This is a genomic window from Variovorax frigidus, from assembly GCF_051216515.1.
Taxonomy (GTDB): domain Bacteria; phylum Pseudomonadota; class Gammaproteobacteria; order Burkholderiales; family Burkholderiaceae_C; genus Variovorax.
In genome coordinates this window covers 836,712-894,382 of the sequence record NZ_JBPJZF010000001.1, presented here as the reverse complement: position 1 = coordinate 894,382, position 57,671 = coordinate 836,712, and the positions used below count along the sequence as shown (strand labels likewise).

46 protein-coding genes (2 of these 46 cut by a window edge) are annotated in these 57,671 nt (G+C 66.8%); 29 read left to right on the top strand and 17 right to left on the bottom strand.

Annotation, left to right across the window (positions count from 1 at the left end):
• The 8 genes from ACSFBC_RS04185 to ACSFBC_RS04150 all read left to right on the top strand — a co-directional run.
• Positions 1-891, top strand: partial view of a M14 family metallopeptidase gene (locus tag ACSFBC_RS04185; protein WP_435509038.1) — the 3' portion only. Its footprint begins 45 nt before the window's first position; 891 of the gene's 936 nt are visible here — the last part of the coding sequence; its start codon lies off the left edge, out of view; its stop codon occupies positions 889-891.
• Between the two features lie 162 nt (positions 892-1,053).
• A complete protein-coding gene (locus ACSFBC_RS04180; RefSeq protein WP_435509037.1) occupies positions 1,054-2,652 on the top strand; it encodes an ABC transporter substrate-binding protein in 1,599 nt (532 codons plus the stop codon).
• Between the two features lie 133 nt (positions 2,653-2,785).
• Positions 2,786-3,763 (top strand): ABC transporter permease, encoded by a 978-nt coding sequence (locus tag ACSFBC_RS04175; RefSeq protein ID WP_435509036.1) that lies wholly within the window; start codon positions 2,786-2,788, stop codon positions 3,761-3,763.
• A complete protein-coding gene (locus ACSFBC_RS04170; protein ID WP_435509035.1) occupies positions 3,760-4,722 on the top strand; it encodes an ABC transporter permease in 963 nt (320 codons plus the stop codon). The genes ACSFBC_RS04175 and ACSFBC_RS04170 overlap by 4 nt, the downstream gene beginning before the upstream one ends.
• A gap of 8 nt (positions 4,723-4,730) precedes the next feature.
• Positions 4,731-5,726 (top strand): ABC transporter ATP-binding protein, encoded by a 996-nt coding sequence (locus ACSFBC_RS04165; protein ID WP_435509034.1) that lies wholly within the window; start codon positions 4,731-4,733, stop codon positions 5,724-5,726.
• Positions 5,727-5,742: 16 nt separating this feature from the next.
• Positions 5,743-6,789: an ABC transporter ATP-binding protein gene (locus tag ACSFBC_RS04160; protein WP_435509033.1), complete on the top strand. Its 1,047-nt coding sequence runs from the start codon at positions 5,743-5,745 to the stop codon at positions 6,787-6,789.
• The gene (locus ACSFBC_RS04155; RefSeq protein WP_435509032.1) at positions 6,786-7,676 is read left to right on the top strand and encodes an N-formylglutamate amidohydrolase; all 891 of its coding nucleotides are present in this window, start codon (positions 6,786-6,788) and stop codon (positions 7,674-7,676) included. The genes ACSFBC_RS04160 and ACSFBC_RS04155 overlap by 4 nt, the downstream gene beginning before the upstream one ends.
• On the top strand, positions 7,673-8,878 hold the full coding sequence (locus ACSFBC_RS04150) for a M20 aminoacylase family protein (RefSeq protein WP_435509031.1): 1,206 nt from the start codon (positions 7,673-7,675) through the stop codon (positions 8,876-8,878). The genes ACSFBC_RS04155 and ACSFBC_RS04150 overlap by 4 nt, the downstream gene beginning before the upstream one ends.
• Positions 8,879-9,008: 130 nt before the next feature.
• On the opposite strand, the gene ACSFBC_RS04145 is transcribed toward ACSFBC_RS04150, so the two are convergent.
• Positions 9,009-10,271, bottom strand: coding sequence for an MFS transporter (locus ACSFBC_RS04145; RefSeq protein WP_435509030.1), 1,263 nt, complete (start codon positions 10,269-10,271; stop codon positions 9,009-9,011).
• A 124-nt stretch (positions 10,272-10,395) separates the two neighbouring features.
• Here ACSFBC_RS04145 and ACSFBC_RS04140 point away from each other — a divergent pair, with 124 nt between their 5' ends.
• On the top strand, positions 10,396-11,115 hold the full coding sequence (locus ACSFBC_RS04140; protein WP_435509029.1) for an ArsR/SmtB family transcription factor: 720 nt from the start codon (positions 10,396-10,398) through the stop codon (positions 11,113-11,115).
• Between the two features lie 87 nt (positions 11,116-11,202).
• On the opposite strand, the gene ACSFBC_RS04135 is transcribed toward ACSFBC_RS04140, so the two are convergent.
• From ACSFBC_RS04135 to ACSFBC_RS04120, 4 genes are all read right to left on the bottom strand, one after another.
• A complete protein-coding gene (locus ACSFBC_RS04135) occupies positions 11,203-12,021 on the bottom strand; it encodes a phosphatase PAP2 family protein (protein WP_435509028.1) in 819 nt (272 codons plus the stop codon).
• Positions 12,014-12,826, bottom strand: a complete 813-nt coding sequence (locus ACSFBC_RS04130; RefSeq protein ID WP_435509027.1) for a metallophosphoesterase family protein — start codon at positions 12,824-12,826, stop codon at positions 12,014-12,016. Before ACSFBC_RS04130 ends, ACSFBC_RS04135 begins: the two co-directional genes overlap by 8 nt.
• A 43-nt stretch (positions 12,827-12,869) precedes the next feature.
• A complete protein-coding gene (locus tag ACSFBC_RS04125) occupies positions 12,870-13,838 on the bottom strand; it encodes a diacylglycerol/lipid kinase family protein (RefSeq protein WP_435509026.1) in 969 nt (322 codons plus the stop codon).
• 203 nt (positions 13,839-14,041) lie between these two features.
• Positions 14,042-14,995 carry a LysR family transcriptional regulator gene (locus ACSFBC_RS04120; RefSeq protein ID WP_435509025.1) on the bottom strand — a complete coding sequence of 318 codons (954 nt, stop codon included), beginning with the start codon at positions 14,993-14,995 and terminating at the stop codon, positions 14,042-14,044.
• 130 nt (positions 14,996-15,125) lie between these two features.
• Between ACSFBC_RS04120 and ACSFBC_RS04115 the strand changes: the two genes are divergently transcribed.
• Together ACSFBC_RS04115 and ACSFBC_RS04110 are read left to right on the top strand one after the other, a co-directional pair.
• The gene (locus ACSFBC_RS04115; protein ID WP_435509024.1) at positions 15,126-16,373 is read left to right on the top strand and encodes an MFS transporter; all 1,248 of its coding nucleotides are present in this window, start codon (positions 15,126-15,128) and stop codon (positions 16,371-16,373) included.
• Positions 16,374-16,494: 121 nt separating this feature from the next.
• Positions 16,495-16,881, top strand: a complete 387-nt coding sequence (locus ACSFBC_RS04110; RefSeq protein WP_435509023.1) for a DoxX family protein — start codon at positions 16,495-16,497, stop codon at positions 16,879-16,881.
• A gap of 183 nt (positions 16,882-17,064) precedes the next feature.
• Here ACSFBC_RS04110 and ACSFBC_RS04105 read toward each other — a convergent pair whose 3' ends face one another.
• From ACSFBC_RS04105 to ACSFBC_RS04070, 8 genes are all read right to left on the bottom strand, one after another.
• The gene (locus ACSFBC_RS04105; RefSeq protein WP_435509022.1) at positions 17,065-19,368 is read right to left on the bottom strand and encodes a TonB-dependent siderophore receptor; all 2,304 of its coding nucleotides are present in this window, start codon (positions 19,366-19,368) and stop codon (positions 17,065-17,067) included.
• A gap of 226 nt (positions 19,369-19,594) precedes the next feature.
• Positions 19,595-20,647 (bottom strand): FecR family protein, encoded by a 1,053-nt coding sequence (locus tag ACSFBC_RS04100; RefSeq protein WP_435509021.1) that lies wholly within the window; start codon positions 20,645-20,647, stop codon positions 19,595-19,597.
• Positions 20,648-20,785: 138 nt separating this feature from the next.
• Entirely contained in the window at positions 20,786-21,307 is a 522-nt protein-coding gene (locus ACSFBC_RS04095; protein ID WP_435509020.1) for an RNA polymerase sigma factor, read from the bottom strand.
• A gap of 482 nt (positions 21,308-21,789) precedes the next feature.
• On the bottom strand, positions 21,790-22,035 hold the full coding sequence (locus ACSFBC_RS04090; protein ID WP_435509019.1) for a hypothetical protein: 246 nt from the start codon (positions 22,033-22,035) through the stop codon (positions 21,790-21,792).
• Positions 22,036-22,151: 116 nt separating this feature from the next.
• Complete coding sequence (locus ACSFBC_RS04085; protein WP_435509018.1) at positions 22,152-22,952, bottom strand: carbon-nitrogen hydrolase family protein; 801 nt, start codon at positions 22,950-22,952, stop codon at positions 22,152-22,154.
• A gap of 23 nt (positions 22,953-22,975) precedes the next feature.
• Entirely contained in the window at positions 22,976-23,884 is a 909-nt protein-coding gene (locus ACSFBC_RS04080) for a peptidoglycan DD-metalloendopeptidase family protein (protein ID WP_435509017.1), read from the bottom strand.
• A 46-nt stretch (positions 23,885-23,930) separates the two neighbouring features.
• Positions 23,931-24,479 carry a pseudouridine synthase gene (locus ACSFBC_RS04075; RefSeq protein WP_435509016.1) on the bottom strand — a complete coding sequence of 183 codons (549 nt, stop codon included), beginning with the start codon at positions 24,477-24,479 and terminating at the stop codon, positions 23,931-23,933.
• Between the two features lie 163 nt (positions 24,480-24,642).
• Complete coding sequence (locus tag ACSFBC_RS04070) at positions 24,643-26,529, bottom strand: ATP-binding response regulator (RefSeq protein ID WP_435509015.1); 1,887 nt, start codon at positions 26,527-26,529, stop codon at positions 24,643-24,645.
• Between the two features lie 195 nt (positions 26,530-26,724).
• Between ACSFBC_RS04070 and phnD the strand changes: the two genes are divergently transcribed.
• From phnD to ACSFBC_RS04020, 10 genes are all read left to right on the top strand, one after another.
• A complete protein-coding gene (gene phnD / locus ACSFBC_RS04065) occupies positions 26,725-27,783 on the top strand; it encodes a phosphate/phosphite/phosphonate ABC transporter substrate-binding protein (RefSeq protein WP_435509014.1) in 1,059 nt (352 codons plus the stop codon).
• A gap of 243 nt (positions 27,784-28,026) precedes the next feature.
• Positions 28,027-29,796, top strand: a complete 1,770-nt coding sequence (locus tag ACSFBC_RS04060) for a ShlB/FhaC/HecB family hemolysin secretion/activation protein (protein WP_435509013.1) — start codon at positions 28,027-28,029, stop codon at positions 29,794-29,796.
• 106 nt (positions 29,797-29,902) lie between these two features.
• A complete protein-coding gene (locus ACSFBC_RS04055; protein WP_435509012.1) occupies positions 29,903-30,721 on the top strand; it encodes a hypothetical protein in 819 nt (272 codons plus the stop codon).
• Between the two features lie 84 nt (positions 30,722-30,805).
• Positions 30,806-40,663, top strand: a complete 9,858-nt coding sequence (locus ACSFBC_RS04050; RefSeq protein ID WP_435509011.1) for a hemagglutinin repeat-containing protein — start codon at positions 30,806-30,808, stop codon at positions 40,661-40,663.
• Positions 40,660-41,181 (top strand): hypothetical protein, encoded by a 522-nt coding sequence (locus ACSFBC_RS04045; RefSeq protein WP_435509010.1) that lies wholly within the window; start codon positions 40,660-40,662, stop codon positions 41,179-41,181. Before ACSFBC_RS04050 ends, ACSFBC_RS04045 begins: the two co-directional genes overlap by 4 nt.
• 136 nt (positions 41,182-41,317) lie before the next feature.
• Entirely contained in the window at positions 41,318-41,602 is a 285-nt protein-coding gene (locus ACSFBC_RS04040; RefSeq protein ID WP_435509009.1) for a hemagglutinin repeat-containing protein, read from the top strand.
• A 19-nt stretch (positions 41,603-41,621) separates the two neighbouring features.
• Positions 41,622-42,023, top strand: coding sequence for a hypothetical protein (locus ACSFBC_RS04035; protein ID WP_435509008.1), 402 nt, complete (start codon positions 41,622-41,624; stop codon positions 42,021-42,023).
• On the top strand, positions 42,017-42,361 hold the full coding sequence (locus tag ACSFBC_RS04030; protein ID WP_435509007.1) for a hypothetical protein: 345 nt from the start codon (positions 42,017-42,019) through the stop codon (positions 42,359-42,361). Before ACSFBC_RS04035 ends, ACSFBC_RS04030 begins: the two co-directional genes overlap by 7 nt.
• A gap of 1 nt (position 42,362) precedes the next feature.
• Complete coding sequence (locus ACSFBC_RS04025; RefSeq protein ID WP_435509006.1) at positions 42,363-42,638, top strand: hypothetical protein; 276 nt, start codon at positions 42,363-42,365, stop codon at positions 42,636-42,638.
• Between the two features lie 584 nt (positions 42,639-43,222).
• Positions 43,223-46,816, top strand: coding sequence for a DUF637 domain-containing protein (locus tag ACSFBC_RS04020; RefSeq protein WP_435509005.1), 3,594 nt, complete (start codon positions 43,223-43,225; stop codon positions 46,814-46,816).
• On the opposite strand, the gene ACSFBC_RS04015 is transcribed toward ACSFBC_RS04020, so the two are convergent.
• A protein-coding gene (locus ACSFBC_RS04015; protein ID WP_435509004.1) for an IS3 family transposase occupies positions 46,786-48,029 on the bottom strand; the annotation gives its coding sequence in 2 pieces (ribosomal slippage) (positions 46,786-47,732 and positions 47,732-48,029; 1,245 coding nt in all). The two genes, ACSFBC_RS04020 and ACSFBC_RS04015, sit on opposite strands and share 31 nt — an antisense overlap.
• Before the next feature lie 211 nt (positions 48,030-48,240).
• On the opposite strand from ACSFBC_RS04015, the gene ACSFBC_RS04010 reads away from it, so the two are divergent.
• The 4 genes from ACSFBC_RS04010 to ACSFBC_RS03995 all read left to right on the top strand — a co-directional run bounded on the left by ACSFBC_RS04010 (position 48,241) and on the right by ACSFBC_RS03995 (position 50,201).
• A complete protein-coding gene (locus tag ACSFBC_RS04010; protein WP_435509003.1) occupies positions 48,241-48,870 on the top strand; it encodes a hypothetical protein in 630 nt (209 codons plus the stop codon).
• Positions 48,867-49,190: a hypothetical protein gene (locus ACSFBC_RS04005; RefSeq protein ID WP_435509002.1), complete on the top strand. Its 324-nt coding sequence runs from the start codon at positions 48,867-48,869 to the stop codon at positions 49,188-49,190. The genes ACSFBC_RS04010 and ACSFBC_RS04005 overlap by 4 nt, the downstream gene beginning before the upstream one ends.
• Before the next feature lie 232 nt (positions 49,191-49,422).
• On the top strand, positions 49,423-49,770 hold the full coding sequence (locus tag ACSFBC_RS04000) for an EndoU domain-containing protein (RefSeq protein WP_435509001.1): 348 nt from the start codon (positions 49,423-49,425) through the stop codon (positions 49,768-49,770).
• A complete protein-coding gene (locus tag ACSFBC_RS03995) occupies positions 49,767-50,201 on the top strand; it encodes a hypothetical protein (RefSeq protein ID WP_435509000.1) in 435 nt (144 codons plus the stop codon). The genes ACSFBC_RS04000 and ACSFBC_RS03995 overlap by 4 nt, the downstream gene beginning before the upstream one ends.
• Before the next feature lie 193 nt (positions 50,202-50,394).
• On the opposite strand, the gene ACSFBC_RS03990 is transcribed toward ACSFBC_RS03995, so the two are convergent.
• On the bottom strand, positions 50,395-51,534 hold the full coding sequence (locus ACSFBC_RS03990) for an alkene reductase (RefSeq protein WP_435508999.1): 1,140 nt from the start codon (positions 51,532-51,534) through the stop codon (positions 50,395-50,397).
• A 3-nt stretch (positions 51,535-51,537) separates the two neighbouring features.
• Positions 51,538-52,854: an SGNH/GDSL hydrolase family protein gene (locus ACSFBC_RS03985; protein WP_435508998.1), complete on the bottom strand. Its 1,317-nt coding sequence runs from the start codon at positions 52,852-52,854 to the stop codon at positions 51,538-51,540.
• Between the two features lie 109 nt (positions 52,855-52,963).
• On the opposite strand from ACSFBC_RS03985, the gene ACSFBC_RS03980 reads away from it, so the two are divergent.
• A complete protein-coding gene (locus ACSFBC_RS03980) occupies positions 52,964-53,875 on the top strand; it encodes a LysR family transcriptional regulator (protein WP_435508997.1) in 912 nt (303 codons plus the stop codon).
• 19 nt (positions 53,876-53,894) lie between these two features.
• Here the strand turns inward: ACSFBC_RS03980 and ACSFBC_RS03975 are convergent, their stop codons facing one another.
• On the bottom strand, positions 53,895-54,920 hold the full coding sequence (locus ACSFBC_RS03975) for a hypothetical protein (protein WP_435508996.1): 1,026 nt from the start codon (positions 54,918-54,920) through the stop codon (positions 53,895-53,897).
• 283 nt (positions 54,921-55,203) lie between these two features.
• On the opposite strand from ACSFBC_RS03975, the gene ACSFBC_RS03970 reads away from it, so the two are divergent.
• The 3 genes from ACSFBC_RS03970 to ACSFBC_RS03960 form a co-directional block, all read left to right on the top strand.
• On the top strand, positions 55,204-55,740 hold the full coding sequence (locus ACSFBC_RS03970; protein ID WP_435509262.1) for a sigma-70 family RNA polymerase sigma factor: 537 nt from the start codon (positions 55,204-55,206) through the stop codon (positions 55,738-55,740).
• An 84-nt stretch (positions 55,741-55,824) separates the two neighbouring features.
• Positions 55,825-56,982 (top strand): FecR family protein, encoded by a 1,158-nt coding sequence (locus tag ACSFBC_RS03965; protein ID WP_435508995.1) that lies wholly within the window; start codon positions 55,825-55,827, stop codon positions 56,980-56,982.
• A gap of 131 nt (positions 56,983-57,113) precedes the next feature.
• Positions 57,114-57,671, top strand: the beginning of a protein-coding gene (locus tag ACSFBC_RS03960; protein WP_435508994.1) for a TonB-dependent siderophore receptor. It continues 1,842 nt past the right edge of the window; 558 of the gene's 2,400 nt are visible here — the first part of the coding sequence; the start codon lies at positions 57,114-57,116; its stop codon lies off the right edge, out of view.

Genomic DNA, 57,671 nt, shown 5'->3' with positions numbered 1-57,671 from the left:
TCGGCCTACCGCGAAGGCAACACCGGCGTCGACTACGTCCACCGCTTCGAATCGGGAAAGCCCGGCCCGCACGTGCTGATCAACGCGCTGACGCACGGCAACGAGATCTGCGGCATGGTGGCCGCGACGCACCTGCTCGACACCGGCCTGCGCCCGAAGATCGGCACCCTCACGGTGAGCTTCTCCCACATCGAGGCCTACAACGCCTTCGACGAAGCCAAGCCCTACGACAACCGCCAGATCGTCCACAACCTCAACCGCATCTGGTCGGCCGAGCTGCTCGACGGCAGCGAGGACAGCCCCGAACTGCGCCGCGCGCGCGAACTGCGCCCGGTGATCGATGCGGCCGACTACATCCTCGACATCCATTCCACCAGCCAGGACGTGGTGCCGTTCTGGGTCTACCCGGCCTACGAGCGCAACGCCGAGGTGGCCCTGGCCGTCGGCCTGCCGCCGGTGCACCTGGTGATGCCCAACGGCCTGGGCTCGGGCACGCCGCTGATCCAGTACGGCCGCCACGGCGAGGCCGACGGGAAGGGCGCCGCGATGGTGGTCGAGTGCGGCCAGCACTTCAAGCAGTCGGCGGCCGATCTGGCCACCGCCGTGACGCTGGGTTTCCTCGCGCACTTCGGCCTGATCGACAAGGACCCGGCCGCGCCCGCGCCCGGGCCGCAGCGCCGCTTCGAGCTGCTGCAGACGCACATGGTGAAGGACGCGAACTTCGCCTTCACCCGGCCGCTGATCGGCTTCGAGACCTTCGCCGAGGGTGAGTTGATCGCGATGAACGGCACCGAGGAAATCCGCTCGCCCTGCGACGACTGCACGATCTTCATGCCCACGCGGCTGCCGATCGTGGGCCGCGAAGCGGTGTACCTGACCCGCCCCATCTAAGGCGCAGCGCGCCGGGGCAGCGAGCGGGTTATCACGGGGACGCGGCGGCGGCTGCGAACCCTATTCTGGAAGGCACGTTCGATGCGACGTGGTGCGGTTCTTGCGAGACCTGCACCACACGTCATCGACACCCTCACCCGAACCCGCTGGAGAACCCCGCCCATGCCTGGAAACCCGTACCGCCGTCCGATCGCCTTCAGGCTGCTCGCCACCCTCGTGGTGGCCGGCGCGGCCTTCTCGGGCACCGTCTTCGCGCGTGACCTGGTGGTCGCGCTCAAGACCGAGCCCACGTCGATGGACCCGCAGTACCACGCGCTCACGCCGAACATCCAGCTGTCGCAGACGCTGTTCGACCCGCTGGTGTGCGTCGACGCCGACCTTGCACCCGAACCCTGCCTGGCCCAGTCCTGGACCGCCGAAGGCAAGGTCTGGACCTTCAAGCTGCGCCCCAACGTCAAGTTCTCCGACGGCTCGCCCATGACCTCGGCCGACGTGCTGTTCACCATGGACCGCGTGCCCAAGGTGCCCAACAGCCCGTCGTCCTTCAAGGTGTACCTGCAGAAGATCGAGAAGATCGAGGCGCCCGATCCGCTGACGGTGCGCATCACCACCACCGAGCCGTACCCGCTGCTGGCCATCAACATGGTGGGCTTGCCGATCATGTCGGCCAAGGCCGCGGCCGGCGCCGCGCCCGAAGGCAAGACCACCACCGAGCTCAACGGCGGCAACGGCCTGGTCGGCACCGGGCCCTACAAGTTCGTGTCGTGGAAGCGCGGCTCCGAGATCATCTTCGAGCGCAACCCCCACTACTGGGGCAAGGCACCGGCCTGGGACAAGGTGATCTACCGGCCGATCACCAACCCGGCCGCGCGCGTGGCCGCATTGCTCGCGGGCGACGTCGACCTGGTGGAAGACCCGCCGACCGACGACCTCGAGCGCCTCAAGAAGGACACGAAGCTGCGCGTCGAGACCAAGGCCTCTAACCGCATCATCTACGTGGCGCTCGACCAGAACGGCGAGACCACGCCCGGCATCGAAGGCACCAAGGGCAAGAACCCGCTGCTCGACAAGCGCGTGCGCGAAGCGCTCTCGCTGGCCATCGACCGCTCGGCGCTGGTGTCGCGCACCATGGGCGGCGTGGCCTCGCCCGCGGCGCAGTTGCTGCCGTACCCGATGTTCGGCGCGAGCAAGAACCTCACGACGGCCGCCAAGCCCGACCCCGAGAAGGCCAAGGCGCTGCTCAAGGAAGCCGGCTACCCCGACGGCTTCACGCTGGTGCTGGGCACGCCCAACGGCCGCTACATCAACGACAGCAAGGTCGCGCAGACGCTGGCCGCGATGTGGACGCGCATCGGCGTCAAGACCTCGATCGACGCCAACGCGCCGGCCGTGTTCTTCAAGAACCGCGACAGCTACACCTACAGCGCCTACCTGGCCGGCTGGGGCACCGCGACCGGCGAAATGTCGAACACGCTGAACTCGCTGCTGGTCACGCCCAACAAGGACAAGGGCGTGGGCACCACCAACCGCAGCCGCTACTCGAACCCCGAGATGGACAAGCTGGTGGCCGAGTCGGCCAACCAGATGGACGACAAGGCGCGCGCGGCCACGCTGGCCAAGGCCAGCGAAATCGCGATGGCCGACTTCGCGATGCTGCCGATCCACTTCGAGCACTCGGTGTGGGCGATGAAGAAGGACGTGAGCTTCAAGGGCCGCGCCGACCAGCAGACCATGATCCAGTACGCGGTGCCGTCCAAGTAGGCGCGGCCCGCAGGCATCCGACGCTGCAGCAGGGCGACGGGCCGCAGAGCCCGCGCCCGATCGATCTTTTTCCATGCTGACGGCAGGCCCCTTTTCCTGAAGAGGCCGGCCCCCACGATCCTTTTCTGACGCGATGTCCGCCTTCATCATCCGCCGCCTGCTGCAGGCCGTGCTCGTCATGGCCGTCATGTCGGGCCTGGTCTTCGTCGGCCTCTACGTGGTCGGCGATCCGGTCTCGATGATGGCCAGCGCCGAGGCCACCGAGCTCGAGCGCGACGAGATCCGCACCGCCTTCGGCCTCGACAAACCGCTGTGGCAGCAGTACGCGCTGTTCATGCAGCACGCGGTGCAGCTCGACTTCGGCAAGAGCTTCCTCACCGGCCAATCGGCCATGGGCCTGATCCTCGAGCGCATGCCCGCCACGCTCGAACTGGCCGTGGTGTCGATGGGCTTCGCGATGCTGGTGGGCGTGCCGCTGGGCATCTGGGCCGGGTTGCGCCCGCACGCGCTGAGCACGCGCGGCATCATGACCGGCTCGGTGCTGGGCTTCTCGCTGCCCAACTTCTGGGTCGGCCTGATGCTGATCATGGTGTTCGCCGTGTACCTGGGCTGGTTGCCTGCCAGCGGGCGCGGCGCCACGGTGCACCTCGGGCCGCTCGACCTCAGCGTGCTCACGCTCGACGGCTGGTCGCGGCTGGTGCTGCCGGCCGTGACCATCGCGCTGGCCAAGGGCGCACTGATCATCCGCGTCACGCGGGCCGCCACGCGCGAGGCGCTGCCCATGGACTACATCAAGTTCGCGCGTGCCAAGGGCCTGGGCTGGAGCCGCATCCTGCGCGTGCATCTGCTGAAGAACATCATGATCCCGATCGTCACGGTGGGCGGCCTCGAGTTCGGCCAGGTGGTGGCCTTCGCGGTGGTCACCGAGACCATCTTCGCCTGGCCCGGCATGGGCAAGCTGCTGCTCGACTCGATCATCACGCTCGACCGCCCGGTGGTCGTGGCCTACCTGATCCTCATCGTGTTCTTCCTCGTGATGCTCAATCTCGCGGTGGACATTCTCTATTCGGTGCTCGACCCGCGCGTGCGGCTGCAGGGAGCCAAGGCATGAACGACACGACGCTCCAGGCCGCAGTGGCCGCCCCCGAGGCGCTGCCCGCGCTGATCGCCGAAGGCCCGGTGCTGCTGCCGCCGCCCGAGACGCCCTGGCAGCGCTTCCGGCGCGAGTTCACGGCCAACAAGCTGGCGGTGTTCGGCCTGGTGCTGCTGACGCTGGCGGTCGGCGTCGCGCTGCTCGCGCCCTGGATCTCGCCGCAGAACCCCTACGACATCGGCAAGCTCGACATCTTCGATTCGAAGCTGCCGCCCGGCAGCAAGGACGCGGCCGGCACCATGACCTACTGGCTGGGCACCGACGGCCAGGCGCGCGACCTGCTCTCGGCGATCTTCTACGGCCTGCGCACCAGCCTGATGGTGGGCGGCATCTCGGTGGCGGTCGCGCTCGCGATCGGCACCGTGGTCGGCCTGGCCGCGGCCTACTTCGGCGGCTGGATCGACGCGCTGCTGATGCGCATCGTCGACATCCAGCTGTCCTTTCCGGCCATCCTGGTCGCGCTGATCCTGCTGGCCATCCTGGGCAAGGGCGTGGACAAGGTGATCATCGCGCTGGTCATCGTGCAGTGGGCCTATTTCGCGCGGGCCGCTCGAGGGGCCGCGCTGGTCGAGCGTGCCAAGGAATACGTCGAGGCCGCGCAGTGCATGTCGCTGGGCTGGCCGCGCGTGCTGCTGCGCCACATGCTGCCCAACTGCATGCCGCCGCTGATCGTGATCGCGACCATCGACCTCGCGCATGCCATCGCGCTCGAATCGACGCTGTCCTTCCTGGGCGTCGGCGTGCCGGTCACCGAGCCCTCGCTCGGCATGCTGATCGCCAACGGCTTCGAGTTTTTGCTGTCGGGCAACTACTGGATCTCGTTCTTTCCGGGCATCGCGCTGGCGCTGGCGATCGTGGGGATCAACCTGGTGGGCGACCACCTGCGCGACATCCTGAACCCGCACAACGCACACTGAGCATGACGATGGAATCGAAGACATCCAACGTGCAGCCCGTGCTCGAGGTGCAGGGACTGCAGACCCACTTCTTCACCCACGGCGGCGTGGTCAAGGCGGTCGACGGCGTCGACCTGCGCGTGAACGCCGGCGAGATCCTCGGCCTGGTGGGCGAGTCGGGCTCGGGCAAGAGCATCACCGGCTTCTCGGTGATCGGCCTGATCGATGCGCCCGGGCGCATCGCGGGCGGGCATATCCGCTACCTCGGCGAGGAGCTGGTGGGCGCGTCCGAAGCGCGGCTGCAGAAGCTGCGCGGCAAGGAGATCGCGATGATCTTCCAGGACCCGATGATGACGCTCAACCCGGTGCTGCGCGTCGACACGCAGATGGTCGAGGCCATCCATGCGCACGAGAATGTCAGTGCGAAAGCCGCGCTGGCGCGGGCGCGCGATGCGCTCGCGATGGTCGGCATCCCGTCGCCCGAGGAGCGCCTGCGGACCTATCCGCACCAGCTCTCGGGCGGCATGCGCCAGCGCGTGGCGATCGCCATCGCGCTGCTCAACCGGCCCAAGCTGATCATCGCCGACGAGCCGACCACGGCGCTCGACGTGACGATCCAGGCGCAGATCCTCTACGAGGTGCAGAAGCTGTGCCGCGAGACCGGCACCGCGATGATCTGGATCACGCACGACCTGGCGGTGGTCTCGAGCCTGGCCGACCGCATCGCCGTGATGTATGCGGGGCGCATCGTCGAGAGCGGCGCCACGGCCGACGTGATCCGCGCGCCTTCGCATCCCTACACGCGCGGCCTGATCGATTCGATCCCGACGCGCGCCACGCACGGCACGCTGCTGCGGCAGATCCCGGGCATGACGCCTTCGCTGCTGCACCTGCCGCAGGGCTGCGCCTTCCGGCCGCGCTGCGGCCATGCGACCGACGCCTGCCTGGCGGTGCCGCAGCCCGAGCCCGCGCCCGCGGGCAAGACGGTGCGTTGCTGGCACATGCTGACCCCCGAGATGGCCTGAAGCACAAGAACCCCGCATGGACACCGTTCTCGAACACCCCACCGCCGCGCCCGCAACGAGCGCTGTCACGCCGCTGCTGGAACTCAAGGGCATCTCCAAGCGCTTCACGCAGGACATCGACCTCGCGGGCCGCATCGCCAACCTCCTGGGCGCGAAGCACCGTGCTTCCGTGGTGCACGCGGTGGCCGACGTCGACCTGGAGATTCGGCCCGGCGAAGTGATCGGCGTGGTCGGCGAGTCCGGCTGCGGCAAGTCGACCCTGGGCCGCGTGATCGCGGGGATCAACCCGCCGACCGAAGGCACGGTGAGCTACCAGGGCAAGCCGATCGCCGACATGAACGCCACCGAGCGCCGCGCCTGGGGCCTGGGCGTGCAGATGATCTTCCAGAACCCGATGGCCTCGCTCAACCCGCGCATGCGGGTGCTCGACATCGTGGGGGAGGCACCGGTGGTGCACGGCCTGGTCAAGGCGTCGCAGAAGGCCGAGTACGTGGGGGCGCTGATGCGCCAGGTCGGGCTCGACCCCGACTATGCGCAGCGCTACCCGCACCAGTTCTCGGGCGGGCAGCGCCAGCGCATCGGCATCGCGCGCGCGCTCGCGCTCAAGCCGCGGCTGATCGTCTGCGACGAGGCGGTGGCCGCGCTCGACGTGTCGATCCAGGCGCAGGTGCTCAACCTGTTCCTCGCGCTGCGCCGCGAGTTCGACCTGACCTACCTGTTCATCAGCCACAACCTCGGCGTAGTGGGCCATGTGTCGGACCGCGTGGTCATCATGTACCTCGGCCGCATCGTCGAGGTGGCGCCCACCGAGACCATCTTCAGCGCGCCCAACCACCCGTACACGCAGGCGCTGCTGTCCGAGCTGCCCACGCTCGAGACCACGCGCCGCGCCTACCAGCCCATCAAGGGCGAACTGCCGTCTCCCCTGGCGCCGCCGCCCGGCTGCGCCTTCCATCCGCGCTGCCCGCACGCGATGCCGCGCTGCAAGGTCGAGGCACCGCCGCTGCGCACGCTGCAGACCGGCCACACCAGCGCCTGCCACCTCAACGACATGCCGACATGACCACACGACCTGTGCTTGCGAGCGTCCCCACGCCGTTCCCGCCCTTCACGCTGCGCCTGCCCGAGGGCGAGCCCGTGCCGCTGGTCTGCGACTCGCCGCACAGCGGCACGCAGTACCCTGACGACTTCGGCTACGCCGTGCCCTTCGACGTTTTGCGCGGCGGCGAGGACACCGACGTGCATGTGCTGTGGCAGGCGCTGCCCTCGGTCGGCGCCACCTTGCTCGCGGCCGAGTTCCCGCGTGCCTACATCGACCCCAACCGCGACATCGAGGACATCGATGCCGACCTGTTGGCCGAACCCTGGCCGACGCCGCTGCAGCCCAGCGAGAAGACGCGCCTGGGCATCGGCCTGATCTGGCGCGACGCCGAGAAGAACGGCAAGTCGCCGATCTACGCGCGCAAGCTGTCGGTGGCCGAGGTGCAGAACCGTATCGCGACCTGCCACGCGCCGTACCACGCGGCCATGCGCGAGCAGATCGAAGCGGCCTATGCGCGCTTCGGCGCGGTGTGGCATCTCAACCTGCACTCGATGCCCGCCGATTCGTACGAGAGCCTGCAGATCCGAAGCGATCATCCGCTGGCCGACTTCGTGCTGGGCGACCGCGACGGCAGCACGGCCGCGCCCGAGTTCACCGCGCTGGTGGCCGAGTCGCTCAGGAAGCGCGGCTTCAGCGTGGCCATCAACGACCCGTTCAAGGGCGTCGCGCTGATCGCCCGCCTGGGCCGGCCGGCCGAGCGCCGTCACAGCCTCCAGGTGGAGATCCACCGCGGCCTCTACCTGAACGAGAAGACCCGCGAGCGCAGTGCGGGCTTCGATGCGCTGCAAGATGCGCTCACCACCGTTTCCAGAGAAATTGCCGACTACGTGAAGGACCAAGTCAAATGACCGTGATTGCCGACATCGAAGAACGCCACGCGGAATTCACCGCGCTGCGCCGCGACATCCACGCGCACCCCGAGCTCGCCTTCAAGGAGACGCGCACCTCCGACCTGGTGGCCGAGCGGCTCGCGGCCTGGGGCATCGAAGTGCACCGCGGCCTGGGCCAGACCGGCGTGGTCGGCGTGCTGCACGGCAGCCGCGGCGCCGGTGAGCGCGCCATCGGCCTGCGCGCCGACATGGACGCGCTGCCCATGCCCGAGCACAACCTGTTCAAGCACGCCTCGAAGAACCCCGGCCGCATGCACGGCTGCGGCCACGACGGCCACACCGCGATGCTGCTGGGCGCGGCGCACTACCTGTCGACGCACCGCGACTTCGAAGGCACGGTCAACTTCATCTTCCAGCCCGCGGAGGAGGGCGGCAACGCCGGCGCCAAGGCCATGATGGACGACGGCCTGTTCGAGAAATTTCCCTGCGAGGAGATCTACGGCATCCACAACATGCCGGGCTTCACCGCCGGCCACTTCGCCTTCCGCAAGGGCGCGGCCATGGCTTCGAGCAACCGCTTCGACATCATCGTGCGCGGCACCGGCGGCCACGCGGCCCAGCCGCACAAGTCGGTCGACACCATCGTGATCGCGGCCGAGATGGTGGGCGCGCTGCAGACCCTGATCTCGCGCCACAAGAACCCGATCGACGTGGCGGTGGTCAGCGTGACGCAGATCCACGCGGGCGATGCCTACAACGTGCTGCCCGGCGAGGCCGTGATCCGCGGCACGGTGCGCACCTTCAGCACCACGGTGCTCGACGAGATCGAGAGCAACATGCGCCGCATGGCGGAACTGCTGCCGCAGGTGCACGGCGGCACCGGCGAGCTCAAGTTCCACCGCGCCTACCCGCCGCTGGTGAACTGGGACGCGCAAACCGACTTCGCGATGCAGGTCGCGAAGGACACCTTCGGCGCCGACAAGGTCGACCCGAACACACCCCAGCACGGCGGCGCCGAGGACTTCTCGTTCTATCTGGAGAAGGTGCCGGGCTGCTACCTGTTCGTGGGCAACGGCGGCGGCGGCCACCGCGAGAACACCTACCACGGCATGGGGCCGTGCGAGCTGCACAACCCGAACTACGACTTCAACGATGCGCTGCTGCCGGTGGGATCGACCTATTGGGTGCGGTTGGTGGAGGCGTTCTTCGCGCGGGAGTAGGCCTGGCGCTGGCGGGTTCTCCGGAGTTTGTTCTCAGCTTCTGGCGGGGCGTTGCCTGCGACCGCACGATAGCGACGCGTCGAGGGGCCGGTAGCGACGTGCGCTCGCTCTCCTTTCGTTGATCGGTGGCCTACGGGTTCGGTCGACGCCGCCCGTTCAGCAGGCATGCGGCAGCCAGGGCCTGGAGCACGAAGATCACGAAGAAGCAGGCGCCCGACCACGGTGCCGAACCCGACCCGCCAACGATCAGACCCGCCATCACGGCCGGCGCGAACGCGTACAGCGCCTGTGCCAGCGCCACGCTCCGCGCCACCACGCGCGGCACATCGAGCGGCGCGAACTCCGCTTGCGCAATCAGCGGCGGCAGCGACGTGGCGTTGCCGATGCCGACGCCGAAGAGCACCACGCCCAGGATGAAAAACGCGAAATGCTGGGGTCCGGCGAGCCACAAGAGGAGTGTGCCGATCGCCTGCACGGCGTAGTTGGCTGCTGCGGCGCGGCGTCGGTCGATGCGAGCACCCAGCAGCCGCGCCATGACCAACCGGCCCCCCATGCCACAACCCGTCGCGAGCGCCATGATCCCGCCCGCGAGTCGAGGTCCCAAGCTCGGCGCCATCAGGGAGAAGAGCTGCGCGATGAGTCCGATCTGGGCGAACAGACCCAGCGACATCGCGGCGGCGAGCGTCAGGAAGCTGCAGTTTCTCCAGAGCGTCGGACGGCCGGGGGCTGTCGCGCCTGGGCAGAGGGCGGTCGCCGCATCGATGACGGGTGGCAGGCCATCGACGGCTTGACCTTCGCTGGAGGGTGTCGCGGAGAGTTCGCGTGTCGCGATGGACAGCACCACGGCGACCATGGCCAATCCCACCATCATGGCGGCTGCAGGGAAGCCGACGCGGTCGATCAGTACGGCCCAGAGCGGTGAGAAAACCATGCCTCCGACACTGGCGCCGTTGTATGCCTTGGCCAAGGCGAGGGGCCGTTTGGCGATGAACCAGGGCGCGATGATCGCGTTGATGCCTGCCGCGCCCAACGGAACCCAGCCTCCGCCGGTGAACATGGCGGCGACGAACAACTGCCACGGTTCGACGGCGGCCGCCCAACCCAGTACGCCTGCAGCCAGCAGGACGGCGCCGACGAAGGTTGCCGCAGGAATACCGAAACGCCGGTGGAGGCTCGGGAGAAGCGCGACGATGCCGGCGCCGAACAGAAAGTGGAAGCTGACGGCAGCAGACACCAAGGTCAGAGACCACCCGGTGCGCACGAGGACCGCATGCAGGAAGACCGGCGGACCGTAGAACCCCACACCCCAGCCGAACAGCGCGACGACAAACGCGGCGCGCACGACGGTGTCGCCATGGAAGTCGGAGGATGGCGTTGAAGGCAGGGAGGACATGGTGCGAACAGTTCTGAAGCGGTGCGCTCGATGCTGCGGCGCCTGCCTCACTGAACACTTCGCTGCGGAACGAAGCGTGGCTGCGGTGACGTGCCGTACGCTAGGGCCTGGCCAGGACGACACCATGAACACCAACCACATTGCCCGAATCGCCTCCCTGGTGGGTGAACCGTCCCGTGCGGCGATGTTGCTGCAGCTGATGGACGGGCGCATGCTCACTGCCACGGAACTGGCCAGGGCCGGGAACGTTTCTGCCCAGACGGGCAGTCGGCATCTGAGCCAGATGGTGGCGTCGGGGCTGATGTGCGTGGAGCAGCGAGGACGGCACCGTTATCACCGGCTTGCATCGGGCGAGGTTGCCAAGGTGCTGGAAGGCCTCATGCGGATCGCAGGCGAACCGCGGGTCCAGCGCACGGTCATGGTCGGCCCGCGTGACAACGCGATGCGCATGGCCCGCATGTGCTACGACCACATCGCCGGCCGGCTCGGGCTCGCCATTGCCGAGTCGCTGCTGGCCGAGGGGGCGATCGAGTTCGATGGCGAAGGGGGCCAAGCCACGGACCGGGCCACGCAGGTGCTCCAGCGGTGGGAGCTCGCGCTGGAGCCGGCGCGACAGAATTCCCGCCACGGCAGACCTTACTGCCGACCCTGCCTGGATTGGAGCGAGCGCAAGGCACACCTCGCGGGCCGGCTCGGCGCAATGATCTGCACGCACTGCCTCGAGAAGGGATGGCTGGTTCGCGCGGCGGGGAGCCGAGCGCTGGTGATCTCACCCGACGGTGCCAGGACCTTCCGCGAGCGCCTCGGCCTCGATGCATGGCGCCGCGTCACGGATGTGGCCTGACGGCGTCTCTTCGTCGAAGTGCGTTCGGCGAGCGCACACCAATGTCGGCCTCATGGTTCGACGGCCCCCAGGCGACAGGGATTCGCCTCAGCCTCCGTGCGTGACCCGCCGGCGCCTCGCCCACTCCAGACTGGCCACGCACACCCCCAGCCAAGCCGCCCCGGACAACAGTCCGGCGGCCACGTCGCTCGCAAAGTGGACCTGCAGGAAGATCCGGCTGCACGCCGTCGTGAAGATCACTGCCGTCGCGCCCAGCGTCGCCGCCATGTGCCAACGCGGCGGCAGCAGCCGCAACGCGAAATAGAGCAGCATGCCGTAGACGACCATCGCACCGGAGCTGTGGCCGCTGGGAAAGCTGTAGCTCTCTTCGAATGCCAGTCCGTGCTCGTGCACCGGCCGAACGCGCGCGAAGATCTGCTTGAGCGTCGGGTTGAGCCATGCATTGCCGCCGAGCGCCAACAGCCAGCCCAGCGCCAGGTCGCGTTGGCGTTTCCACAGCAGGATGATCGCCACGCCGGCGCCGAGCGCGATCAGCACGGCACGGTCGCCGAAATGCGTCAGCAGACCGAACGCGCGCAGTGCGGCCCAGGGCAGGTGGGCGGCGATCCCGTCGGCCAGCAACTGGTCGGCGCGGCCCAGTGTCCGATCGGGCGTCGCATGCAGGGCGATCCACGCGAACAGGCCAGCGGCGGAAACGATCGATGCGAAGCCGACGGCGAGGCCGAGCACGACGCGATGCGGCCTCGCCTCCGAGTCGGAGGCCGGCGCGTCGACATGCGGCCGTTGCAGCGCATGGACGCAGCCCGCGCTCGCCAGCAGGATGGCGGCGAGCGCCAGCAGAAAGAGCGTGAACGCCCGAGGTCCCGCCGCTTCGGCGAGGGCGATCAGCAGCGGCGCTTCAGGCATCCTCGAACGTCAGCTCGCGGGTCTCGGCGCAGACGAAACGTCCTTCGCCTGCCGAATGGTCCCACCGTTCGACCGTGCAGGCGCGGGGCACCGACCCGACGTGCGGGCGCAGCAGGTTCACCGAGTTCGGTTTGTCGGCCCGCACACGCGAAGACACGGCGGTGCCTGCCTGCACCGCCCAGAACCCTTGCGACAAGCCCGACCCGGCGGGATGTATCGCCCGGACGAAGGGCAGGTGGATGTGCCCGCCCATCACGATGTCGGCGCCTGCCGCGGCCCAGCGACCCAACGCCGCGTCCGCGCCGTGCAGCCGGTTGCCGGCGTCTTCGGCCCGCGTGACCATCACGGGCTGGTGCGTGACCACCGCCCGCACCTGCGAAGGCGTGGCCCGCGCCAGGCGCTCGGCCACGCGCTCGATCTGCGCGGCCGACACTTCGCCGTCTTTATGGCGGTACCAGCGCGTGGTGTTGACCGACACGACCAGCCAGTCCGGCGAGGAGAGGACGGGTTCCAGCTCGGTGCCGAAGGCCTCCGTGTAGCGCGCGTAGGGGCTGAACAGGCGGGCACCGAGCTGGAACAACGGGATGTCGTGGTTGCCCGGGACGGCCACCACCGCCGGGACGTTCAGGCGCTCGACGAAGGCGCGCGCTGCGGCGAACTGCGCCCGCGTCGCGCGCTGCGTGATGTCGCCCGAGAGCACCAGGATCGAGGGCGCCACCTCGCGCACCAGCGCCTCGAGTGCATGGACCACCGGCGCCCGTTCGGTGCCGAAGTGAGGGTCCGAGATCTGCAGCAACGTGCTCATGTCCGCGCCCCGCCGCAGGCGTTCTCTGCTCGACGGGCCGCGCTCATGCCTTCGCCGCCTCGAGTTCCGGCGCCACACCGGGCCGGATCAGCCAGAGCGGCTCGGGCGAGACGCGGAAGGTCAGCGGCATTTCGAGCCAGCCCAGTTCGCCGTCGGTCGCTATCTTGATGCGTCGCCCGCGGCGCGAGCCGGCCGTGTCGACCGTCATCGACGTGAAGGGAAAGCTCAGGATGTCTTCCGCGCTGCCGAGCCGCCCCAGTGCACCGCGCACCAGCAGCGCCGGCAGCGACCACCAGCCGCTCGGCTTGATGGCGATGGCGGCGAGTTGGCCTTCCTCGGGTGCGTCCGCATGCGTGATGCCGACCTGGTGCAACTGCAGGGCGTTGTTGCCGACGAACAGCGAGCGCGTTCGCAGGTCTCTTGCCTGGCCGCGCGCCGTCAGGCGCAGCCGCCAGGTGCGATGGCCGCCGCGCACCATCGTCATCACGGCGGCACCCAGCGCGACCATCCGGCTGCGACCGTAGTCGCGCTTGAAGGTCTCGCGCTCCTCCAGCAGTTGGGCGTAGAGGCCGAGACTGGCGTTCACCAGGAACACGCGGTCGTTGACCAACCCGACCTGCACCCTGCGCGGCGCTTGGTTCAGCAGCACCTGCAGCGCCTCCGCCGTATCGGCCGGAATGCCGTGCGTGCGGCTGAAGTAGTTGAAGGTGCCCTGCGGCAGCACCCCGAAGGCGCAGCCGGTGCCCAGCGTGGCCTGGGCCACGGCGTTGATCGTCCCGTCGCCGCCGGCCGCCACCACGATGCCGTCGCACGCCTCGGCCTGTTCGACCGCCTCTCGCGCCAGCTTCTGCAGCTTGCCGGGCCCGTCGACCAGGAAGATCGTGCAGGCGCGGTGGGCCTCGCTGCAGGTCGCCTCGATGAGCTGGCGCACTTCGTTCTTGTCGCGGCGACCCGACGAAGCGCTGAGGACGATGAACAGGGGCGCATCGGTGCCGTGGATTGGGGGCTGCATGGGCGTGGGTGAAAGCGGGTGAAAGAACGGCGTGCCGAGCGGATGGATACCCAGGCTTTGTCTCACCTTCCACTGCGCGATTCCGGCAGGAAAGGGCCCGGTGGCGTGTGGGAAAGCAACTTCTTTTCCCGATCTTCGAACAGGAGAAGACAGAGCACCGGCATTGTCGTGATGAGGCGCGCCCAGCGCGAGCGTCGTTTCCGCTAGTCCGTACTCAGCGCCGCACCGTCGAGCGCCTTCGGCACCGCCGCACGCATGGCGTCGACGAACCGCCGCAGCCGGGCCGGCTGGAAGCGCGCCTGTGGATAGATCAGGTGCACGGCCAGCGGATCGGCGCGCCAATCCGGCACGAGGTGCACCAGCCGACCCTGCGCGATGTCGTCGGTCACGGTCCAGGCCGAGACGATGCTCGCGCCCAGCCCCATCAGCGTGGCGTTGCGCAGCGCGAACAGGCTGTCGGTGCCCAGGCGCGGTCGGATCGGCACACGCACGTTCTCCCCGCTGCGCACGTGCGTGAGCGACAACTCGTTGCGATAGAAGGTGCGCAGCGCGAGCCAGGGCAGGGCGGCCAGATCGCTCGCGTGCGTGGGCGCCGCCGAGCCCGCGAGCAGCGAGGGCGCGGCGACCGCGATGCGCGGCACCTCGGTCAGGCGCAGCGCGACCAGCAGGGGGTCGTCGATTTCGCCCAGCTGGATCGCGCAGTCGATGCCCTGGGCGATGAAGTCGGGCGGACGGTCGTGCAGCAGCCAGTCGACCGACACGCGCGGATAGCGGCGCAGGTAGTCGACCAGCGGCCCCATCAGCAGGCGCTGGCCGAAGGCGTGCGGTGCCACGACGCGGAGCGTGCCCTCGGGCTCGTCGCCCACGCCGCGCAGGTCGGCCTCGAAGCGCTCCCAACTGCCCAGCATTTCCTTGGCGCGCTCGAAGCAGCGCTCGCCGTCCTCGGTGAGCTTCATCGCATGGGTCGAGCGGTTGAGCAGCCGCAGGCCCAGCGCGCGCTCCAGCGCCTGCAGCCGGCGGCTCACGGTCGGCTGGGTCGCGCCGAGCTGCACCGCGGCGGCCGACAGGCTGCCGGCTTCCACGATGCGGACGAAGGTCTGCAGCAGTTCGACGCGCCCGGCGGCATTGGGGACTGAAGTGGGGTCGGTGGTGGCCATGCGAGGACAGGCAGAAAATGGATGCTGTTTATACGTCAGACGTATAAGCATTGTGCATCTCTTGGGGCTACCGTGCCTTGGATTTCCTGGGCAAACTCGCGGCTCGCCTCAGGTTCTAAGGGTTAACACCATGTCTTCCATTCAATGCGCGCATGCCCCGGCCGACCAGCGTCCGGTCGAGGACACGCTGCCGCCCGCGCTGGTGCTGCTGCTCGCCGGCTCCGCCGGTTTCGCGGTGGCCTCGCTCTATTACAGCCAGCCGATGCTGGGCCTGCTGGGCGCCGACGTCGGCGCTTCGGCGCGCGCCGTGGGCTTCGTGCCCACGCTCACGCAACTGGGCTATGCGCTGGGTTTGCTGCTGTTGGCGCCGCTGGGCGACCGCTTCGACCGGCGCACCATCATCCTGATCAAGGCGGCCGTGCTTTGTGCCGCATTGCTGGCGGCCGGCGCCGCGCCCTCGATCGGCCTGTTGCTCGCGGCCAGCCTGGCGATCGGCCTGTCGGCCACGCTGGCACAGGACGTCGTGCCGGCCGCTGCCGTGCTGGCCCCCGAAGCCCGGCGCGGCAAGGCGGTGGGCACGGTGATGACCGGGTTGCTGCTGGGCATCCTGCTGTCGCGCGTGGTCAGCGGCTTCGTGGCCGAGCACTTCGGCTGGCGCAGCATGTTCGTGGCCGCGGCGCTGAGCATCGCGCTGGTCGGCGTGGCTGCCTGGCGCGGTCTGCCGCGCTTCGCGCCCACCACACAGATGTCCTACGGCGCGCTGATGGGCTCGCTGGTCGATCTGTGGCGCCGTCACGGCACGCTGCGCCGCGCGACGCTGGCGCAGGGGTTGGTGGCCATCGGCTTCAGCGCGTTCTGGTCGACGCTGGCGGTGATGCTGCACGGCGCGCCCTTCCACCTGGGCAGCGCGGCGGCCGGCGCCTTCGGCCTGGCCGGCGCAGCCGGTGCGCTGGCCGCGCCGCTGGCCGGCCGCCTGGCCGACACGCACGGCCCGGCCTGGGTGGCGCGCGGCAGCGTGGCGCTGACGGTGTTGTCCTTCGCGGCCATGGCGGCCGCGCCCTGGCTGTCGCCGCATGCGCAGCTCTGGCTGCTGGCGCTGTGCGCCGTGGGCTTCGACCTCGGCGTGCAGGCCACGCTGATCGCGCACCAGACCATGGTCTACGGCATCGAGCCCGGCGCCCGTAGCCGGCTCAACGCGATCCTGTTCGTGGGCATGTTCATCGGCATGGCCATCGGTTCGGCGCTGGGCGCGCTGGTCCTCGCGCAATGGGGCTGGATGGCGGTCACGGGCCTGGCCACGGCCTCGGCCACGGCGGCGCTGATCGTGCGGCTCTGGCCGGCAACGCAACCGTCGACAGCCGTCGCCACACCCAGGTAGTTCATCCACCGGCCCGGACACGCGGCGGTGTTGCACGGCAGGCCGCGGTGGCGCAAAGGTCTGACGGCCTGGCGCGCGCGGTGCGCCGATACTGCGTGCCAGCCCCCAAGGAGTCCCCCGGATGAGTCGTTGGCGCCTGGCCGCCCTGGCCTTTGTCTTTCTGTGGTTCGCCCTCGGCGGCGTGGCGCATTTCGCGTTCACCGAGGCCCAGATGCGCATCGTCCCGCCCTGGATCGAATGGCCGCGCGCCGCGGTGCTGGTGAGCGGCGTGGCCGAACTGCTGGGGGCGGCGGGCCTGCTGTGGCGCCCGACCCGGCGCGCCGCAGGCATCGGATTGATCCTGCTCACGATCGTCGTGACACCGGCCAACGTGCAGATGCTGCAACAGGCCGCGCAGTTTCCTGCGGTGCCCTACTGGGCGCTGGTGGCGCGCCTGCCGTTCCAGCTCGTGCTGCTGGCGTTGATCGCGTGGAGCACTTCGGCCTTCTCGCGCCAGCGCCCCTCCTGAACTGAACTGCGCGCCGCGCTCAGGGCCGCGGGTGCCAAGGCTTGTTGGCCGTCCCTCGTCATGCCCTCGGAAGCCGGCTTGATCTCGCCGAAATTCCGTCGAGTCGTCGCGCAGGTTTCGCCACACGCGCTTCATGGCGCCGCAGTGCGTCTCTAAGTGAATAGGCCAGATCGCCCAGGAATGTCAGAAATCGACCGTGGCGGATACCATGAGCGTGCGTGGTCGGCCCAGATACAGCCAGCTTCCTGAACCGCTTGCCCAGTAGTCGCGCCCGAGCAGATTCTCGATACCCGCCCTGAGCACGAGGGGCCGGTCCCAGGCCTTGGTGGCATAGCGTGCGCCGACGTCCCAGCGCGTCCAGCCTGGAACACTGCGCGAGTTGGCTGCGTCCAGGTACTGCGAACTGGTCGAGATCATTCGCGCAGTCAAGGTGAGGCCAGGGGCCGATGGAACATCGTATTCGCCACCGAGATTCAGTTGCCAGCGCGACACATTAGGCGCGAGATTGCCATCGTTGACGCCGCCATCCGTGTGGGTCAGGCGGCCATCGGTGTAGGCGATTCCACCGAGCAGGCGGACGCCGCGTGCCAGTTCGCCGAAAAGCCCGAGCTCGGCACCGCGGTTGCGCTGCTCGCCGGCCACCTGGTATGTGAAACTGCCGTCGGGGTTGCCAACCACCAGCCCGCTAGGCTTTTGAATCTGGAACAGTCCGGCCGTGACCGCGAAGCGACCGAAATCGTATTTCGCACCGACCTCGTACTGCTTGGTCTTGATCGGGGGGAAGACCTCGTTGGCGTTCGTCGTTCCGATCGGTGCGGTATCCCCCTTGCTTAGCCCTTCGATGTAATTGCCGTAGAGGGACAGGTTCGCCTGCGGCTTGAACAGCACGGCGAGCACCGGCGTGACCGCGCTCTTGTCGTGGGTGGTCGTCCCCACACCCGTGCTCGTGTCGTAGTTGATGTACTTCACCTGCTGATGGCGTGCACCGAGCGTCACGGCCACGCGATCGTCCAGGAAAGAGACCGTGTCGGAGATCGCGATGGACGGCAGACGCAGTGAGTCGGTCATCGGTGGCCTGGAGGAGAAGCCCGCGATCGACGGGGCGGCCACCGTCGGACTGGCATACATGTTCGTGTTGAAGCTGGCGAATCCGTAGTAGTCCGTCGTGAACCCATGCTCCTGCTTCAAATAGGCGGCACTGAGGTTGATCTGGTGCTTCACGCCCGCGGTGCGCAGCGTTCCGCGCAACCCGCCCTGGACCGTCCTGTAGTTCTGAAAGTCGGGCCAGTAGTACACCGTGGCTTGCGCGTTGCCCTGGGTATCGGCCACGGTGACGTCCGTGGACAGGTATCGGAACCGGTTGTTGCTCCCGCCGACCGCACCGTAGAGCGTCCAGTCGGGCGCAAGGTCGTACTCCGCCTTGGCCAGGAAGTAATCGCTCCGGGTCTTGGAAAATTCCCAATCCTGCGCCAGCCGCCCGCGAGCACTGGGAGGCCGGGGAATGTCGATGCCGTCGGCGATGCCAAAACCTCCCGCCCCTTGTGGCGCTTCATTGTTCAGGCGCTGGTGGCCAGCATCCAGGGACGCCCGGAGCCGGTCGCCCCGGTAGTCCAGGCCGATGGTTGCCGCACCCAGCTCCACCGACTGCCCGCGCGTGGCGGTGCTGCCGTCGCGGTAGACCCCGTTGAACCGCACACCCCACTGCTTGTCTTCCCCGAAGCGCCTGCTCGCGTCGATGTGTCCACCCAGGACGCCTTTGGACTGGTAGGTGCTCGTGAAACGGGTCAACGGCTCGTCGCCGGCCCGCTTGGGAACGATGTTGATCGCGCCACCCGCCGCGTCGTAAGGTGCCATGCCATTGAGCAAGGCGTTCGGGCCCTTGAGCACCTCGACCCGCTCGGCGGTCTCCACCGGCAGCGTTCGGCTGGGTGCGATGCCGTAGAGGCCATCGAACAGCACGGAATTCTGGATGGAAAAGCCTCGAATCATGAAGGAGTCGCCGGCACCGGCTGCATTCGTCAGGCCGTATGAGAGCGTGCGCACCGAAGGATCATTGGCCAGGACGTCCGCGACGGTGATGGCCTGCTGGTTCTCCATCAGTTCGGCGGTGTAGCTCGTGATGCTGAACGGCGTGTCCATCACATTCTTGTTGCCCAGCATGCCGACGCGGCTGCCCCGTGCGACCTGGCCGCCGGCATAGGGCAAGGGCAATTCACCGGTGTCGGCCGTGGCCGTCACCGTGACGGACGGCAGGGTCTGTGCCGCACCGGCGCCCGCACTGCGGATGATGACCGTCCGGCCCTCAGGCTGCGCTTCGAGCCCGCTTCCCACCAGCAGATGGGCCAGGGCCTGCCCGAGGGTGAACGTCCCTTTGACGGCCGGGGCAGTCTTGCCGGACACCAGCGCCTGGGGAAATGCGATCGGCATGCCGGTCACGGCAGCCAGTTCGTTCAGCGCATCAGCCAGCGGCTGCGCGGCCAGGGCCACGGCGACGGTCCTGCCCTCCTGTGCGGGTTGAGCGTGGACGAGAGCCGGCGCCGACAGTGCCATGGCGACGGCAAGGGCGAGCGGGGCGGGACGGAGACGGGACGGGTGCGGGTGACGCATCGGGATGGCTTCCTTGGTCGGGACGGAGATGAAAAACTTCCACTACCAAGAAAGACGCACGGCATTGCGATTCGGACACCCCGAGCCCGAACTTTTTTGCTCTCGTTCAGCGGGCGCCGACCACGTCCTGGCTGCCGTCGGCGCGGCCGACCAGTGTGACGGGCAGGAGGGATGGCAGCACTTTCGCCAGTTCTTCCGGGTGCGAAACCTCGAACGAGCCGCCGATGCGCAGATCGGCGATCTTCGGATCCGACACCACCAGCCGCGTGGGGCCGTAGCGTTCCATCTCCCGGATCGCCTCGGCCAGCGGCGTGTTCGAGAAGCGGATCAGTCCCTTGCGCCACAACGCCACGCTGCTGACCGGCACGGCAGTGGCCGCTTCGAGCGCGCCGGAAGCGCTCACCCGGACCGACTGCCCCGCGGTGAGCGCGGCCATCGACGTGTTTCGCTCCGGCCCGACCGTGCTTTCGACGAGCACCTTTCCTTCCTCGACCGAGACCTCGACCGTGCGAGGCTGGCCTTCCGGGCCCAGGTGGCGCACGGAGAAGCGTGTGCCGACCACGGTGATCCGCGCGGGACCGGCCATCACGCGAAACGGCTTGCCTGCGTCCGGTACGATGGTGAACATGACCTGGCCTTCGCTCAGCAGCGCTTCGCGTCGATCACGGTACAACGCGACCTCGGCGCGTGTGAGCGCATCCAGCGTCATCGCGCTACCGTCAGGCAAGGCCGCGTCGAGCCGCTGTCCGCGCTCCGTGGCGTAACGGTTCATGAACGTGGGCTGTTTCCATTGGTGCCACCCGGTTACGCCTGCGACCAGCAGCACGCAGCTGGTCGCGAACGCTGCGAGCCCCGGCATCGGCCAAGACCGACCCGACGGCGTGGGATCGTAGGGCGCGGCGGGCCGCCCCTTGGCCCGCTGCTTGTGCGCCGGCAAGGTGTCGTTCAGAACCGAAGGCGCGCGAAGGTGCCCGACGTCTTCAGCCGGCAGGTTGCGAACCACGGCATAGCTCATGTCCAGGTCGGCGTAGGCACTGGCATGAGTTGGGTCGTCTGACAGCCACTTCTGAAACTGCGCTTCCTCGTCCGCATGAAGGCCATCCTCGCGCCGGGTATGCCAATCGGCCGCGGCCGCGATGGCCCGATCGAGCGTCCGCATGAACGCTTCGTGATCACGCGCCTCGCTTGTTTCATCGATGGGTGCGCGCGCGCGGGAAGCTGGACTCTGGAATGGGCTCATCTTATGGATGTAGACGCACGAACCACGTCGATGGACATGCAGCCGCTGATGAGCGTGTCATGTCCTTGACGATCGATCGGTCGTCGACGCACTCTCCAGGGCTTGTCGACGGGCAGCGCAAACGGCTTTGCCTCTCGTAATGTATTGCTTGATCATGCTCAAGGAAACGCCCATTCGATTGGCGATTTCCTGTTTGGAAATGTCGTCGAACACGTGCAGGCTGAAAGCCTCGCGGCACCTTGGAGGCAATGACGCGATCGCCTCCAGGTAAGCCTGCACCGCTTCTTTCGAAGCATAGGCTTCCTCGGGCTGCGTGTGCTGAGACGCCGTTGGCTGGCTGCCCTCGTCCAGTCCGTCGAGGTCGTCTGCCTGCCGCACCGCGGCGCGGCGGTCCATGTCCACCTTGGCATTCGTGGCGATCCGCTGCAGCAACGCAGCAGGATGTTGGATGGTTTGCCCTGTCTGCTGCATGGCAAGCACGCGCGCAAAACTCTCCTGCGCAAGGTCCGCCGCAGTGTCTCGGCTCCCCGTCTTGCGCCAACAGAAGATCAACAGGTCACGGTAGTAACGGGCGAGCACGGTCCAGCCAAAGTCATAGAACGACAGCGCTCCGGGCGGGAAAACAAGCCCGCGCAGGCATCGCGTTCAGAAAGCGGGAATACGGATGCGCGGCGTGGCGGTGGCTGGCAGGAGCCCGGGGCAATGCGCCCCGAAGCCCTCTTGGAACAGGTCCCCCAAATTTGGGGCTCCGGTTCTCTGCGGCATCAGACGGGAGGTAACACGGGAAATCTTAACCTGCCCAAGCGGAGATGCGCTACTCGATTCACCGGCCCCTCGCGTTGAACATCGGGGCGGCGGCGGCATGAGGCCAGAACCGGACCTTCGCCTGCGTCCTCCGTTTAGCATTCGAAGATCACACCCTGCTCGGGCGCGTCAATGGTCTCCGTGATGCACGCGGTGTTGGGTGCGCCTTCAAAGGCCATTTCTGCATCGGCGTCCTAACGAGGCGATCGCATCGCGTTGAGGGTGATTGAGAAGTCGGCTTTTGGCCGAAAGTGGCCTCATCCACGCGCGGCCAGAAAAATTCCTGCCGCTAGGAGCAATCCATAGAACGCCATACCGATCAGCGTGAGGCCGGCGGTCGTCACCACTCGACGTTCGCCGAGCACGAAAGACAGAGCGCCTGCAGCGGCATGTACTTGTCCCTCGTTACCTGTCAAGGATTCGCCGCGCCACCTTCCGAACGAAAGCATGCGAACCAGGCCCGAGCCGGTCAACACCAGAACTATCTCAAAAATGGCTTCCATGGGCGTTCCCTCCATGCGTCTGGTTGGGGCCGACTGCAGCGTCCTCGCTGAGGTTGCGCGGGGCCCGAGGCAGCCGCCGATGTACGACAGCGATCACCCGTATGTTGCGACGAGATCTACAGGCAGTTTGACGCCGTGTTGAGCCTGCGGGCAAGCAAACCCGTGGCCTCCGCCGGGTGAATGTCGCACACGAGCAAGCCGACTTGCCCGTAAGGCTGGTAGCAGAGCAGGGAGCCGTCCGGTCGCACAACTGCCGACGTCGTGGGTGACCCGGGACTGGCGCAGTTCGCAGCAGCGAAAAAGACGTTGTTCTCAGCAGCACGGCACAGGAAAGTCTTCTCGTGGAAGGTGTTCCGCGCATCTGCGAATTCGGTGGGCTGGAACGCGCCGGTGACGGCTTCATCGTAGAACGGATGGAACACCAACTGCGCGCCGCGGCGAGCAGCCCAGCGCACGGTCTCCGGATAGCGAAAGCCCTCATGGCAGATCACGACGCCGAAGCGCACGCCATCCAGTTCGAATATCTGGCGCTCGCAACCAGGCTCGTAGCGCGCATCCTCGCTGGGATCGAGCTGCACCTTGTCTTGAAAACCTGCAACATCACCGTTCGACTGAATGACAAGCGCGGTGAGACGTGGCCGATCTGAAACGTAGCGCTCAGTGCCGAGCACCACGGCAATATTGTTCTTGGCTGCCGCTTGCGCGATGGTGGCATGGGCGTCTTGCAGAAAACCAGCACTGACCGGATCAGGCCGCCGCTCGCCCCACGGGTAACCTGGAACATAGGCTTCCGGAAAGCAAACCACCCGCGCGCCTGCGCGTGCCGCGTCGGGCAGCACGCGCAGGACGCGCTCGACGGAATCCTTCGGACTCGATGGAATCTCGATATTGGCGAGGGCGATTCGAAGAGTGGTCATGCGAGGGGTTTACTGTGCAGCGCTCAGGACGCTGCGATGAACAGGGCCGGGTCGACCATCGTGCGGTTGAGCATTACGCCCCAGTGCAGGTGCGGGCCGGTCGCGCGGCCGGTGGCGCCCACGGCGCAGAAGCGGTCGCCGGTCTTGACTTCGTCGCCGACCTTCACGTCGATCGTGCTCAGGTGGCAGTACATCGTGAGCAGCCCGCCGCCGTGGTCGAGCCAGACCGTGCCGCCGTTGAAGAAGTAGTCGCCGGTGTCGATCACGCGGCCGGGCAGCGGCGCGCGCACGGGTGTGCCCGTGGGCGCTGCGATGTCCATGCCGCCGTGCGGATTGCGCGACTGGCCGTTGAACACGCGGCGCAGGCCGAAGGAACTCGAGCGCCGGCCCGGCACCGGCACGCGCATCTGCAGGTCGTGCGCCGGCACCGCGGTGAAGGTGGCGATTGCCTTGGCCTGATGGTCGCGCTCGCGTTCGTAGCGCGCCTGGTCTTCGGGCGACAGGTCGACCTTGCCCGGTGCGACCTTGAGGCGCTGCTCGCTGTATTGCTTCGCAGCGATGGCATAGGCGATCGGCTCGTCGCGGCCGCCTTCGGTGCGTCGAACGATGTGCGCGTTGCCGGGCTGCGCCGCGAGCGGGATGCCGACCAGCGCGGTCCATTCGGTCGGGTCGCCGATCACGAGCAGCGGCAGATCGTCCGCGGTGCGCGCCACGGGGCGTGTGGCCGCGGTGCCGAGCGACAGCCGCGCGACGCCGCCGGGAACCGCGGAGGCATGCGGCCAGACCCCGGAGGACGTCGGGGATATCGCGGCGGCCTTCGACTTGGCCGCGAAGGCCGGTGCGGCGGGCAGCAGCAGCGCGCCCAGCGTGCCGAGCAGCGCGCTGCGGCGTGTGGAGATCGGGAGAGAAAACGGGGGGTTCTGAATGGCCATCGGACAAGTCTAGCGAGCGCGCTCGGTGCGGGTGGACGAGAGCCCTTCAGCCGACCCAACGGCCCGGCGCCAGACCGTCGAGCGTGTGCGGCCCGATGGCCGCGCGGATCAGCCGCAGCGTCGGGTGGCCGACAGCCGCGGTCATGCGCCGCACCTGGCGGTTGCGGCCTTCCTTGATCGCGAGTTCGATCCAGCTGGTGGGGATGGACTGGCGCACGCGGATGGGGGGCTGGCGTTCCCATACGGCGGGCGGCGGGTCGAGCCGGCGCGCGCGGGCGGGGCGGGTCGGGCCGTCGTTGAGCGTCACGCCGTCGCGCAGGGCGCTCAGCGCTGCGTCGTCGGGCACGCCTTCGACCTGCACCCAGTACACCTTCTCCATCTTGAAGCGCGGATCGGCGATACGGGCCTGCAACTGGCCGTCGTCGGTCAGCAGCAGCAGGCCTTCGCTGTCGGCATCGAGCCGGCCGGCCACGTAGACGCCGGGCAGGTCGATGAAATCTTTCAGTCCTTGCCAGCGGCCTTCGGGCGTGAACTGGCTGAGCACGCCGTAGGGCTTGTTGAATCGGATCAGGCGGGGGGAAGAAATAAGAGCCATGGCGCGGGCAGCATAGCCGCCAGGACGAAGGCACAACCCTCAGCGTGCGGCGATGCATTCGACCTCGGCGCGCGCCCGGGTGTCAGCCCGCTGGCGCCGAGGGCACCGCGGGCCGGGCAGGGCTTGGAGAACGGGGCCGTTTGAGTGACCGATGTTGATGAAATCAATCGGTGCGAGCGGCTCTGACGGCCGTCAGCTGCGCCAGGATGGCCTGACGCAGCACCTTGGGCGACACGGGCTTGTGGAGCACGGAAATCCCCGCGCGCGCGACGTCGCGCAGCTGGTCGGGCTGGGTCTCGCCGGTGACCACCAGCCGCGCGGTGAACGGGCCGATGCCGCGCGGATGGCGCTGCAGCGCCGCCAGCACATCCAGGCCGTTCTCGTCGCCCCGAAGCAGCAGGTCGCTCACCACCACATCGGGCGCCTGTCCCCAGCCGTCCGCCAGCGCCAGGGCCTCGGCCTGGCTCTGTGCCGCCATCACCTTGGCGCCGGCGCTCGACAGCGCGCTTTGCAGGCCGAGCAGGATGCTGCGTTCGTCGTCGATGACCAGCACGCGCACGCCGTCGAGCCGTGCTTCGGCATTCGCTCCGGAGGCCCCGGTGTGCGCCACGGTGGCGGCGTCGGCGGCCGGCGCCGTGCCGCGCACCAGCAGGCGCACGCCGGTGCCGCGGCCCAGGCGCGAATTCAGCTCGACGCGCGTGCTCAACAGGCTGGCCAGCCGTCGTACCGTCGCCAGCCCCAGGCCCATGCCGCGCGCGCCGTGGCTGTGCTGCTGCCCGCGCGTCTCGACCTGGAAGAACTCCTCGAAGACGCGCGTCTGGTGCTGGGGTGCGATGCCGATGCCGGTGTCCAGCACGTCGATGCGCACCCCCTTGCCGCGGCGCCGCGCCCCGATCAGCACACCGCCCTCGGTGGTGTGGCGCAACGAGTTCGACACCAGGTTGTTGAGGATGCGCGCGAGCATCACGTAGTCGCAGCGCACCCACAACGCGGTCTTGCGCACCACCAGCCGCAGCGCCTGCGCCTCGGCCACGGGGCGGAAGTTGCGGCTGATCTCGTCGAACAGGCTGTCCAGCGGAAAGTCGCTCCACTGCGGTCGCAGCACGCCCGCATCGAGCTGCGACAGGTTGAGCAGTTCGGAGAACAAGCGGTCCAGCGCATCGACGCATTCGCGGATGTGGCCGATGCGTTGCAGCCGCACGGGGTCGGTCTCGCCGTTGGCCAGACCGTCGGAGAACAGCGTGAGCGCATGCAGCGGCTGGCGCAGGTCGTGGCTGGCCGCAGCCAGCAGCCGGGTCTTGGCCTGGCTCGCGACTTCCAGTTGCCGGTTCTTGCGGGCGAGTTCGACGGTGGCGTCGGCGATGCGGCTTTCCAGCAGGCGCCGGCTCTCTGCCAGCGCACTGGCCGCCTGGTTGAAGCCGCTCTGCAGGCGGCGCACTTCCGCCGTGCCTTCGACCGCCACGCTGGCTTCCTCGCCGGCGCCCAGCCGATCGACGGCCTCGCCGAGCGCACCGATGGGCGCACTGATGCGCCGCGCCGCCCACCAGCCGGTCAGGCCCACGCCGACCAGGCTGGCGAGCAGCACCAGCGCCACGTTGAAGCGGGCTGCGCGGCGCGCGCGTTCGGCCGCCTCGAGGCTGATCTCGACCATCACCTGACCGGTGCGTTGGCCGTCCTCGCCCATGATCGGGGTGAACACCTGCAGGCCTTCGCTGCGACGGCGGTCGACGGTCTCCGCATTGGCGAGGATCTCGCCTTCCTCCGACCGGATCTGCACCTGCTGCACATGCGGCTGGTAGGTGCCCGACTGGGCGGTGCGCATCAGCCCGCGCCGGTCCATGCGCTGCAGTTGTGCCTGCGCCACGGTGGCCACCTGCAGCGCGACCGTCTGCGCATTGGCGCGGATCAGCTCGGTCACGTCGTCCAGATGCTGGCGCGTGAGCACCGCGATGGCGCCCAGCGTGGCCACGCTGGCTGGCAACAAGGCCAGCATCACCAGTTGCTGGGCCAGGGAGAGGTGCACCAGGCGCGCGGACAGCCACTCACGCATCGTTCGGCCATACCGGGCCCCGTCCGTTGCCGGCGATGGGGGTCGTGAGGCGTTCAGAGGTGGCACGGCAGCCATGAAAGTGTGAAATACGTCACTAATCAAGCCAAGCTTGGTTTCTAATTGTGTACTTGGCACCGTCCGTTTGGCCAGTCGGCATTCGGCCGGACCTGTCGATGGAGATATTTCCACCCGCCGATGCCTGCTGCCAGCCTACCGTCCCCCTGGGTCCCACGCGGCCGCGATGGCGTGCGCCGTCGGTTGCTGCATGCGCTGGTCGGCCTGGGAATGGCCGGGGCCTTGCCAGGCGTCGCCGGGGCCCAGGCCGGTCTGGGGCAGCCGGTGCGATTCGGCATCCTGCCGCTGGGCGGCGCCTTCGAATCGCGCAACGACTGGGAGCCGGTGCTCGCCGACCTGAGCCGGGTGCTGGGCCGGCCGGTGAGCGTGCTGTCGGTGACGTCGTACGAGGCGCTCGAACAGGCGATCCAGCGCAACGAAGTCGACATGGCCTTTCTCTCCGGCCGCATGGCGCTCGACGCCGTCACCCAGCGGCGCATGCGGGTGGTGGCCCAGGTCACGCGGCACGACGGCCTGCCGGGCTACCGCGCGCTGCTGCTGACGCGCAAGACCGGGCCGCTGCGCACGCTCGACGGCCTGCTGGCCGAGCCCGAGCGCTGGCGGCTGGCGCGCGGCGAGAGCCACTCGGTGTCGGGCTTCATCGCGCCGCAGTTGCAGCTGTTCCTGCCGCACCACATCGCGATGGAGACCCGCTTTCGCAGCGAACTCGTGGGCACGCACCAGGCCACGGCGCTGGCGGTGGCCAACGGCGAGGCCGACGTGGCGACCAACAACACTGCGGACTTCGAGCGTTTCAGACTGAAATTTCCGGTCGAGGCCGCGCGATTGCGGGTGATATGGGAATCGGACCTGATTCCGCACGCCCAGATCGTGGTGCGGCGCGACTATCCGGAGACGCTGCAGCGCCAGGTCCAGAACTTCCTGGTCGGCTACGCGCGCGCCAAGGGGGCGCGCGGCGACATCGAGCGGGGCCATCTGCGCGCGCTGCACGGCCTGGCCGGTTTCCTTGCTGCCGACAACGACTCGCTGTTGCCCGCCGCGCGTCTGGCGTACCAATTGGCGCGGCAGAACGCGATGGCCGCCCAGTGGGTCAATGAAGCGGCCCGGCAGGCCAGGCTGCAACGCATCGAAAGCGCTTATGTCGAGCAACTCGCGGTGCTGCGCGAATTGGGGCCCTGAAGCCCCGCCTGTGGGATGCAGGCCAGTTCGCTGCGCGGCTAAAAACGGCGGAGGCGTGCAGTGAATGAATTGAAAAGAATTCATTGTGCTGAAAATGAATAATTGAATTGGATTTGTGTCCGAATTTTTTCGAGGCCCATGGGGAAAAATTGCGACATTTGATTATTGATTGACAATCAATTGGTGCAATAGAAAAGACAATTCGCCCGTCGCAGCCAATGGATGCTGCGTTTCAGGGTGTCCATGTCGCTTTTCTATTTCCGCCGTTTCCGTCCCCGCCATTCGATCGCCGTTGCAGGCCCGCTGACCGCCAGCGTGCTGGCCGTGGGGGCGCTGGTTGCCGGCACCCCTGCGGTGGCGCAGACCGCTTCCGCGCCGCAGCCCTTCATCGAGGAACTGCGCCAGCAGGAGCGTGAACGCGCGCTGCGTACCCAGCAGGAACGTGCGGTCGATGCGCGTCTGCCCGTCGAGACGTCGCCCGCACCCGGGCGCCTGCCCGACGCCGAGACGCCATGCTTTCGCATCGAGCGCCTGGTGCTGGGGGGCGAGCGGGCCGCCGAGTTCCAATGGCTGCTGACCGCTGCCGCGGGCGCACAGGGCGACGACGGACCGTTGGGTCGCTGCCTTGGCACGAAGGGCGTCGACACGGTGCTGGCCCGCCTGCAGCAGGCCCTGGTCGAGAGGGGCTGGGTCACCACCCGCGTGCTGGCACCGCCGCAGGACCTGGCGGGCGGCACGCTGGCCTTCACGCTCGTGCCCGGGCGCATCGCGGCGATCCGCTTCGCCGAGGGCACGGGCGAGCGCACCGCGCTGCGCAACGCCATTCCCGCGCGGCCGGGCGACCTGCTGAACCTGCGCGACGTCGAGCAGGGGCTGGAGAACCTCAAGCGCCTGCCCACCGCCGACACCGACATCCAGATCGAACCGTCGCAGGCCGCCGATGCGAAGCCGGGCGACAGCGACCTGGTGGTGAAGTACAGCCGCAGGTTTCCCTTGCGCGGCACCTTGAGCCTGGACGACAGCGGCACCCGGGCCACCGGGCGCACCCAGGCCGGCGCCACCGTCGCCTGGGACGGCCCGCTGGGCCTCAACGACTTGGCCTACCTGAGCGTGAACCACGACCTGTTCAACCCTGGCGCGCGCGGTACCGCCGGCCAGACCCTGCATTACTCGATCCCCTACGGCGACTGGCTGCTGGGCGCCACGGCGAGCCGCAGCAGCTACCACCAGAGCGTGGCCGGCCTCAGCCAGGACTACGTCTACGCCGGCGAGTCGCGCAACGCCGAAGTGCGGCTGTCGCGCCTGCTGTACCGCGACCAGCGCCGCAAGACCACGCTGGCGCTGCGCGCCTTCCGCCGGGCCTCGTTCAACTTCATCGACGACACCGAGATCGAAGTGCAGCGCCGCGTGGTCGGCGGCTGGGAACTGGGGCTGAACCACCGCGAGTTCCTCGGCACGGCCACGCTGGACGCCAACCTGCAGTACCGCCGCGGCACCGGTGCGTTCGGTTCGCGGCCTGCGCCCGAGGAATTCTTCGGCGAAGGCACGTCGCGCTTCGGCCTGGTCGCAGCCGATGCCAGCCTGAACCTGCCTTTCCAGCTGGGCGACCAGAAGCTGCGCTATTCGGCGCTGTGGCGCGCGCAATGGAACCGCACGCCGCTCACGCCCCAGGACCGCTTCGCCGTCGGCGGGCGCTACACGGTGCGCGGCTTCGACGGCGAGACCAGCCTGATGGCCGAGCGCGGCTGGCTGATCCGCAACGACGTCGGCTGGGCGCTGGGGCAGAGCGGCGGCGAACTGTATGTCGGCATCGACCACGGCGAGGTCGGCGGATGGTCGTCGCAATTCCTGCTGGGCAAGCGGCTCACGGGCGGCGTGCTCGGCCTGCGCGGCACGGCGAGCGCTCTCCAGGGCCTGAGCTACGACCTCTTCGTCGGCACGCCCCTTCGCAAGCCCGAGGGCTACCGCACCGCCCACGTGACGGGTGGCTTCAACCTCAACTTCAGCTTCTGAAAGGAGCGCTGCCCGACGAATCCATCACGCACCACCACGCACTGTCACGCATCGCGTCAGCCCTCGAGGCGACGTCAATTTCATTCAAACATTCAGGGATAAAAAAATGACTTCCAAGCTCTTCATTCCGTCGATTCTTTCCATCGCATTGCTGCAGGCCTGCGGCGGTGGGGGTGGCGGGGACGGCGGTGCGGCGCCCGCTGCATCGACGTCCGGCACGGCCAGCGCTCCGGCCAGCGCCGACAGCGGCTCGGTGAGCGCGAGGTTTGCGGCCGGCGCCAGTTCGCGCTACCAGTTGGTGGGCATCGGCTCGCAGACCTTCGGCCGGCTCGACACCAGCGTCCAGGCCTCGAGCGGCGCGATGACCAAGCTCAGCGACGCCGTGCTCAGCGGCAATAGCGCGACCAAGGACATCAGCGGCGATGCCTCCTACGCGCTGGGGCGTTGGGCCGCGGGCACCGTGACGCGCTCGAGCGGTAGCGAGACCCTGAGCGGCACCGACAACCGCGCCTACCACTACCTCGGGGTCAACACACCGGCGCAGTTCCCGGCGATGGGTTCTCTGACCTGCGACGCGGGTGTGTTCACGGCGCCCACCTACACGCAGGGTGGCAGCGGCGCGCAGCCCAACAGCGGGACGGCCTCCGGCTCGGCCACCCTGAGCTTCGGCGCAGGCGGTGCGACCGTGGGCGGCGCGGTGAACGTGGCAGCGTCCGGCAGCGCAGGGGCGGCCCCGCTCGGCACCACGATCTCGTCGACATCGAGCGCATCGGTCACGGGCGCCTACCTGAGCGGCGGCTCCGGTGCCGCGGTGCAGATCGGCGACGCCGGTGGCGGTGCCTTCCTCGTGGCCGCCAGCTACGCGGCCACGCTGGCCAACGGCGCGCGTTACATCGGCGTCGCCAAGTTCCGTTGCGCTGCCTGATGGCGTGAGGAGGGCAGGGGCGCATCGCGTTCCTGCCCGCCGTGTTTCCGCGCGTACGGCGCGCGCTCAGGGAAAGAAAAAAGAATGAACAAGCATCTCTACCGTATCGTTTTCAACGCCGCGCGCGGCCTGCGCATGGTGGTGCAGGAAAGCGCGCGCAGCACAGGCAAGGGCGCGAGCGGCGCGACCTCGGCGGCGGTGAGCGTGGCCGCGGTGGCCGCGGCCCTGATGAGCGCCCCATTGCACGCCCAGATCGTGGCCGACCCCGGTGCGCCCGGGCGCCAGCGCCCGACGCTGCTGGCGGCACCCAACGGCGTGCCGCTGGTCAACATCCAGACCCCCAGCGCCGCGGGCGTCTCGCGCAACACGTATTCGCAGTTCGACGTCAACGCCAAGGGCGTGATCCTCAACAACAGCCGCACCAACGCCCAGACCCAATTGGGCGGCTGGGTGCAGGGCAACCCCTGGCTCGCGGGCGGCGGCGCGCGCGTGATCCTCAACGAGGTGAACAGCAACAACCCGAGCCAGCTGCGCGGGTACGTCGAAGTCGCCGGGCAGCGCGCCGAAGTCATCATCGCCAACCCCGCGGGTATCCAGGTCGACGGCGGCGGCTTCATCAACGCGAGCCGCGCCACGCTCACCACGGGCACGCCGCAGTTCAACACCAACGGCGGGCTCGACAGCTTCCTCGTGAGAGGCGGCACGGTGAATGTCGAAGGCAGGGGCCTGGACGCGAGCAAGACCGACTACGCGGCCATCCTGGCGCGGGCGGTGCAGCTCAATGCAGGGGTCTGGGCCAACGAGCTTCGTGTGACGACCGGTGCCAACCAGGTCGCGGCGGACGGCAGCGTGCAGGCGCCTGTCACGCCCACGGGCACCCCACCCACCTTCGCGCTCGACGTGGCCGCGCTGGGCGGCATGTACGCGGGCAAGATCACATTGATCGGCACCGAGGCCGGCCTGGGCGTGCGCAACGCGGGCCACATCGGCGCGGGCGTCGGTGGCCTGGTGGTCACCGCGGCGGGGCGCTTGGAGAACATCGGCACGCTCGAAGGCGCGAAGGTCGAACTGCACAGCGGCAGCGACATCGACAACCGCGGCGGCACGGTCCGCCAGGCGGGCACGCGTGACATCGCGATCACGGCGCCGGTGCTGAGCAACACGGCGGGCGGGTTCATCGGGGTGGAGCCGGTGGCCGTGCAGCCGGAGGCGGGCGGCGGTGCCAGCCCATCGGGCGGCGGTTCGAGCGGTAGTGGATCGGTCACGCCCACCACGGGGACCGGGACGATGGCGACCACCGGCGGTACGGTCACCGCCGAGGCCGCACCCGCACAGCCCGCAGCGGCCACAGGCCCGGGCGCCATCCGCGCCGCGGGCAGCCTGCTCAACGACGGCGGTCGCATCTACGCAGGCGGCGAGATCGCACTGAACACGCCGCGCATCGACAACAGCGGCGGCAGCTTGAGCGTGGGCACGCTGGCCGTGAGCGGCGAGCGCTTCGGCAACGCGGGCGGCACCTTGAACGTGGCGCGCGGCTTCCAAGCCGACGTGGGCACCTTCGACAACAGCGGCGGCAAGCTGCATGCGGGCAGCCTGCGCATCGCGAGCACGGGCGATCTGGTCAACACCGATGGCACGCTGACGAGCCAGGGCGATGCGAGCCTTGCCGCGGGCGGCGACATGGACAACACGCGGGGCACCGTCTCTGCGGTCGGCACGCTCGACGTCAAGGCCGATGGCGCGCTGACCAACAGCGCCGGCACGCTGGTCGCCGGCGGGCATGTCGGCGTGACCGCGCAGTCGATGGACAACAGTGCGGGTGCGCTGCAGTCCTCGAAAGCAGACGTGCGCCTGAGCGTTCGCAACGCACTGCGCAACACCAACGGCACGATCGGCGCGGGCACCGATCTGTCGGTGCAGGCCGGCACGCTCGACAACCTGGGCACGGGTGCCTTGCGCGGTACGCAGGATGCCTCGGTAACCGTCGACGGCGCTGCCCTCAACGAAGGCGCGATCACGGCGGGACGGCACCTCACGCTCGCCGCGCAGTCGCTCGACAGCGCCAAGGCCAGCGTGCTGGGCGCGGGTGTGCAGGCAGATGGCCAGCTCGGCAGCAGCGGCGATCTGCACCTGCGCACGGCACAGCAATTGGCCGCGCACGGCGACGTCGTGGCTGCCGGCAAAGCCAGCCTGCAAGGTGCGGGCGTCGATCTCGGTGACAGCCGCAGCCATGCGGGCGACATGCAGATCACGGCCACCCGAGGCGACGTCGTCACGCAGCATGCGGTGGTGTCCGCCGCTGGCTTGCTGCAGATCGATGCCAGGGCCTCGGGCGCGCAGACCCTGCGCAACGATGCAGGCAAGCTGAGCGCCGGCCAACTGGTGGTCGGTGCATCGAGTCTCTCCAACACCCAGGCCGGCGAGATGGTGCAGACCGGCGCAGGTGCTGCACGCATCGAGATCACAGGCGACATCGACAACCGCGGCGGCAGTCTGGGCGCGATCGACGATCTCGACCTGCGCGCAGGCGGCGCGGTGAAGAACACCGGCGGCACCATCGCCGCAAACAACGCGCTGCGGCTCGACGCCGGCACCCTCGACAACACGCATGGCAGCGTGGCGGCGGTCAAGGGCGCACTGCACGTCACGACCTCGGGCGTCACCACCAACACCGGCGGCGCGATGCAGGCCGGCCAAGCAGTGGTGTTGGTCAACAACGGCCTGGTGAACACAGGAGCAGGCCGCGTGATCGGCGACAGCCTCGCCATCGACACGCGCGGGCAGGCGCTCGACAACCGCCACGGCACGCTCGCAGCCACGCGCACGGCAGCCATCGATTCGGGCGCCTTCGACAACACGGCCGGCCTGCTGCAGTCCGGCGGTGCGATGCGCCTCGACACCCACGGCCAGGCGCTGACCAACACCGACGCCACGGGTTACGAGACGAAGCAGGGCGGCATCACCAGCGCAGGCACGCTGACGCTGGCCACGGGCGCCATCGACAACAGCGCGGGCTTCATCGGCGCCAAGGAGGATCTTGTTGCGCACACCGGCGCGGTCGTCAACGGTGACGGCGGGCTGGTGCTGGGCCAGGCCGCGTTGAACATCGACACGCAGGGCGCGCTCTACGACAACCGCGGCGGCAAGACGCAGAGCATCGGCGCGATGCGCATCGATGCGGGCGCCATCGACAACAGCGGCAGCCTGATTCGCTCGATCGGCAGCGCCACGCTGAATGCCGCCACGATCACCAACGCCCACACGCAGGGCGACGAGCGGGGCATCGAGGGCAAGAACCTGGTGCTTGGCGCCGCCACGCTGAACAACACGGCCGGTGCGATCCGTGCGGATGTCGACGCCACGGTCCGCAGCGCAGGCCATGTCGACAACACCGGCGGGCTGATCTCCGCGCACAACGTGCTGCGCATCGAAGACCCGGCCGTGGACATCGGCGCGCGCACGCTGCAACTCACCAACACCGGCGGCACGCTGGTGGCCGACCAGGCGCTGCAACTGGAGGCATCGTCGCTGGTCGGCAACGGCAAGATCACTTCGGGCAAGGACCTGGCGCTGCGCTTGAGCCAGGACCTGGTGAACGAAGGCGAGATCAGCGCCAACGGCAACCTGACTTATGCATCGGCCGGCAACGTGAGCAACCACGGCAAGCTGCTCGCGGGTGGCACGCTCGCGGTCGGCGGGCGCAACGTCGACAACGCCGAAGGCGCGGAGATGCGCGGCGACACCACCCTCGTCACGGCCGCCGACACGCTGACCAACCGCGGCCTGATCGACGGGCGCGACACGCAACTCAATGCGCGGGCCGTGGTCAACGCCAAGACCGGCCGCATCTACGGCGACCATGTGTCGATCGCGGCCGACAGCGTGCTCAACGACGGCGATCGCTCGCAGGCTGGCAGCATCGCCGCGCGTCAGCGGCTGGACATCGGCGCGAGGACGATGCTCAACCGGGAGCATGCCTTGCTCTTCAGCGGCGGTGACCTGGCCATCGGCGGCGCGCTCGATGCCGATCGCCACGCCACCGGCAAGGCTGAACTGATCCATAACGCCAGCGCCACCATCGAGTCGCTGGGCGACATGCACCTGTCGGCCGCGACCATCCGCAACAGCAACGAGCACCTCAAGGTGGATCGCGTACCGGTATCGAGCGTGTACAAGGAGGAACTCATTCCGGAGGGCTGGACCGAGTCTCGACCTGCTTCGGACTTCGTGATTCTGAACAGCAAGTGGATTTACCTGAAGGCGCACCCCGAGAAATACGGCCAGCGCCAGGAGGCGCCGCCGGCCGTCGTCACCACGCAGAACTGCTACGGGGGCGATGCCGGAGGCTGCGATGCGCCGGTCACGACCACCGAACCACGTGACTCTGCACGCTTTGCGCAGTTCGGCGTCACGCCGCCCGCCCAGACGCCGGAGCCCTTGCCGTCGCAGTACGGCTGCAGGCCCTTTGCGGTCTGCGCGGCCTACGAAGATGCCAAGGCTGCCTGGGACGCGAGCTACACCACGGCCCTGGACCACCTGGTCAAGGCCCTCGATGCCTACAACGCGGAGGTCAAGGAAGACAACCGCCTGCAGCAGCTCGCACGGGCCTGGACCGAACTGAAATACACCGAGTCGGTGAGCCGGGACAGCGCGGGCAACTCCAGCGACCCGGCGAAGATCGTCGCGGGCGGCAACATGACGCTGAGCGGCCAGCTCATCAACACCGACAGCCAGGTGCTGGCCGGTGGCGCCCTCACCACCGATCGGGCGCCGGAGAACCACCAGACCGAAGGCGCCGAGGTGATCAGCCGCAAGGGCGATTCGTTCTACCACTACTGGACGCATCATGGCGGTCTGGACGGTGGCACCGAATGGTTTTCGCCGAAGACCGACTACACCCCCGCCGACACCAAGACCACCTTCGCCTTGCCCGGCTGGCGCTACGAGCCGGGCACGGACGCGACCGAGCATGCAAAGCCCCCGGAGCCTGGCAAGGTCGTCGTTGGTGATCAAGCCGGCGCTGCGGGCACCGGCACCGCCTCGGGCCGCGGCCGCACCTTCACCGAGGTGCCGGCCAACGTCACTGCCCCGGGCGGCGCGGCGGCCGATGGCTCGGGTGCGGTGCGCGGCGATGGGCCCATGGTCGTGCGCACCAGCACGCCCGAGCCGCGCGCGCCCTCGGCCAGCCTGTTCCGCACGGGCAACGATGGCCGCTACCTGGTCGAGACCGATCCGCGCTTCGCGGGCTATCGAAACTGGCTGAGCAGCGACTACCTGTTCAAAGCCCTGGGCCTGGACCCGAACAACACGCTCAAGCGCCTGGGTGACGGCTTCTACGAGCAGAAGCTGATCCGCGAACAGATCGCGCAGCTCACCGGCTACCGCTATCTCGAAGGCTTCGGCAACGACGAGGCGCAGTACATCGCGCTGATGAATGCTGGCGCCACCTTCGCCAAACAGTACGGCCTGCGCCCCGGCATTGCGCTGAGTGCCGCACAGATGGCACAGCTCACCAGCGACATCGTCTGGCTGGTCGAGCAGACCGTGACCTTGCCCGACGGCAGCACCCAGCGCGTGCTGGTGCCGCAGGTGTACGTGCGCGTCAGGCCCGGCGACATCGACGGCAGCGGCGCGCTGCTGTCCGGGAAGACCGTCGGCGTCAAAGGCGGCGAAGACGACAAGGGCCTGGGCGACCTGGTCAACACCGGCACGATCGCGGGTCGCAAGCTCGTGTCGATCCATGCCGACAACGTGAAGAACCTCGGCGGTCGCATCGTGGGCGACAGCGTGGGCATCGCCGCACGCAACGACCTCGACAACATCGGCGGCAGCATCGAGGCGCGCAACGCGGCCGTGCTCACGGCCGGGCACGACATCAACATCCGCAGCACCACCAGCACGCAGACCAGCGCGCAAGGCAGCCGCACGAACCTGGACCGGGTGGCGGGGTTGTATGTGACGAATCCGGGTGGGACCTTGATTGCTTCTGCGGGCAACGACACGAACATCGTCGGTGCAATCTTGGCGAGCGAGGGGACCGTCGCCGTAGGCGCGGGACACGACGTCAACCTGGGTACCGTTGCCACGTCCAACGCCCAGGACATCACTTGGGATGCGAAGAACTACAGACGTACTGCCAAGAGCCAAGACGTGGGAAGCGTCGTTGTGGCTGATGGCAATGTGCGACTCGCAGCGGGCAACGACCTCGACATCAAGGCTGCAGCCGTGGTCAGCAATGCGGGGGCTCTCATCGGGACTGCCGGCAACGACATTCGCGTGCGCGCCGGCGAGTCCACCGAGAGCGTGAGCAGCGCGAGCTTCAGCGAGCACAAGGGGACGATGTCCCGATCCAGCCACACGCGGCGCGACGACGTGGCCGAGTCCCAAGTGCTGTCGAGCCGACTGAGCGGCGACAGCGTGGCGCTCGTGGCGGGCCGTGACGTCACGCTGGAGGCGGCACAGGTGCATTCCAAAGGCGTGACCAGCCTCACGGCCGGACGCGACATCGCGCTGAGCACAGCCGATCAGCGGCGCACCGAAAGCCACTTCAAGGAAGACACGCATTCGGCCACCGGCCTGGGCAAGGTCAGCGGCATTGCCTTGGGCGCTGACACCGTGGGCGCGAAGCTCCTGAGCAGCAACGCGGCGATGGGTGCCAACGCGGTCACGCGCACCGAGGCCATTGGAACGACCCTCTCGGCTGGCAGCGTGAAGACCGTCAGCGGCCGGGACACGACCGTGCGAGGTTCAATCATCGTCGCCGACGATGACGTCACGATGATCGCTGGGCGCGACCTCACCATCGAGAGTGCTCAGAACACTCGCAGCGGGAGCAGCGAGAGCGCCAGCCGCAAGAGCGGGATGATCGGCACCAGCACCAACCCGTCCTTCGGCAACGTCAAGCAGGACGAAGCGAGCCAGGGCCACGGCGTCACGCAAAGCGGCAGCCAGGTCGCCAGCCTAAAAGGCGACGTCACCTTGGTCGCCGGCGGCACCTACCGCCAGACCGCGAGCAGCGTGCTGGCCGCAGGACAGGCCGGCCCGTTGGTGGGTGGCGACGTGAACATCCTTGCGAAGAACGTCCTCATCGACGAGGCCTACAACACCAGCGACTCGCGCACGCAGGCCCACAGCGCCAGCACCGTGCTGGGCGGCAGCGCCAGTGTCGGCGGTATCAGCACCGACACCCTGCGAGGGGCTGCCAACACTGTCAGGGCGATGGGCGACACCGGCGGCGACGCCCGCATGCAGGCACTGGGCGCGGCCAACCTTGCGATGCAGGGCAGGCAGGTCTACGACACCGCCGCTGCCGTGGCGGCGGGCGGCGGCGTGGGCTACAAGGTCAGCGTCAACGTCAGCCGCAACAAGAGCGAGAGCCAGAGCAGCACGCAGGCCAGCGAAGCGGTGGGCTCGAGCGTCGTGGGCGCACGGAACGTCAACATCGTGGCCACCGGCGGCGGCGCCGACTCGAACATCCGCGCCGTGGGCTCCACCATTGCGGCGGGCGATACGGTCAACCTGGCCGCCGACAACGCCATCACGCTGGAGGCGAGCAAGAACAGCTGGCAGCAGCACGGCACCCACAGCAACAGCGGCGCGAGCATCGGGGTGGGCTTCGCGGGCGGCAGCCAGAACGGCTTCACCATCGAACTGGGCGTGAGCCGAGGCCGGGGCAACGAGGACGGCAGCGACGTCAGCTACAACAACACGCACGTGAGCGGTGGCAAAGCCGTGAACGTGACCAGCGGCGGCGACCTGAACCTCAAAGGCGCGGTCATCGAAGGCCCGAAGGTCACGGCGGATGTGGGCCGCAACCTGAACATCGAGAGCCTGCAAGACACCAGCACGCAAGTGTCCAAGCAGAACAGCTCGGGGTTCAACGCCAGCCTGTGCATCCCGCCGATCTGCTATGGCGTGAGCACGGTGGGCGGCAGTGTCGCAGGCGCCAAGGCCAATGGCAGCCATGCGAGCGTGACGGAGCAGTCGGGCATCAAGGCGGGAGACGGCGGCTTCGACGTGAACGTGAAGGGCCGCACGGACCTCAAGGGCGGTGTCATCACGAGCACGCAGGCGGCCATCGACGACAAGAAGAACAGCTTCACCACGGCGAGCCTGACGACCAGCGACATCGAGAACCACAGCACTTACGGGGCCAGTGGGTACGCGGCCAGCGGGAGTGTGTCGGGTGCGCTGGGCGATCAAAGCACGGCCAGCACGCCAGCAGACCAGAAGGCCGCGGACAACGCAGCAGCCAACGCGCGCCCCGGCGGCAGCGCCGGAGTCGGCAATACCAGCGGCAGCCAGACCAGCACGACCCGGTCGGGCATCTCCGGCATCGCGGGCGACGAGAGCGTGCGCACCGGCGACAGCGCCAGCACCGGGGCGCTGGTGAAGCAGTGGGACACGCAGAAGTTGGTCAAGGACGTGCAGGCGCAGTCGCAGATCACGCAGGAGTTCGGGCAGCGGGCCAGCGCGGAAGTGGGCATTTATGCCAACAAGAAGCTCGATGAAGCAAATGCGCTCTACGCACAAGCCGCTGCAGAAAATGATCCCCAGCGAAAGGCTGCGCTCTACGCCGAAGCAGATGAAATGGGCAGCAACTGGAAAGAAGGCGGCGCCTACCGCATCGCAGCGCATGCGGCAGTGGGAGGGCTGACCGGTGGAGCGGGAGGCGCGGCCGGTGCTGCGGCATCGAGCATCGCCGTGCCCATGATCGGAGAGCAACTTGCCGAGCTGGACATTCCGGTCCCGGTCAAGCAAGCGCTGATCATGGCCACCGGCGCCGCGACGGGCGCCGTGGCTGGTGGCGCTGCGGGCGCTGCGGGCGCATTCAACGAGACGTCGAACAACTACCTGACGGCGAACAGCTTGCGCAGCCGCGATCAGAAGATCAAGGTGTGCCAGGCCAGGGGTGATACCTCGTGCGAGGTCAAGGTCCAGCAGGAGTACGACCTCAAGAGTGCAAGGAACACTGGTGAACTCAAGCGCAGTTCGTTGGTGGAGAAGCAGTACCTCGAACAAAATCGGGCGGAGTTGGAGCAGCTGTTGCTCGACCCGAAGGTGAGCGAAGAGACGCGCCAGCAGGCGCGCCTGAGCATCAAGGAACTCAACACGGCGATCAACGTGATCGACAAGGCGCCGGTGATTCGGGACGCCGCTGAGTTGGGGCTGCTGGCCGTGGACGTCGCCACCTTGGGCGAGTTCGCTGCAGCACGGGTGCTGACGAGTTCTGTGGTGAAGGAGTTCGTACTCCGGCGCACGGGAACTACGCTTTCGGATGATGCGGCGGCGAGGATTGCCAATAATTTTTACCGAGATGTTGACGGGTTTGCCCAAGCCGCGACCAAGGAATTTCAGCCGGGCACTACTATGCGAGCCGAAAACGTCAATGCCGGTCAGGTCATCGACCGAGATGGATTGCCGCGCGTTGACGCAATGAAAAAATTGAGTGATGAGCAGGTTGCCCAGATGTTGGGACATCCCTCTTCTTTCTGGGGAACTTCATATCCTGCATGGAAAGAAGGAACGTTAGTGGTGGATCGCACGCTTACGCAGCCGGAGACCTATAGGATGGTGATAGATCAGAAGCAATACGATGCAATAAAGGCATCTATTCGAGACGGGGATATGGATTCTGCTTCGCAACAGCTTGGGGGGTGGGCCACCAAAGATCCCATTAATTCAATATCGGATGTTCGAAACAATCTCGCGATAACTGAAGGTTTCAAGGGGACGTCTCAAGGTCAGATTCTTTATTCGATCGAATTCACCGTCAAGCCCGGTGTAGGGGTGCGTGAGGGCACCGTAGGCTCGATGTGGGACTCGTCCACTTCCGCATACTTGCCTGGCGGTGGGCGGCAAGTGAACTTTATGACAAGTCGTCCTGCATCGAAACCAAGTCTCTTTATGATTGATCCATCTTCCATCAAGGCGCTGCGATGAATGCATTGTTAATAGATCGAGTTATCGGTCGGTGGATGGGGGCCGATACGCGTATTGCGGAAGTTGTGTACGAGGGAGGGGGAGAGAGCGCGGAGCGCTGGGTGCATGTTGATAGCCTGAAAAAACCGGTCATCCGTCTCAGCACTGCTTTAGATTTGAATGATGGAACGCGAACTCTTCTTCCAGTCGATGAGATCGCTCATTTACTTCCGGATCGAACCGGAGTATTTGTTGTTTTTTTGGAAAACAAACGTTCTCGGGTAGGTTTCACATCCTTCTGCGGCTCACACAACGCGGCCATTTTTGATGCGAATGGCACCCTCCGCTTTCAACTAAAGAACCCCTATGGTGAGCATGGTAGTTTTCGTTCGGTAGTCCGCCATTGCAAAGGCGACGGGTCGGTGGAGTTGGCTGTTCGCGCCTGCCCAAAGGACTGGCCTGTTTGTGAAGAGGTTTACACAATCGATGGAAGTACGGATGACCTGAGCACACAGATGCCGCGCTGGGTTCGCGATTAAGAGGGATGCAAGTCAATTGGTGATTATCGGTACTGGTGGCTTCACTGACGACACCGTCCAACATGCGGGCTCATGAATATCGGCATGATCTTCGCGCAGCGAATGCAAGGAGGGTTCCAGCGTCGCGCTGACTATCGTGACCATCGGGGACGGGGCCGTGGGCTTCGCAGGCGGCAGCCAGAACGGCTTCACCATCGAACTGGGCGTGAGCCGAGGCCGGGGCAACGAGGACGGCAGCGACGTCAGCTACAACAACACGCACGTGAGCGGTGGCAAAGCCGTGAACGTGACCAGCGGCGGCGACCTGAACCTCAAAGGCGCGGTCATCGAAGGCCCGAAGGTCACGGCGGATGTGGGCGGCAACCTGAACATCGAGAGCCTGCAGGACACCAGCACGCAAGAGCGCAAGGAACACTGGTGAACTCAAGCGCAGTTCGTTGGTGGAGAAGCAGTACCTCGAACAAAATCGGGCGGAGTTGGAGCAACTGTTGCTCGACCCGAAGGTGAGCGAAGAGACGCGCCAGCAGGCGCGCCTGAGCATCAAGGAACTCAACACGGCGATCAACGTGATCGACAAGGCGCCGGTGATTCGGGCCGCCGCTGAGTTGGGGCTGCTGGCCGTGGACGTGGCCACCCTGGGCGAGTTCGCTGCAGCACGGGTGCTGACGAGTTCTGTGGTGAAGGAGTTCGTACTCCGGCGCACGGGGACTACGCTTTCGGATGATGCGGCGGCGAGGGTTGCCAATAATTTTTATCGGGATGGGGCCGAAAGCCCTCAAGCGCTGGCCACTTCAAGCGGGACAGTGATTCAGGCAACCCCGGGAAAACCACAACGGTGCTAGGAACGTACCGTGACGATACGGCGAACATTATCGACAAGAAAATTGGCTTGCCCAAGAGTCTAGGATTTGCTGATCCCAAACCAGGAGGATTCAATGTTTTCAACGCCCCAGATGATTTGTTTGCAAAGCTGGGTGCGGACGAATTTTGGGAGCAAGTCAATAGACCTTTCTTGGACGCCGCAATCGCACGCTCCGATGATTTTTATCTCGCCACACGGCCCAATGACGCTGCTTTCTATCGAAATGGTCAACTAAGTGGGTTTGGGCGAGAGTATGAGTACCTTAAAGCAAACGGGTATGCATACAATGCATCCACCGGCAGCATGACGAGGAAATGATATGGATCTAGAGGATTTTGATGATCAAATCAATGCGGGAAGAGTTGAGTTGGCACTTTTCCTGCGCCTTAGAGAGGCTGAAATATATGGAACTGCCACGCCGATGCAGTGGCTTGGAAAGGTGCTCTCGAAGCTTCAATCTCAGCTGACGGATGGAAGAATTGTCGAGATTGAAGATCAAAACGGAATTGAAATAATAACTGACCTTCCAGGGTTTTGCGAATTTTTCAAGCGAAATTTCCCCGATGCCTTTCATGTGTTTATTAATAGGGGTTGATTTGTATTTTATTTTGGATGATATATGGAGCGATCCCAGGTAACACTCAACGGCAGGAAGCATGGAGGGGAATACTGCCGGGCACTGGGCGAAGCATGGGAAGGAGTTTCCAGAGTACCCTTCATTTTCTCAATACACGGAGGCGGCTCAGAGTTTTGTTGTGAATCCCCCGGTTGGTGCGCTTCTAAAAACAGCAAAAAATGGGGGCGTGCTTATTTATGACGCAGGCTCAAATACGTTTGCTGTGCGAACCGCGGATGGCGTTCCGAAAACCATGTTTAGACCTGATCCCGCAGTTCATGGACACCCTACAAATCTCGATTTTTGGAACTCAAAATGAATGATGATTTTTCGTTATGCCGAATCTGTGGATTTGATTGTGCACCGATGTTTCCTTGGGGTGTCGACGGCCAGTCCCCTTCTTTTGAACTTTGCCCTCGATGCGGGGTTCAGTTTGGCTATGAGGATTCAAATCCTCTCGCAATAGAGCGCTACAAAGCCGAATACATCAAAAATATTTCCAGCTTGAATGCGAAAAATTAGCAATACCCAAAAAGGATGAATTAACTTATTGCGGATGTCAAGTGAATACCCTGCCCGGCTGGCGCTACGAGGGAAACACCGAGGCGACCCAGCATGGCAAGCCGCCCGCGTCCGAGGCGGTCGCCGTCGGGGATCCTGCCAGCGGCGCGGGCACCGGCACCGCCTCGGGCCGAGGCCGCACCTTCACCGAGGTGCCGGCCAACGTCACTGCCCCGGGCGGCGCGGCGGCCGATGGCTCGGGTGCGGTGCGCGGCGATGGGCCCATGGTCGTGCGCACCAGCACGCCCGACACGCGCGCGCCCTCGGCCAGCCTGTTCCGCACGGGCAACGATGGCCGCTACCTGGTCGAGACCGATCCGCGCTTCGCGGGCTATCGAAACTGGCTGAGCAGCGACTACCTGTTCAAAGCCCTGGGCCTGGACCCGAACAACACGCTCAAGCGCCTGGGTGACGGCTTCTACGAACAGAAGCTGATCCGCGAACAGATCGCGCAGCTCACCGGCTACCGCTATCTCGAAGGCTTCGGCAACGACGAGGCGCAGTACATCGCGCTGATGAACGCAGGCGCCACCTTCGCCCAGCAGTACGGCCTGCGCCCCGGCATTGCGCTGAGTGCCGCGCAGATGGCACAGCTCACCAGCGACATCGTCTGGCTGGTCGAGCAGACCGTGACCCTGCCCGACGGCAGCACCCAGCGCGTGCTGGTGCCGCAGGTGTACGTGCGCGTCAGGCCCGGCGACATCGACGGCAGCGGCGCGCTGCTGTCCGGGAAGACCGTCGGCGTCAAAGGCGGCGAAGACGACAAGGGCCTGGGCGACCTGGTCAACACCGGCACGATCGCGGGTCGCAAGCTCGTGTCGATCCATGCCGACAACGTGAAGAACCTCGGCGGTCGCATCGTGGGCGACAGCGTGGGCATCGCCGCACGCAACGACCTCGACAACATCGGCGGCAGCATCGAGGCGCGCAACGCGGCCGTGCTCACGGCCGGGCACGACATCAACATCCGCAGCACCACCAGCACGCAGACCAGCGCGCAGGGCAGCCGCACGAACCTGGACCGGGTGGCGGGGTTGTATGTGACGAATCCGGGCGGGACCTTGATTGCTTCTGCAGGCAACGACGTGAACATCGTGGGGGCTGTCCTCTCCAACACTGGCGAAGGCAGCTATACGAAGGTGCACGCGGACCGCGATGTCAAGCTCGGCACGGTCGAGACCTCGAACAGCCAGGACATCACCTGGGATGCGAAGAACTATCGGCGCAGCAGCGAGAGCGACGAAGTCGGCAGCCGGATCATCGGCGGCAGCGGCACGGGCAGTAGCGTGATCGTCGATGCCGACCGCAACATCGTGGCGCGACAGGCCGCGCTCGAAACCGGTGGCCTGCTCTCGGTACACGCCGACGGCAACATCGACATGCAGGTGGGCCGCAGTACGCGCAGCGTGGACGATGCACACGAGAGCACCCTCCGCGGCACCTTCAGCAAGAAGACCCTCACCAGCCGCACCACCGCGGACGAATCGATCAGCCACGGCAGCAGCTTCGGCGGCAACCTCAGCTCGATCACGGCCAACGGCAACATCACCGGCGAAGGTGTGCACATCCGCGGTGACGAAGGCGTGCTGGTGCATGCGCAGGGCACGCTCGATCTGCACGAGTCGCGCGACCTGCGCAGCCAGAGCCGCGAGACCAGCGAGAAGCGCAGCGGCTTCGGATTCAGTGGCGGCAGCCTTCCCGTGGTCGTGCCGCAGAAGAACGAGCGCCGCGATGCAAGTTCCTCCTACAGCAACACCGCCGCACCCACCACCATCGAAAGCAAGAACGGCGGTGTGTTGGTGCTGGGCGAACAGGGTGCAGCGCTGCGCGGCGTGCAGGTCAATGCCAAGAAGGACGTCACCGTCAAGGGCGCCACGGTCAGCGTCATCGATGCGGTCAACGAACAAAGCAGCTCCAGCACCCATTACGAAAAAAACCTGAACCTCGGCACCGAGACCTGGTGGCGCGACCCCGGAACGGGCCTGAACGCCAAGCGCACCGACACCGATGCGGGCCAGCGCACCAGCCTGGCAGGCACCTCCCTCAACGGCACCAACGTCAACCTCCTGGCGGTCGACAAGGATGGCAACAAGGGCACGCTCACGCTTGGTGCGATCACCGTCAACACGCCCGGCAAGCTCACGCTCGAGGCAGACCAGCTCGTGCTGGCCACGCAGACCACGAAGGAAGACCAGAGCCACACCAGCGCAGGCCGCGACCTGATGTGGCAGAAGACGCAGGGCAAGGGCAGCAGCGACGAGCAGACCCACTACGCGAAGCTCAACGTGGGCGAATTGGCCACGCCGGTGAACAGCGTCCAGGCCGGCCTGGGCGCCCGGGACAGCGTCGAGGCCTTGGCCCAACAACCCGGCATGGGCTGGGTGAAGCAACTCAACGAAGACCCGAAGCTGCAGGGCAAGGTCGACTGGGTCAAGGTCGAAGAAGCACACCGCCAGTGGGACTACAAGCAGCAGGGCCTCACGCCCGAAGGGGCGGCGATCGTGACGCTGGTGGCGGCGTACTTCGCGGTGGGGCCGGCAGGGGCGGCCGGCAATACGGCGGGCAACGCCGCAGCGATCGGTCTGGGCGAGGGTGTACCGCTGGTCGGCGGCGGCGCGTTCTTCACAGGAGCGGGCGCGACCGTCTCCACCGTGGTCAGCGGTGCGGTGACCGCGGGGCTGTCGGCGCTGGCCAGCCAGGTCGCGGTCGCCTTGATCAACAACCGAGGCGACCTGGGCGCCACGCTGCACGAACTGGGCAGCAGCGCCAACGTGAAGAACCTGCTGACGGCCATCGCCACGGGCGGCGTGCTCGGGGGCTTGAACCTGAACCCGACCGGCCTGCCGACAGTGGGCGGTGGCACCGAGCAGTTCCTGACCCAACTCGGACAAAACATACAGGGCGCAGCCGCGAAGGCACTGATCGGCACGGCGATCAATGGCGGCAGCCTGGAAGACAACCTCAAGAACAGCCTGAAGACGGCATTCATCGACACCTTGGCGGCGCAGGCGGCCAACGCGATCGGGACCTGGACGCAGAAGGGTCTCATCGACGACTTCACCAACAAGGTGGCGCATGCCATTGCGGGCTGCATGGCCGGTGCTGCGAAGGCTGGCAATGGCTCGGGCTGTGGCCCCGGTGCATTGGGCGCGGCGGTGGGCGAGGCGGCCGCCGAACTCTACGGCCGCAACATCGACACCGTGCAACTCGCGGCCATGATGGGTGGGGTCGCTGCCGCGGCTGCGGGTGGCAGTGCGGCGGACATCAACCTCGCTAGCCAGGCGGCGGCGAATGCGGCGGCGAACAACTACTTAAATCATCCAGATGCCGTGCGAATGCGTGCACTAGCAGAGCAGTGCAAAGAGAGTTGCTCTGCAAGTCAACTTGAGGAATTGGCCGGCTTGCTGCTCAAAGACAACGAAACGACGGTGGCGTTGAACGCTTGTTCGGGCGTGCGAAGCGCAGTGTGCGATGGCGTTCGAGCTGATTATGCTGCTGCGTCAGCCAGCTATCTTCCGGCCGATGAGGATATTTGTGATCTTGCCCCCGTATTTCAGGACACGGGCTATTCGCAATGTAGCGCCTGCTCGATGTGAGCAAGACGCTGTTGGGCAGCGCGATGCTGCCTGAACTCCCTGGGTGATTTCATCTTCAATGCCGAGTGCGGGTGCACCTCATTGAAGTGCTCGAAGGCCGCGGCCATCTGCGCCATCACCGTTCTCGCGTTGGCCAGGTCCATGCGGCTGACGTAGTCGCGCTTGAAGGTGTTGACGAAGCTCTCGGCCATGCCGTTGCTCTGGGGGCTGCACACAGGCGTGTTCACCGGCTTCAGGCCCAGTTGTCGAGCGATCTGCCGGGTCTCGGCCGCGATGTACGCGCCTCCGTTGTCCGACAGGAACTCCAAGGTGTGAGTCTGGGGGATGCCATCGATGTCGCCGAAGCGCTTTACCACGGCTTCGATGAGCATCTCACGCACCGGTTCGCCCGGCAGCCCCTTGCCCTCCCAAGCCCGGAAGGCCAGGATTTCGCGGTCGCAGCAGTCCTTGGTGAAGGTTGCCGTCACGGTCTGACCCGAGTCGCACTTGATCTCGAAGCCGTCCGAGCACCAGCGCACGTCGCTGTGCGCGACCGCCACTTTCCCCTCGTGAGGCCGGCTGGACTGGCGCCGTCGGGGTGCCTTTGGCAACAGCAACGCGTGGCCCGCCATCACGCGGTAGACGCGCTTGGCGTTCACGCGCGCAGCGCCGGAGTTGGCTCGATGCCGGTTCACCAATGCGCAGGCGCGTCGGTAGCCGTAGGTCGGCAACTCGGTGATCTGCGCCTTGATCTCGTCGAGCAGCGTGGCGTCGCTGACGTTCACCGGTCTTTGTGTGCGGGCGTCGATCCAGTTCTCTGGGCGGATCCGCAGGCGATGAACATTCGAGCGCGCCAACCCCAGGGCCTGGCAGACAGCCTTCACTGGCCGTCCCCGTCCAGCAAGGGCGAGCGCGCAATCCACTTTTTTTCGGCGGCGTACTCCACGGCTTCCTTGAGGATTTCGTTCTCCAGGGTCTTCTTGCCAAGCACGCGCTGCAACTTGGCAATCTCGGCACGCGCGGCAGCGAGCTCGGAGGCAGGCACCACGGCCTCACCAGCGGAGACCGCAGTCAACGCTCCCTGACGCTCCAGCTTGCGCCACTGGAACAACAAGCTGGCGGCAACGCCTTCCTGACGTGCAACCAGCGACACGCTCATGCCCGGTTCGTAGCTTCGGCGAACCAGTGCGGCCTTCTCTGTGAGGGACCAGCGCCTGCGGCGCTGGTCCCTCATGATCACTTCGACGGTATCCGTATTCCTAGTCGTACTCACAGTCCTACTCCTATCTTCAAAGATAAGCGATAGACCGTGTCCTGTCATTCAAGGGGCCAGCTCAATTTGGACATGGGCACGCAAGCAGGCGGATGCGTCAGGCGGAAAGTACAGTGCAGCACAGATCTACGATGCGTATCGCACAAGTTTCGTGGCCGGAGCGGTACCGAACATGAGCGTTGGAGACCTGACGAATGCGGCCGAGTGGATCCGGGCTCGAATCGTAGGAGATGGCACTGAGAGTAATCCCGGGGAGGGAGCGCTTAGCAAGATAGCGATGGGTTGGGCCGTGGGCAACAGTGCATCAGCGCAAGGAGCATTAGCCTCTACGACTCTGGCGGTAGCGGGCGTGCTTCGTGCAGGAAGTCTGGTAGCAGGCGCAGTCTTCTCGACGAGAGCCTTGGGGTCGCAAGCACGTCAAAAAGAGTTGTTCGATCTCTTCTCTAAGGAAGAGCGAGGAAATTCCATTTCATTGAATGGAAAAGCCTATACGGCGACCCCGGAAGGGAATCGTGCGGGAACAACGAAGGTTTTTAATACATCCAACCTTTCCGATGCACAGCTGGAGGCACAGGCTAGAGCGTATGTGAACGATTTCATCAATGGAGCTGTACTGACGCCTGTTTCGGGAAATCCTCCAAATGTCTGGAGCGCCAGAATGGCAGATGGAACCATTGTTAATCTGAGATCGGTGTCGACTTCCAACATTAGTCGTTGGACTATTGAGGTCAAAGGCAATGCTCAGCTTGGAGCATTGAATCCTTCCAATCGCGCCAATAACTACGAGATAAAATTGAAGTGAGTTATATGCTGAGTGACGAAGAATTTGAGCAGATGTGCTACTGGTGTGAGGGCCAGGAGCTTAGCGCTGTTTGGGCCTGGGTGGCCAATCACGATGGGAGCTTTCAGGCGAAGCAAAGTCAGTTCCTAGACACGCTCAGAAGACTGATTGAAGAAGGAAAAATTCAATTACTCGATTTCAAGAGTCGGAGCCTGCTTCAGGGGGGTGTCGATGAGCAGATTGACCAGTTCGTCACATCGTTTCCACTGGAGGAGCATGAGTTGAGTGATGGAACTTGGTTCTATGGGGAGTCATGCCCTGGTGGCGCGCTGTGGAGATAGGCGCGCCACGTTACCAAACTAGCTGGATAGTTGGTGGCCCTTGCGATCAACAACATCGACAACCTGGGCGGGCGCATCGTGAACATCATCGGCGCCATCCTCTCCAATACCGGCGAGGGCAGCTACACGAAGGTGCACGCGGACTGCGACGTCAAGTTCGGCACGGGCGAGACCTCGAACAGCCAGGACATCACCTGGGATCCGAAAATCTACCGGCGCAGCAGCGAGAGCGATGAAGTCGGCAGCCGGATCATCGGTGGCAGCGGCACAGCAGCAGGCCAATGGCGAGGCGCGCATCGCGCCGGGAGCGGTCATCACTCGGAATGCCAATGGGACTTACGAGGCGCCGGTCCAGGTGTGGGATGGAGCTTCGCTATCGTGGGTGGACAAGCGAAATATCTCAACCTTCTTCCCGCCGTCTTGGTCGGAGGCGCGTATCACTTATGAAGTGACTGAGGGTTTTAGAAATAGGACGGTTTTGTCTGCTCAAAAGTGGAGAGCCGTCACTCCAAGTGGTATCACGATCGAAGGATTCACCAACGCGAATCGCACCACTTTTTATCCAACAGGAAAACCATGAACGCCGTACTCCGAGCTACGATGATTGAAATGATCGCCGATGCTGACCCCAGCAAGCGGTGGAAAAGCTGCTGGATTGAAGTTACTGAACCTGGGCCAGTAACAATCCTTCCGCGTTGGAAGGCATGCCTACCTCCATTTCAGATGATGTGCGATGCAATCATGGGGGACATTCAGAGTCCGCGAGGCGTCGCCTGCGTTATGGACTGGGTCCGTAAAGTCGAGTCTGGCGAACTCGATCTGGCCGATGTCGACGGCAATGCCTGGGTCATCAACATCACGCGCGACAAGGTTTGGTTCGAGGGCCTCTACAGCCAAGGCGAAGGCGGCGACGTCACCCTGTCGCAGTTCAAGTTGGCGGTGCAGACCTACCTTCGGTTCTTGAGCGATCCTGAACGTAAGCCCATCGAGGTCGAGTTCCCGGAGTTCTAAGGTCGATTTCAGCCGCTGCAGGTATGTTGCTGATGGGCGAACAGAGCGCTGCGCTGCGTAGCGTGCAGATCGATGCCAAGAAAGACGTCACAGTCAAAGGCGCCACGGTCAGCGGCATCGATGCCGTCAACGAACAAAGCAGCTCCAGCACCCATTGCACGCTTGACGCCGCGTGGCGCCCGGACACCCTGGGTCAAACGCCTTTCTCTTTCCGCGTGCCATCCAGAGATGCCTGCGGGCCGAGCGGATAGTCGGTATAGCCCGCCGCCCCGCCGCCGAAGAAGCGGCTTGCGTCCGGCGCGTTCAGCGGCGAGCCGTGACGCAGGCGCTCGGGCAGATCCGGGTTGGCGATGAAGGGCCGGCCGAAGGCGATCAGGTCTGCCCAGCCGTTGCGCAAGGCCACCTCGGCGCGTGCGGCGGTGTAGTGGCCGGCATAGATCAACGTGCCGCCATAGATCAGGCGCAGTGCTTCCTTGAACGTCGCCGACATCTCAGGCGCATCCTCCCAGTCGGCTTCGGCGATGTGGATGTAGGCCACACCGATCTCGTCGAGCACCTTGGCCGCGGCCAGGTAGGTGGACTCGGGGGTATCGTCGACCGCGCCCTGCAGGGTGGTCAGCGGCGCCAACCGCACGCCGATGCGCTCGCGCCCCACCACCGCCACCACGGCGGCCGCGACTTCGCGCAGGAAGCGCAGCCGCCTGGGCAGGGTGCCGCCATAGCCGTCGGTGCGGGTGTTGGCCTGGGAGTCGATGAACTGGTTGAGGAGGTAGCCGTTGGCTGCGTGCAGTTCGACGCCATCGAAGCCCGCCGCGAGCGCATGGCGCGCGGCCGCGGCGAAGTCCTGCACCACCTGCGCGATCTCGACTTCGGACAGGGCGCGTGGCACCGAGTGCTGCACCATGCGGCCGACGCCGGCCTGCGGGCCTGTTCCGTCGGGGTCGATGAAGACCTTGACGCCTTCGGCACTCAGGGGCGACGAAGACACCGGCGCCGCGCCGTCCGGTTGCAGCGAGACGTGCGACACCCGGCCCACGTGCCACAGTTGCGCGAAGATGCGGCCGCCCGCCGCATGCACGGCATCGGTGACGACGCGCCAGCCGGCCACCTGTTCGGCGCTGTGAATGCCGGGTGTCCAGGCATAGCCCTGACCTTGCGGGCTGATCTGCGTGCCTTCGCTGACGATCAGTCCGGCCGAGGCGCGTTGGGCGTAATACGCCGCCATCAGCGCAGTGGGCACGTTGCCGGCACCCGCGCGCGAGCGGGTCATGGGCGGCATGACGATGCGATGGGGCAGTTCCAGCTTGCCCAGGCGGTACGGTGAGAACAGCATGGTTCAGCGCGCCTTCGAGGTCGTCGGCACGACGTCGATGCGAGCGCCGAGCTTTGGCAGCAGGGCCTCGAGGTCCACGGCTTCGGCCATCGCGCGATGGCCTTCGTCGCCGGGATGCAGCCGGTCGCCGGAATCGAAGTGCGAGGCCATGCGAGCGGGATGGGCGGGATCGCGCAGCACCGCATCGAAATCGATCACGGCATCGAACACGCCGCTGGTGCGGATCCACTCGTTGACCTGCCGGCGCAGCCGGTCCTTGCCGGGCTGGTAGTAGTTGTCCAGTGGCGTGCCGGGCAGGGCGCCCTCGAACGGCGTGAGGGTCGCGCCGATCACGCGCACGCCGCGGCTGTGCGCCTGTTCGACCAGTTGCCGATAGCCCGCCGTCAGCGCCTCCAGTGTGAGCGGCGGGCTTGCGGGTGCGAAGGCCGTGCCCGGCCAGGCGATGTCGTTGATGCCCAGCAGCACGACGACGCTTTGCACGCCGGGTTGCGCCAGCACGTCGCGCTCGAACCGGGCCAGTGCATTGACGCCCATGCCGTCGGACAACAGGCGTGCGCCGGAAATGCCGGCATTGACGACGGCCACGCCATGCGGCGCCAGGCGCGCGGCCAGGAAGTCCGGCCAGCGGGTGTCCTGGTCGAGGCTGGCGGTGGCGCCATCGGTGATCGAGTCGCCGATCACCGCGACCGCGCGTGCCGGCGCTGCGGCCTCGACCTGGATGCCCACCAGAAGCGCGCGTGCCGTCGTGCTCCGGGCCGCAGGTGCCTCCATCTGGAGGGCCGGCGCCATCGTCTGGTCGCCGGCGACGATCCAGCCGGTCTGGCGGCCGTCCCAGTGGAAGGTGCTCAGCGGTACTTCTTCCGGCAGGTACAGGCTCACGGCGAGCTGTTCCAGGGCGGTGACGGGCAACGCGATCGGGTCGCTGAGCAGGGATGCGCCTGGCGGGATGGTCGCCGACGCCCGCCCACCGAAGGTCACGCTGCGCAGACTGTCGGCGATGACCGCGCCGTGGGTCAGCGGCCGGGCGAGCGTGGTCCTGCCCACGGTGAGGGGCTGGCGCCCATAGGCGTTGGACAACACGATGCGCACGCGCGGCCCGCCGAGGCTGACCCGTGCCACCTGGCGCAGGGTCTGGTCGCGCAGTCCGGCCGGCATGTTGGTGGGAAACAGGAAGTCCGACCCCCAGACCGGTTGCGGACTGGCGCTCCACGTGCTGACCCAAGTGGGCTTGGCAGGCTCCGCGACGGCGGAAATGGACGCGCAGGCGGTCAGTGCGAGGGCCAGCATCGCTGCGGCCGATGATTTCGAAAGGATCTGCATGAGATGACTTCAGTGGCGGTTTGTACTTGAATGATGAATTCAAAGACGCAGGCCGAATAGACTGGGCCTCGGCAAAACATCTGTGAATCGAAGTCATCAAGGAGGTCCCATGGCGCGACTGGAAGTCAACCGATCTGGCGAACTGGAGGTGTTCGTGCGGGTCATCGAAGGGGGTGGTTTCTCCGCCGCTGCCCGCGCCTGCGGGATGACGCCGTCGGCGGTCAGCAAGCTGATTTCCCGCATGGAGCAGCGGCTCGGCACGCGCCTGGTGAACCGTTCAACGCGACAGCTGCAGCTCACGCCCGAGGGCTGTGTCTTCTACGAGCGTGGCGTGCGCCTGCTGGCCGACCTGGACGAAGCGGAGCGTTGCGCCAGCGCCCAGGCAGCACCGCGCGGACGGCTGCGGGTGAACGCGAATGTGCCTTTCGGCCATCATTTCCTGCTGCCCCTCGCGCCGGCATTTCTGCACCTGCATCCGGACGTGACCCTGGACATCGTGCTGACCGACGAAGTCATCGATATCCTGGAGCAGCGCACCGACGTGGCGGTGCGCGCCGGCCCGCTCAAGAGCTCGAGCCTGATGGCGCGCAAGCTGGGCGAGACGCGCATGGTGATCGTCGGCGCGCCCGGCTACCTGACGCGCCACGGCACCCCGGCGACGCCGGACGCCCTGCTGCGACACAACCGTCTGGGGGCCAACTACGCGCGCGCCCGGCCTGGCTGGCCGCTGCGACACGACGGCGAAGACACCGTGGTGCCGGTCACCGGCAATGCACAGGCCAGCGACGGCGAGGCGCTGCGCCGCCTGGCGCTCGCCGGCCTGGGCCTGGCGCGCCTGGCCGCCTTCCAGGTCCGCGAGGACCTCGCTGCGGGCCGCCTGGTGGCGGTGCTCGAGGATTTCAATCCGGGCGATGTGGAAGAGGTCCACGCCGTGTTCGTCGGCCAAGGCGGCTACCTGCCGCTGCGCGTACGGTCCTTTCTGGACTTCCTCGCCGAGCGGGTCGATATCGGGGCGCGCTGATGCGGCGTACGCCGGGCGATCAACTCCGCGTCCTGAAGCTGAAGCTCCGATCGAAGGCCTGCCCGTTCGCCGACCCCTTGAAGTGGACGGTGTAGAGCGCCGCGGGTTGAAGCGGCTCGCGCGGCACCATGAAGAACTCGTGGCCCTGGATCGGGCCGACGTCGGTGCGCACCGGCACTGGGGCACCTGCCGAGGTTGTCATGCCGAAGCTGTCGACCTCGAGCAACGCGCCGGCGTCGGCACGCAGGTAGATCGGTGGCCCGACCCGCACCGCCGTGTCCGTGATGGCGGGGAAGGGGTTCGGGATTTCGGTGGCCGGTGCGAAGGCGTACTCGGCGCCCTGCGTGGCCGCGCAGGGATAGTGGGCGACATTGCCGGCACCCAGCAACTGCGTTCCTTCCTGCGCGCCGAGGAGTGCGCCGAAGCGGTACTGGACCGTCGTGAGGGCGTAGCCTCTCTGCATCGAGGTGAAGTTCCGGCTGTTGTCGGCCAGGCCGACGCTGCGTGAGCCGTTCATCGCATCGGAGAGGTGCGCGACGGTGTTCAGCAGACCCCGCATCGCCAGCAGGCCGAAGGCCGCAGCGGTCGGCTCCTGGCCTGGATCGTTCGAAGCGAAGGTCCTGACCTTGGCCGACAGGATCTCGCTCACGTTGTCGCCATAGCCCGCGGCTGCGGCCCGATCCTGCGGGCGGGTGCCCGTGAAGAATGCGTTCGCAGGGGTTTCGAGGTGCCCGATGGTCAGATTCGTGGCGCTCGATTCTTCGAGCAGGTAGTTCACGTGGGCCAGGGACGCCGTGTCGAGCTTCGCTTGCTGGTGGAGCGCACCGAAACCGCAGCCGGTTCGAGCCGCTTGAAGGTAGTTGAAGGCTTCCCGTTCACCTGAGCCGGACGGATAGGTCGGTGCGGCAGCCGTCATCTGGAGCGTGCTGCCGAGAGGCGGAGCCGGATCGGCCGGTGCATCCGCAACGGGGGCCGGAGCCCCGGGATCGCCACCGCCGCCACCGCCACCGCCGCATGCGACCAGCACGCCTGCGGCCGCGCCCATCAAAGTTCTCGAAAGGGCTCTCATGTCGTACGCCGGCGGGCTGTCCACAGGGGCTGCGTACGCCCCTGAGAATTCGAATGTTCTTTGGTCATGCGCCACCCTAGCGACGCGAGTGCTGAACTGATGTCAGTCAACAGCGAAGCCGATGCGTCCTGACGTCTCACAAGGCCGGCCCGAGCGCCTGGATGATAATAAGAACAATTCTTATTATTCTGGTCGGGGTCGGCTCTCACTGCTTTGCAACGTCGGTTGCGCAGCCGGTCAAGCCGCCATGGGGTGTGCCTTGCTGGAGCGCTATTACCGCGAACTGCTGAACTTTCTGCATCGCCAGGTGAACGACCGCGACACGGCGGCCGACCTGGCGCAGGAGAGCTACGCCCGTGTGCTGGCCGTCCAGCATTCCGGGCGCAGCATCCTCGATGTCCGGGCCTTGCTCTATCGCACCGCGCGCAACCTGCTGGTCGACCGGCACCGGCGCGCGGAAGTGCGTCGCCATGACAGCCTGGACGCGTTCCCGGAGGACGAGCAACCCGCTGCGCCGCACGCCCTGCAGCCCGAGGGCGCGTTGGCCTCGCAGCAGGTGCTGCGCGCGTATGTCGGTGCCATCGAGGGCCTGCCCCCGCGCTGTCGCGAAGCCTTCGTGCTGCACATCTTCGACGAGCTCACCCATGCGCAAGTCGCCCAGCGCATGGGCATCTCGGTCAGCATGGTCGAGAAGCACGTCGTGCGGGGCATGCTGGCGTGCAAGCTGTGCGAACGCCGCCTCCAGGACCAGGACGAGCCCGCCCGCGACCGGGCGCCGACCCCGTGGAAGTTCTGATTCGACGACGCAAGCTGAGGAAGCTGAGGAATCGGCACCCCTCGTGCGTCTACAGTCTCGAGCGCTGACGTTTTCTCCATCCCCATGATCTCGCCCCCTTCCGATCGCGATGCCGCTGCCCCCGGGGTCGATGCGCACGCGCGCGCACCGGACGCGCTCGATCTCGAGGCCGCGACCTGGGCCGCCCGCCGACGCAACGGCCTCGATGCCGATGGCGAGGCCGCGCTGCAGGCCTGGCGCGATGCGGACCCCCGGCACGCCGCAGCCCTCGAGGACATGGCGGCCACGGTGGGGCAGCTCCGGCAACTGCCCGGCGACGAGATTGCCGCGCTGCGTCGCGGCCTGCGGCAAGCGGCGCCCACGCGCGGCGCTTCGGCGCACGGCAGCGCGCGCCAGCCCCGGCCCGCGCTGCGCGGCTGGCGGCTCGGCTTGGGCCCGTTGATCGCGCCCGCGGCCGTCGCCGTGCTGGTGGTGGCTGTGGTCGGTGGCGGCTGGATGGGATGGGCGCGCTGGCAGGCACTGCCGACCTTCGAGCAGGCCTTCGCCAGCGAACGCGGTCAGCAGACCGTGGTCACGCTTCCCGACGATCCGGCGCGCGGCAGCACGCTGCAACTCGACACCGCCACCCGCCTGGAAGCGCGGCTGTTCCGCGATCGGCGCGAGGTCCGTCTGCAGGACGGCCAGGCGCTGTTCTCGGTCCATGCCGACAAGGAACGCCCCTTCCACGTGTGGGCCGGCAATCTGCACATCGTCGTGGTCGGCACGCGCTTCTCCGTGCGGCACACGGCGTCGGGCCTGGACGCCGGCCGGACCGTGGTCGCGGTGGAGGAGGGGCAGGTGCGCGTGAGCCGCGCAGCGTCCGGCGACGACGAACGTCTGGACGATGCAACGCGCGCCGAACCGAGCGATGCGCCGGTCGAACTCGCGGCCGGCCAGATGCTGGTGGGCGACGACGCCGGCCACCTCGGACCCGTGACCCGCATCGCGCCCGCGGCCATCGCTTCGTGGCGCAGCGGACGCATCAGCTTCGACCACACGCCGCTGGCCCAGGCCCTGGCCGAGTTCGAGCGCTATCGCAGCACCGGCCTGGTCATCCGGGACCCGGCCGTCGCCAGGCTGCCGGTCGGCGGCAGCTACAGCCTGCAGCAATTCGGACGCTTCGCCGAGTCGCTTCCGCTGGTGCTGCCCGTGCGGCTGGTGCCGCAGGGCGAGGTCACCGAGATCGTGCTGCGCAAGCCCTGAAGATTTTTTTCGAATCCCCGGTTTTCGACCTGAGGTTTGCTTCGGGCTGATGCGTCTACAGCGGTAGGACCAGGCGAGCGCTCCCGTGGCGGCCGCCTGACAACGACCAACGACCGAGGAGTTCCCGATCTATGCGCGCCGCGCGTTTCAATCCTGCCCCGCTGACCCTGGCAGCCGCCATCACCGCGATCTTCGTCGCCGGTCTCGCACCTTCCGCGCATGCCCAGAGCGGCGCGACGACGGCCAGCGCCATGGCGTTCTCGATCCCCGCGCAGCCGCTCGGACAGGCGCTCAACGAACTGGCCCGCCTGGCCAATCTGCAGATGAGTTTCCCGTCGGCCCTGGTGGCCGGCAAGTCGGCACCGGCGGTGTCGGGTCGTTGGACGACGCAGCAGGCGCTGGACCGGATGCTGGCCGGCAGCGGCCTCGAGGCCATGGTGGACGGTTCCTCGGTGCTGGTGCGGCCGGCACTCGCCGGCCGCTCGGGTGCACCGAGCCTGCCGGTGGTCGAGGTGACCGAATCCGCCACCCGCTCGCCGGGGCCCTATGCGGGCGGGCAGGTGGCACGCGGCGGGCGAATCGGCCTGCTGGGCGACCGGGACATGCTGGACACGCCGTTCAGCGCCACGCAGTACACCGCGCAACTGATCGAGGACCAGCAGGCACAGAACCTGGGCGACGTGCTGGTC

Excerpts from the sequence above, each read along its gene's own strand:
- ACSFBC_RS04180 (WP_435509037.1), top strand. The coding sequence starts at position 1,054 with ATGCCTGGAAACCCGTACCGCCGTCCGATCGCCTTCAGGCTGCTCGCC.
- ACSFBC_RS04175 (WP_435509036.1), top strand. The coding sequence starts at position 2,786 with ATGTCCGCCTTCATCATCCGCCGCCTGCTGCAGGCCGTGCTCGTCATG.
- ACSFBC_RS04170 (WP_435509035.1), top strand. The coding sequence starts at position 3,760 with ATGAACGACACGACGCTCCAGGCCGCAGTGGCCGCCCCCGAGGCGCTG.
- ACSFBC_RS04165 (WP_435509034.1), top strand. The coding sequence starts at position 4,731 with ATGGAATCGAAGACATCCAACGTGCAGCCCGTGCTCGAGGTGCAGGGA.
- ACSFBC_RS04160 (WP_435509033.1), top strand. The coding sequence starts at position 5,743 with ATGGACACCGTTCTCGAACACCCCACCGCCGCGCCCGCAACGAGCGCT.
- ACSFBC_RS04155 (WP_435509032.1), top strand. The coding sequence starts at position 6,786 with ATGACCACACGACCTGTGCTTGCGAGCGTCCCCACGCCGTTCCCGCCC.
- ACSFBC_RS04150 (WP_435509031.1), top strand. The coding sequence starts at position 7,673 with ATGACCGTGATTGCCGACATCGAAGAACGCCACGCGGAATTCACCGCG.
- ACSFBC_RS04145 (WP_435509030.1), bottom strand. The coding sequence starts at position 10,271 with ATGTCCTCCCTGCCTTCAACGCCATCCTCCGACTTCCATGGCGACACC.
- ACSFBC_RS04140 (WP_435509029.1), top strand. The coding sequence starts at position 10,396 with ATGAACACCAACCACATTGCCCGAATCGCCTCCCTGGTGGGTGAACCG.
- ACSFBC_RS04135 (WP_435509028.1), bottom strand. The coding sequence starts at position 12,021 with ATGCCTGAAGCGCCGCTGCTGATCGCCCTCGCCGAAGCGGCGGGACCT.
- ACSFBC_RS04130 (WP_435509027.1), bottom strand. The coding sequence starts at position 12,826 with ATGAGCACGTTGCTGCAGATCTCGGACCCTCACTTCGGCACCGAACGG.
- ACSFBC_RS04125 (WP_435509026.1), bottom strand. The coding sequence starts at position 13,838 with ATGCAGCCCCCAATCCACGGCACCGATGCGCCCCTGTTCATCGTCCTC.
- ACSFBC_RS04120 (WP_435509025.1), bottom strand. The coding sequence starts at position 14,995 with ATGGCCACCACCGACCCCACTTCAGTCCCCAATGCCGCCGGGCGCGTC.
- ACSFBC_RS04115 (WP_435509024.1), top strand. The coding sequence starts at position 15,126 with ATGTCTTCCATTCAATGCGCGCATGCCCCGGCCGACCAGCGTCCGGTC.
- ACSFBC_RS04110 (WP_435509023.1), top strand. The coding sequence starts at position 16,495 with ATGAGTCGTTGGCGCCTGGCCGCCCTGGCCTTTGTCTTTCTGTGGTTC.
- ACSFBC_RS04100 (WP_435509021.1), bottom strand. The coding sequence starts at position 20,647 with ATGCGGACGCTCGATCGGGCCATCGCGGCCGCGGCCGATTGGCATACC.
- ACSFBC_RS04090 (WP_435509019.1), bottom strand. The coding sequence starts at position 22,035 with ATGGAAGCCATTTTTGAGATAGTTCTGGTGTTGACCGGCTCGGGCCTG.
- ACSFBC_RS04085 (WP_435509018.1), bottom strand. The coding sequence starts at position 22,952 with ATGACCACTCTTCGAATCGCCCTCGCCAATATCGAGATTCCATCGAGT.
- ACSFBC_RS04080 (WP_435509017.1), bottom strand. The coding sequence starts at position 23,884 with ATGGCCATTCAGAACCCCCCGTTTTCTCTCCCGATCTCCACACGCCGC.
- ACSFBC_RS04075 (WP_435509016.1), bottom strand. The coding sequence starts at position 24,479 with ATGGCTCTTATTTCTTCCCCCCGCCTGATCCGATTCAACAAGCCCTAC.
- ACSFBC_RS04070 (WP_435509015.1), bottom strand. The coding sequence starts at position 26,529 with ATGCGTGAGTGGCTGTCCGCGCGCCTGGTGCACCTCTCCCTGGCCCAG.
- phnD (WP_435509014.1), top strand. The coding sequence starts at position 26,725 with ATGCCTGCTGCCAGCCTACCGTCCCCCTGGGTCCCACGCGGCCGCGAT.
- ACSFBC_RS04060 (WP_435509013.1), top strand. The coding sequence starts at position 28,027 with ATGTCGCTTTTCTATTTCCGCCGTTTCCGTCCCCGCCATTCGATCGCC.
- ACSFBC_RS04055 (WP_435509012.1), top strand. The coding sequence starts at position 29,903 with ATGACTTCCAAGCTCTTCATTCCGTCGATTCTTTCCATCGCATTGCTG.
- ACSFBC_RS04050 (WP_435509011.1), top strand. The coding sequence starts at position 30,806 with ATGAACAAGCATCTCTACCGTATCGTTTTCAACGCCGCGCGCGGCCTG.
- ACSFBC_RS04045 (WP_435509010.1), top strand. The coding sequence starts at position 40,660 with ATGAATGCATTGTTAATAGATCGAGTTATCGGTCGGTGGATGGGGGCC.
- ACSFBC_RS04025 (WP_435509006.1), top strand. The coding sequence starts at position 42,363 with ATGGATCTAGAGGATTTTGATGATCAAATCAATGCGGGAAGAGTTGAG.
- ACSFBC_RS04010 (WP_435509003.1), top strand. The coding sequence starts at position 48,241 with ATGAGCGTTGGAGACCTGACGAATGCGGCCGAGTGGATCCGGGCTCGA.
- ACSFBC_RS04000 (WP_435509001.1), top strand. The coding sequence starts at position 49,423 with ATGAAGTCGGCAGCCGGATCATCGGTGGCAGCGGCACAGCAGCAGGCC.
- ACSFBC_RS03995 (WP_435509000.1), top strand. The coding sequence starts at position 49,767 with ATGAACGCCGTACTCCGAGCTACGATGATTGAAATGATCGCCGATGCT.
- ACSFBC_RS03990 (WP_435508999.1), bottom strand. The coding sequence starts at position 51,534 with ATGCTGTTCTCACCGTACCGCCTGGGCAAGCTGGAACTGCCCCATCGC.
- ACSFBC_RS03985 (WP_435508998.1), bottom strand. The coding sequence starts at position 52,854 with ATGCAGATCCTTTCGAAATCATCGGCCGCAGCGATGCTGGCCCTCGCA.
- ACSFBC_RS03980 (WP_435508997.1), top strand. The coding sequence starts at position 52,964 with ATGGCGCGACTGGAAGTCAACCGATCTGGCGAACTGGAGGTGTTCGTG.
- ACSFBC_RS03975 (WP_435508996.1), bottom strand. The coding sequence starts at position 54,920 with ATGGGCGCGGCCGCAGGCGTGCTGGTCGCATGCGGCGGTGGCGGTGGC.
- ACSFBC_RS03965 (WP_435508995.1), top strand. The coding sequence starts at position 55,825 with ATGATCTCGCCCCCTTCCGATCGCGATGCCGCTGCCCCCGGGGTCGAT.